The sequence below is a fragment of the Tepidimonas charontis genome, assembly GCF_007556685.1.
GTDB lineage: Bacteria > Pseudomonadota > Gammaproteobacteria > Burkholderiales > Burkholderiaceae_C > Tepidimonas > Tepidimonas charontis.
The window spans coordinates 1-50598 of sequence record NZ_VJON01000017.1; the positions used below are offsets into that span (position 1 = coordinate 1).

Genomic DNA, 50598 nt, shown 5'->3' on the forward strand with positions numbered 1-50598 from the left:
GCGGGCGCGAGAGGAAGTAGTGCGAGCCCGACTCGATCAGGCGCAGCGCAAACGCGGTTTTGTCGACGTAGTAGTAGGCGTTGTCTTCGCGGATCTTGGCGAAGGTCTGGATGCCGATGGGGAGCTTTTTGCGTGGCATACGACGATTATGCTTGCTGCGTCGTAGGTGCCAACTTTGCCAGCGACCCGTCAGCTTGGGTTCGACGGCATGCCCTTATCCCCAAAGGGGGAGCTCCGAAACGGGCACTGAGCCTGCGTCACGATTGGATTGCAGATGACGCAGCGCGACGCTTCATTTGGCGGAGTGAGAGGGATTCGAACCCTCGATACGGGTTTTAGCCCGTATACTCCCTTAGCAGGGGAGCACCTTCGGCCTCTCGGTCATCACTCCTGGGCCACAGCCAACATTATGCCCGAAGACCGCCGCGTTTGGGCGCGCAGCGGAGAAAAATCACGCCCCCTGTAGGGTGTCCGCTGGCTGATCGAGATCGAACTCGCGATGCAGGGCGCGCACCGCCAGCTCCATGTACTTCTCGTCGATGACGACGGAGGTTTTGATCTCGGAAGTCGAAATCATCTGGATGTTGATGCCCTCCTGCGCCAGGCAGCGGAACATGCGGCTGGCGACACCGACGTGGCTGCGCATGCCGATGCCAACGATGCTGACCTTGCAGATGCGCGCATCGCCCACCACGTCCGCGGCACCCAAAGCCGGCACCACCTGCTGGCGCAGCACGTCCAGGGTGCGCGCCAAATCATTGCGGTGCACGGTGAAGCTGAAGTCGGTCTTGCCGTCCTTGCTGACGTTTTGAATGATGACATCGACTTCGATGTTGGCGTCCGCCACGGCCCCCAGGATCTGGGCGGCGATACCAGGCTTGTCGGGCACCCCCAGCACGGAGACCTTGGCTTCGTCACGGTTGAAGGCAATGCCGGAGACGACGGCTTGTTCCATGGATTCGTCTTCCTCGAAGGTGATGAGGGTGCCGGAGCGGGCTTCCTCGTGGATGTCGATGTCCCAGGGGGTAAAGCTGGACAGCACGCGGATGGGCACGCGATATTTGCCTGCGAACTCGACCGAGCGAATTTGCAAGACCTTCGAGCCCATGCTGGCCATCTCCAGCATTTCTTCGAAACTGATGCGCTGCAGACGCCGGGCTTCAGGCACGACGCGCGGATCGGTGGTGTAGACGCCGTCGACGTCGGTGTAGATGAGGCACTCGTCGGCGTGGATGGCGGCGGCCACCGCAACCGCTGAGGTGTCGGAGCCTCCGCGCCCGAGTGTGGTGATGTTGCCGCCAGCGTCCACGCCCTGAAAGCCCGTGATGATGACGACCCTGCCCGCCGCCAGATCGGCGCGAATGCGTTGGTCGTCGATGGATTCGATACGCGCTTTGGTGTAGGCGCTGTTGGTGCGGATCGGCACTTGCCAGCCGCAGTAGGAAATCGCCTCGATGCCTTCGGCCTGCAGCGCAATGGCCAACAGCCCAACCGAGACCTGCTCGCCGGTGGCGGCCAGTTGGTCCAGCTCGCGGTAGTAGGCGTTGCCCGGCCGGGCGGGGGCGAGCTCCTTGGCCAGACCGAGCAGCCGGTTGGTTTCACCGGCCATGGCGCTGGGCACCACGACCATTTGATGGCCAGCGCGCACCCATTTGGCGACTCGCTTGGCGACGTTGCGGATGCGCTCGGTCGACCCCATGCTGGTGCCGCCGTATTTGTGAACGATGAGTGCCATGCCTAGAATGTTTCGAGTCAGGCGCGCGGAACGCTGCGGCGCAATGGCAGTCCAACCGCTGCCGCCTGAAGGGAGTTGCGCTGTGTGGACCTTCGGCCTTTGCGCAGCTGTGGGAAAAACCCATCCATTATAAAGGATGGCAATGGCTCGCTTTTTGATTACGCTGGGGTTGCTACTGGTGGCTGCCGGCTTGCTGTGGCCATGGCTCAGCCGCCTGCCGTGGGGACGACTGCCAGGGGATATCGCCATCGAGCGCGAGGGCTTCGGTTTTTATTTTCCGCTCGGCACCAGCCTGCTGATCTCGGTACTGTTATCGCTGCTGCTGTGGTGGTGGCGGCGTTGAGGTCACAGGTGGCGGCTACGTGACGGCAGCCGGCTTCCAATGGAGGTAGTCGCCCGCTCGCCACAAGGTGCCCTGCCCCAAGCGCAATTCGATGCGGTGGCCACGTGTGCGCGCGGCTGTGATTTGTCGTGCCACCTCTTGCCACTGCGCGTCGCTGCCGCTGGCGCCGTGGCGCATTCGCAGCCAGTGCCGCAATGCATTGATCGCGCGCGCGCTGGACAACGCGCGCAACGCCGTCAATGACGGCGGCTCGCCGATGTGCTGCAGATCCAAGGCCGCCAAGTCGTCGAGCAAGGTTTGTGCCTGCGCGGCATGGCGCGCGCTGCGGGCCACCGCCGCCCACGCACCCGGGCCGAACGTCGCCTCCCATGCGGGCAGCAAACGCTGCCGAATGCGGTTGCGCGTGTAGGCCGCACTGGTGTTGCTGGGGTCTTCCACCCATGGAACACCCGCAGCCGCCAAGGCTTGGCGCAGGGCCGCGCCGTCCAGTGCCAACAGTGGGCGACCGAAGGCCACGCCGTCGTGCCAGCGCAGCGCCGGCATCCCGGCCAGACCCGGCAGCCCCGCCCCACGGCTGAGCGCCAGCCACACCGTCTCGGCCTGGTCTTGGGCGTGGTGGCCGAGCAGGACGGCCGCCAATCGGTGGGTGCGCGCGGCCTCGGCCAGCGCCCGGTAACGGGCGCGCCGCGCCGCTTCCTCCGGGCTTTGGCGCGGTGCAGGCCGAGCCTGCACGTGCAGCACGGTCAGCGGCACCGCCAGCCGCGCGCACACTCTGGCGGCGTGGGCGGCAAACGTGTCGGCCGCCGCTTGCAACCCATGGTGCACATGCAGGGCGTGCACACGCTGCGGCCACACGGCGCACGCCGCCAGAAGCAGCGCGGTGGAGTCGGCGCCGCCGCTGAAGGCCACGCCGACGCCGTCCAGCCCCGTAGGGGCCACGGTTGACGCATGCTGCGCCCACCAGTGCGCCACGGCGGCGGTGATGCGAGCATCGACCGACCATGGCGGCGCAGCGACGGCAGCGGACAGCCGCACCGGAGACCTGACCGACCGTGCGGGCGCGGCGCGCCTGGCCTCACCCTCAACCGCGGGCGGCCTTGGTGTCGGTGAAGCGGCCGTGGGCGTTGAGGCGGGCATGGCGGCGCTCGATGAGGGCCGCGGGTTCCAGGTCGGCCAGCTGGCGCAGCGCCTCGGCCAACGCGCGCTTGAGCGAGGCGGCCATCTGCTGCGGGTCACGGTGCGCGCCACCCACCGGCTCGTTGACGATCTTGTCGATCAAACCCAGCGCCTTGAGGCGGTGCGCCGTGATGCCGAGCGCCTCCGCAGCCTCCGGGGCCTTGTCGGCGGTCTTCCACAGAATCGAGGCGCAGCCCTCCGGAGAGATGACGGAATAAATGGCGTACTGCAGCATCAACACCTGGTCGGCCACGGCAATGGCCAGCGCCCCACCGGAGCCGCCTTCGCCGATGATGGTGCTGATGATCGGCACCTCCAGTTGCGCCATCTCGTAGATGTTGCGGCCAATCGCTTCGGATTGGCCCCGCTCCTCGGCGTCGATGCCCGGGTAGGCGCCGGGTGTATCCACGAAGGTGAACACCGGCAGGCGAAATTTTTCGGCCAGCTTCATCAGGCGCAGGGCTTTGCGGTAACCCTCGGGCTTGCTCATGCCAAAGTTGCGCAGCGCGCGCTCCTTGGTGTCGCGGCCTTTTTGGTGTCCGATCACCATGCACGGCTGGCCATTGAAGCGCGCCAGCCCACCGACGATGCTCTGGTCATCACCAAAGTGACGGTCGCCGTGCAGCTCCACCCAGTGGGTGAAGATGGCGCGCACATAGTCCAGCGTGTAGGGGCGGTCGCTGTGGCGAGCGATCTTGGTCACCTGCCACGGGGTGAGCTTGCTGTAGATGTCCTTGGTGAGCTGCTGGCTCTTCTGGCTGAGCCGCTCGATCTCCTCGGAAATGTCCACCGCCGACTCGGACTGCACATAGCGCAGCTCTTCGATCTTGCTTTCGAGTTCGGCGATGGGCTGCTCGAAGTCGAGAAAATTGCGTTTGGCCAAGTTGCGCCTCCTACTCAGGGGAGTGTGCGGGGCACACACACGCTGGCCGCGGACGGCGCGCGCCGCGGCCCCTCAATACGCCACTGGAATCGGATCCAGCGAGCGCCAAATATACCAAGTCGCGACGCTGCGATACGGGACCCAGGCGGCCGCGACTTCGCGCGCGTCGCTGCGGCTGACCGGCTCGCCGGAGAAGTAGGCCTGGCTGATGCCACGGATCAGCCCGACGTCGTCCAGCGGCAGCACGTTGGGCCGCAGCAGATGAAAAATCAAAAACATCTCTGCCGTCCAGCGGCCGATGCCGCGGATCGCGATCAATTCGCGAATGATGGCTTCGTCGTCGCGCTGCTGCCAGGCCGCCGGGTCGATGCGCCCATCGGCGAAATGACGCGCCAGGTCGAGCAGGTATTCGATCTTGCGCGCGCTCAAGCCCGCTGCACGCAGCGCCTGGGGCGAGCAGGCCAGCAGCGGCACGGGCGCACAGGTGCCCAGCACCGCTTGCAGCCGGTCCCACACGGCCTGGGCTGCCTTGACCGAGATCTGCTGCCCCACGACGCTACGCGCCAGCGTGGTGAAGGCGTCCCCGCGCGACTGCAGGCAGTCACCGGGAAATTGCGGGATGAGGCGCGCCAGCACCCGGTCATGCGCCATCAGGTGGGCGCAGGCATCGCTCCAGTAGGACGGCGTGACGCAGCCCGCGCGACCGCCGCTGCAGCGGCCGCCGCCAGCGGGCGCTGGTGGCGCCACCGTTGCCGGCCACACCGCCGTCATGCGCGCTCCCACGTCGTGCCTTGCGGGCCATCCTTGAGGATGACACCTTGGGCGGCAAGCTCAGCACGAATGCGGTCGGCGGTGGCGAAGTCGCGCGCCGCTTTGGCCGCGGCGCGCTCGGCGATGCGTTGCGCGATCGTGGCTTCGTCCACGCCGGATCCAGACCGCAAAAAGGCCTCTGGGGCCTGTTGCAGCACGCCCAGCGTCGCGCCCAGCGCGCGCAGCAGACCGCTCAAATGCGCATCGCGCGTGCGGTTGACTTGCGCCGCCAGCTCGAACAGGACGGCCACCGCCTCGGGTGTGCCGAAATCTTCGTCCATCGCCGCTTTGAAGCGCGCTGCGTGCGGCTCGGCCCAGTCGATGACGACGCCCTCGGCCGGCGGCACGTGGTGCAGCGTGGTGTAGAGCCGCTTGAGCGCCGCGCGCGCGTCTTCGAGGTGGGCATCGCTGTAGTTCAATGGGCTGCGGTAGTGCGCGCGCACGATGAAGAAGCGCACCGTCTCGGCGTCGAATTTTTGCAACACCTCGCGGATGGTGAAAAAATTGCCCAGGCTCTTGGACATCTTTTCGTTGTCCACCCGCACGAAGCCGTTGTGCATCCAGATCTGCGCCAGCGGCCGGCCAGTGGCGCCCTCACTCTGGGCGATTTCGTTTTCGTGGTGGGGAAACTGCAAGTCGGCGCCACCACCATGAATGTCGAAGCTCTCGCCCAACAGCGCGCAACTCATCGCCGAGCACTCGATGTGCCACCCCGGGCGTCCCGGGCCGTACGGGCTGGGCCATTGCGCTTCGGCCGGTTCCTCGGGCTTGGCCGCTTTCCACAGGACGAAATCGAGCGGGTCGCGCTTGCCGTCGCCGACCGCGACGCGCTCACCGGCACGCAGCTCGTCCAGGCTTTTGCCCGAGAGCTTGCCGTAGCCAGGGAAAGCGCGCACGGCGTAATTGACGTCGCCGTTGGCGCTGCGGTAGGCCAGGCCCTTGGCTTCGAGCCGGCCGATGAGGCCCAGCATCTGTGGCACGTAGTCGGTGGCACGCGGCTCGGCGCTGGGGCGCTCGATGCCCAACGCGTCGGCATCCTCGTGCAGCGCAGCAATCATGCGATCGGTGAGATGACGGATGGTTTCACCGTTTTGCAGCGCACGCGCGATGATCTTGTCGTCGATATCGGTGATGTTGCGCACGTAGGTGACGCGATAACCGCTGGCCTTGAGCCAGCGCTGCACGACGTCGAACGCCACCATGGAGCGCGCGTGCCCCAGGTGGCACAGGTCGTACACCGTCATGCCACAGACGTACATGCGGACGTGGCCAGGCTCCAATGGCACGAACGGATCGAGCCGTCGGGTCAGCGAGTTATAAATGCGCAAGGTCATGGGCGGGCAGGGCCGTGCCCACCGAGGGGCGCGGGCTACAATCATTCGCAAAGGCGCGTATTGTGCACCGATGATTCACCGCTTTCATCCCCCTTTGTTCGCGCGTGCTGCGGCGCTGCCGGGGCGGCCTGGTTGCCGGGCCGCCGCCTGGCTGTTGGCCGCGCTGCTGCCCGCCGCCGCATGGGCTCAGGGTGCGGCGTCCACCGACGCCCGCGCGCCGGCACCGGCCACGGCAGGCTCACCGGCGAGCGTTCACGCCCCGACACCAGCGGATCCTCCTGCAGCGGCGGCGCCCTACGCCGAGATACGGCGCTTGATCGGTGCCGGTGAGTGGGACGCGGCGCATGAGCGGCTGCAGAGCTGGCTGCAGCAGCGTCCCCAAGACGCCCAGGCCCGCCTGTTGCTGGGCGTGGTGCTGGCCGGCCGTGGCGACAGCGACTCCGCCCAGACCGTGTACGAGGCGCTGACACGCGACCACCCGGAGCTGCCCGAGCCGTACAACAATCTGGCGGTGCTGCACGCCGCCGCTGGCCGCTTGCCCGAGGCGCGCGCTGCCCTGGAGACCGCGCTGCGCTTTCACCCCGACTACGCGATCGCACACCGCAACCTGGGTGATGTGTATGCGCAACTGGCTCTGGGCCATTGGCAGCGAGCGCTGGCGCTGCAACCCGAGACGCCGCGGTTGGCCGCGCGTGCGCAGCAGCTGCGCGCGTTGCTGCAAGTCTCCTCCGGAGAGGACCGATGAATCGGCGCCAATGGCTGGCTTTGACCGGCGGCGCCGGCGCGGCGGTCATGCTGGCGGCGTGGGCGCAAACCCATGCCCGCTCCGGTGCAGCGGCGCCGACGTCCCCCTCCCCTTCCCCAACCCCGGCGGGGCCTCGCCCCGCCCCTGCTGGAGCTTCTGTCGTGAATCCTCGTGTCGAACTGCACATCGCCGGCCGCGGCGTCATCACCCTGGAACTGGACGCCGAGCGCGCGCCCAAGACGGTGGAAAATTTCCTTGCCTATGTGCGCGACGGCCACTACGACGGCACGATTTTTCACCGCGTCATCGACGGCTTCATGATCCAGGGCGGCGGCTTCGGGCCCGGCATGAAGCAAAAGCCCACCCGCGCCCCGATCGAAAACGAGGCCGCCAACGGCCTGAAAAACGAGCGCTACACCATTGCCATGGCGCGTACGCAAGCGCCGCACTCGGCCACGGCGCAGTTTTTCATCAATGTGGCCGACAACGACTTTCTCAACCACACCGCCCCCACCCTGCAGGGCTGGGGTTACGCCGTGTTCGGCCGCGTGGTCCAAGGCGAAGCGGTGGTGGATGGCATCCGCACCGTGCGCACCGGCCGCCGCGGCTTTCACGATGACGTGCCGCTGGAGGACGTGGTCATCACAAAGGCGGTGGTGGTGACGCCCTGAACGGGGCCCCATGGCAGCGCCGTTCTTGCTTCGCGCGCCTGCCACCTGGCAACGGGTGGCGTGTCTGTCCGACGTGCATCTGCACTCCGCCGACCCCGACACCGCCCAACTTTGGCAGCGTACGCTGCAGCGCCTGGCCGCCGATGCGATGTTCGTGCTGGGCGATTTGTTCGAAGCCTGGGTGGGTGACGACGCACTACGCGCCGATCCCGCGCTGGATGCCGACGTAGCGCTGATGCAGTGGGCGGCCGGGGTGTTGGCGCAGACGGCGTCGCGCATGCCGGTGTACGTGATGCACGGCAACCGTGATTTTTTGCTGGGGGTGGGGTTTGCCGCTGCCACGGGTGCGACTTTGCTGCCCGACCCGACCGTGCTGTCCCTTGGCCGCACGCGCTGGCTGCTCAGTCATGGCGATGCTTGGTGTACCGACGACACCGACTACCAACGATTTCGCGCCGAAGTACGGGCGCCCGCATGGCAACGGGCGTTTCTGGCGCGCCCGCTGGCCCAGCGGCTCCGCCAAGCGCGCGCCATGCGGCAAGACAGCCGCACCCATCAAGCCGCCCGCGCGGCTGCCCGTGAGCCGCCCAGCGACGTCGACCCCGCCGTCGTTGCCCAGGCCTGCCGCGCCGCCGGTGCCAGTGGCGTGGTGCATGGACACACCCACCGTCCGGCCGCCCACAGGCTGGGTGACGGCACGGCGCGCCTGGTGCTGAGTGATTGGCACGCCGGCGCCCGTCCACCGCGCGCCGAAGTGCTGTTGCTCGATGGCGCCGGCGGCTGGCAAGTGCAGCGCATCGCAGACCTCGTATGAGGCGGCGGCGCGCACACGGGCCAGCACGCACCGCGCGGCAGTGCAGAGGCAGCGGCGGAGGTTCGGCGCCGTGGTGACGACGCCCCGATTGGGGCTACTGGGGCACTGGTGGCGACTGCTGCAGCGCTGGGGACGACGCTGGCGGGCGGCGCGCGGCGACCCCACCGCCATCCCCGATGGACTGTGGGAGCACGTGCGGCAGGCGCTGCCGTGGCTGCCTGCCATGGAGCCGTCCGAGGAGCTGCGCTTGCGCGCCCTGTGCGCGGCCTTTCTGATGCGCAAGCAGTTCAGCGGTGCCCATGGCTTACGGGTGAACGATCACATGGCGCTGCTGGTGGCCATCCAAGCCTGTTTGCCCCTGCGTCACCGCGGCCTGTCGGCGCTGGCCTGGTATGACGATTTCGTCGGCATCGTGTTGCATCCGGCCGACGTGATCGCACCGCGCCGCCTGCGCGATGAGGCGGGGGTCATCCACGAGTATGACGAGGAGCTGGCGGGCGAAGCCATGCAGGGGGGACCGATCCTCCTTTCGTGGCCGCGGGTGCTGGGCCACACGGCGCATGGTGGCGTGACGGCTCCGTCCGGTGCCGAGGCCGTGGGCCACAATCTGGTGATCCACGAATTCGCCCACGCCATCGACATGCACGGCAAGGCGCTGGGGCAAGCGCCCGACGGCTGCCCGTTGCTGCCCGCGGACATGCTGCGCCCCGACCCGACGGCAGCGCGGCTGCGCTGGCGCGCCGTGCTGCACGCCGCGCTGGACGAACATCGCCGCCGGGTGGCTTTGCACGAACGCTTCGGCGCGCCGGCGCCCTGGCTGGATGCCTACGGGGCGACCTCACCGGCAGAGTTTTTTGCCGTGGCGTGTGAGGCCTATAGCGTGGACCGAGCGCGATTGGCGGTCGAGCACCCCGATCTGACCGCGCAGCTCGACGCGTTTTTCGCCCATCCGCAGCGCTCAGCGTCGCAGTAGCACTTTCAAGGCCGCCTGCAGCCGGCGCTCACGCGCCGTATCGTGCGCACTGGCCAGTATCTGCGCCACGTCTTGCCCCCAGGTCTCGGCCGGCCCGGGTTCGTGACGGCGGGTGAGCAGCTGCAGCTGCAATTGCCGACGCTGCGCCAGCCACTCGGCGGGCGTGGGCAGATCGGCAGCGATTTCCAGCCGCAGCAAAGCGACGTCGGCCGCCTCGGCCGTGCCGCCGCCTTGCTGCAGTGCGCGCACCCAGGCCGGCCGCGCCGCAGCGGCTTGGCGACCACCGAGCTGCTGTGTCGGCGGTATTCGATCGGCATCCCGCTGGGCCCACGCCTGCAGCAAGGCGGTCAGTGCTTCGCCGTGGGCGCGCGCGGCCAGCTGACGCAAGCGTGCCTCGGCCGCTTCCAAGGCCTGGCGTTGGGCGCGAAACGCCGCCTCGCCCAGGCGTGGCCGCGGCGGCACACCCTCGCGTGCAGGCCGTGGCGTCCTGCCCTGGCGTGCCGGCGCTGCCGCCGCAGCCACCGCGCCGGGGCGATCGTCGCCACGGCGCGCCACCAGCGGGCGTCCCGCCGCCGGCGCCACCGCATCCGCCGCCTCAGCCGTCGCCGCGGTGGTGTGTTGCGCCGACACGGCCGCCGCCGCATCGGCCAGCCCCGTTGCGTCACTGGCGCCATCCCGCCCCGTGCCTTCCCCGCTGGCGGCGGCCCGCAGCGCCGCCATGGCGGCGCGAATCTGCTGCGCATCGTCGCCCGCGCAGGCCTGCTCCAGCGCACGCACGGCCTGCATCACGGCGGCGTCCAGGGCGCTGAGCGCCGCCTGCGTCTGCTCGCGTTCGGCGTTTTTGCGCGCGAACGCCGCATCGATCGGCTGGCGAAATGCCTCCCACAGCTTTTGTTCCTTACGTCGCTCCAACGGCACGCGCTGCGCTTCGGCCTGCCAGCGCTGCTGCAAGGCCTTGATCGCGTCCAGGCGCAAGCGCGGCTCGGCGGCCAACGCCTGCGCTTCGGCGATGAGCGCCTGCCGACGCGCCACACTGTCGGCCTGTGCCGCCTCCAGGCGCGCGTGGGCAGCGGCCATGGCCTCTTTCCACTGTGTCTGCAATTCGGCAAAGCGCTTTTCGCTGACGTGCCCGCCTTGTCGCCAGCGCTCGGCAAAGGCGTGCAAATCGCGTACCTGGGACCTCCAGTCTTCATCGCTGGCGTGCGCAGCGGTCCAGGCGCGCACTTCGTCGATCAACTGTCGCCGCGCCTGCTCCGCCGCGGCGTGCTGCGCCGCCAGCTCGCGGCGCCATGCCTGCACCGTCTGATAGGCGCGGTTGCAGGCCTCATCGAAGCGCTTCCACAGCGCATGGTTGGAGGTACCGCCTTGGTCGGTGAGCTTCCACTGCTCGCGCAGGTGACGGATGGCCTCTTGCAGCTGACGTCCGTTGGGGCGCTGGTCTTCGGTCCCCTGTGTCAGCGCTTCGGCTTTGGCCAGCAGCTCCTCGCGCAACTGGTCGGCCCGCCAGCGCTGCCAGTCTTCCAGTTCCTTGGCTTTGGCCAACGCGGCATGGGCGCGTGCTTCGAGCTGCGGGCCGGCATGGCGTCCGTGCACTTTGACGGCGTGACGCAGCTCCCCGGCGTAGCGCACCATGGCCTTGGTGTGGCCAGCACCGAGCTCGCGCTCCAGCGCCTCGATGGCCGGCAACAGCGCCGCTTGTGCCACCGCCATCACGGCCTTGGGCACGGCAGCCGGGGCGGCGGACTCGCCACGCGCGGCGCGGATTTCGTCATCCCACACCGGCACGCCGGGCAGTGACGCCTGGACGTCGGCGGCAGCAGCCTGCGCCTGCGTCAATGCCGCCTGGAACGCCGTCCACACCGCCGTCAATTGTTGCTGGGCTGTTTGCAGCGGGGCAGCGTGGCGTGGTTCGAGTTCGCCCCAATGCGGGCTGCCCTGCAAGGCAGCGGCACGCTCCTGCCAGGCAGCCACGTCCTGCGCCAAACCATCGCGCGCAGCCAGCGCGTCGGCCCAGGGTTTGGTGGACAGCAGCTCGATACGCTGTACCAGGAGGCTGGCGGCCTCGCGCTCCACCAGTACCCGGGTTTGCAGGTCTTCGATGGCCTTCATGCGTTCGGTCAGTTGCTGACGCAAGCCAGCCAGCGGCTCGCGCGACAGTGGAGCACCGTCTTTGGCGGCGTCACGCAGCCACGCCATCGCATCGGCCAGATTCAGCCGCGGCGCCGCCAGCAGCGCCTGGGCGCGCTCGGCCCATTGAGCGGCCAGTGCGTCCTGGGCGCGGGCGCGTCGGCATTCGTCCAGGCGTTCCCGCACCTGCTTGGCCGCGCCCTTGTCGCGGTGGGCCAATTCGCGGTAGACCTCGACCAGCAGCTCCATCGGCGGGTCGCTGTCCAGCCAGGCGCGCAGGCGCGCGCTGCGCTCGGCTGCATTGGGCGCGCTGAGCACGCCGCCGGTGCGCAGATCGAGATCGCTCGGGGTCGGTTTCACGGTTGGAATATCGCTCGCGTTCACGGTACGGGCGCGTTGCGGCGACCGCAACGCCATGTGTGGAATACCAGAGCAAATCGGCCCTGGCGGACAACGGCATACGCCGACGCGCGGCCGACGCCCCCGTATTGTCGCCTAGCCGGCCCACAGGTCCAACGGCGGATCGTGCACCACCGCTTTGAGGATATCGCTGCGCGAGACGAAACCGATCAAGGCGGCAGCCTCGTCCACCACCGGCAACCCCGGCAGCCCGGTGGCCAGCAGGGCCAAGGCCAGCCGCCGCAGCAGGGTGTCGGCAGTCACACCGGGCACCGGCGTGATCATGACCTGGCTGAGCGGCTGCGCCAGAAAGGCGCGCCAGACCAAGGCGTTGTCTTCGGGCCGCGGCAGGTGGTCCAGACTGAGCAACTCGGCCCGCGTCAGCAAGCCAACCAAACGCCCATCGGCGTCGAGCACCGGCGCCTGCCCCACTCCGCACTCGGCCAACGCCCGCCACCCCTGCCCCACCGAAAGATCGGAGCGCACCGTCACGACCGTGCGCGACATGACGTCCTGCACCCGTTGCAGCGGCTGACGGGGCACCGTAGGACGCTGCACTTCGCCGTAGGTCTGCACGGCCACGGCGGCGGTGCGCGGCAAAGCCGCGCCGCCACCGTGGTCACCGTCGCCGTCGCGCCGCGCGGGTACTCGAAAACCGCTATCGGCGAAATCCGGGCGGTCCACCTCTGTCGCCAACGGGCGCAACCGCGCCGAGCGCAGGCTCGGCAGCACGCGCCGCAGATCCTCGATGGGACCGCGATACATCAAGCCCGAAGTGCCGTAGATGGCCAGCATCGCTCACCTCCGTCGCGGACCACCGCGCGGCCAGCGCACACGAGCGCTCGCCGGCGTCGACGTCTCAATCGGGCAGGAACAGGGCCTGCAAATCGCTGAGCCAATCGAAGCCCAGCGCCGTCGGTGCCACCCAGTCGCGCGCCCGATCCCACGTCAGCCAGCCGCGCTGACACGCGGCTTCGATGGTGCCCGATACCGTCGTTATCGGCAAGCCGGTGCGTTGGCTAAACAGCGATAGGGCAAAACCGTCGCGCAGCCGCAACGCATTGAGCATGAATTCGAACGGCAAATCGCGCGCGGCCACCTCGTGCTCTTGGGCCACGGGCTGGCCCGCCAGCGCTTGCTGCTGGTAGCGCGCCGGATCGCGCCAACGCACCTGGCGCACGATGCGCTCGGCAAAACTGAGTTTGCCGTGCGCGCCGGCGCCGATACCCAGGTAGTCGCCGAAATGCCAGTAATTGAGGTTGTGCCGGCAGCGATGACCGGCGCGGGCGTGGGCCGACACCTCGTAGCGCTGCAAGCCCGCCGCCGCCGTGCGCTCCACCAAGGCATCGAGCATCGCGTAGGCCGTGTCCTCATCCGGCAGCCCCGGCGGCGGGGTCTGCGCAAAGCGGGTATTGGGCTCGATGGTCAGATGGTAGAGCGACAGGTGCGGCGGCTGCAAGGCCAGCGCGACGTCGAGATCGCGACGCCAATCGGCCAGTGTCTGCCCCGGCAAGGCATACATCAGATCGATATTGAACGTCGCGTAGTGGCGCGCTGCCTCTTCCACCGCAGCAAGCGCCTGGGCGCCGTCGTGCACGCGCCCGACGGCGCGCAGCAGTCGATCATCGAAGCTTTGCACGCCGATGCTCAGGCGTGTGACGCCCGCGTCGCGAAAGGCGGCAAAGCGTGCCTGCTCGAAGGTGCCGGGGTTGGCCTCCAGTGTGATTTCGGCGTCGGGCTGCAGCGGCAGCCGGGCGCGAATGGCCGACAGCAACTCGCCGATCACGTCGGGGTCGAACAGGCTGGGGGTCCCTCCGCCCAGAAAGACGCTGACCACCGGGCGGCCCCACACCAGCGGCAAGCTGGCTTCCAAATCGGCCAGCAGCGCCTGCATGTACGCGCGCTGCGGCAGTGCCCCCTGCTGCCCACGGGCCATCCCCCACGCGTGGGAGTTGAAATCGCAATAAGGGCACTTGTGCAGACACCACGGCAAGTGGACGTACAACGCCAGCGGTGGCAGCTGCGTCAGGCGCACCTGGCCAGGCTGCCACCGCTGCAGCACCTGCGATGCGCCGCTCATGAGACGGAGGCAGAGGACGGGTCCGCCTGCGACGGCCACCAGCGCTCGCGCATCAAGGCCAGCATCGCCCGCGCCGCGCGCCCCCGGTGGCTGTGCGCGTTTTTGACATCGTCACTCAGTTGGGCGAAGGTACAGCCGAAGGCAGGCAGGAACATGATGGGGTCGAAGCCGAAGCCCCGCTCGCCTGCCGGCGCGCGCGCAATCAGCCCCTCGACCCGACCAAAAGCCACCAGCGGCTCGGGATCGTCGGGGCTGCGCACCGCCACCAGGGTGCTGACCATGGCCGCGCGCCGGTCGTCGATGTCGCGCATCTGCTCCAGCAGGGCGCGCACGTTGTTGGCGTCGCTCTTCGGGTAGCCGAATTGGGTGCAGTAATGGGCGGTGTCCACGTCGGGGCGGCCGCCGAAGGCCGCCACACACAGGCCGGCATCGTCGGCCAATGCCGGCAGACCGCTGGCCGCGGCCGCGTGGCGCGCCTTGGCCAGGGCATTTTCCAGAAAGGTCGGGTGCGGCTCCGGCGCCTCGGGGATACCCAACTGGCCTTGGGCGATCAGCTCCACCCCCAGCGGCGCCAGCAGCGCCTGCAGCTCGGCGAGCTTGCCGGCGTTGTTGGACGCCAGCACCAAACGACGCTCCACGGTGGTGTCGGCCATCCTGCTCACCCCACTTGGGCGCCGGCCAAGGCGGCGCGCTGCAACGCGATGAGCTGCGCGATGCCGCGCTCGGCCAAGCCGAGCAGCGCGTCGAGCTCGGCGCGCGTAAACGGCGCCCCTTCGGCGGTACCCTGTACCTCGACGAAGTGACCCGCCCCGGTCATCACCACGTTCATGTCGGTGGCGCAGGCAGCGTCCTCGACGTAGTCCAAATCGAGCACCGGACGGCCATCGACGATGCCCACCGACACCGCCGCCACCGGCGCGTGGATGGGCGAGGCGGCCAACTTGCCCTCGGCCAGCAGGGTCTGCACGGCGTCATGGGCGGCCACCCAGGCACCGGTGATGGCGGCCGTGCGGGTGCCGCCGTCGGCCTGCAGCACGTCGCAGTCCAGGGTGAGGGTACGCTCGCCCAGGGCATCGAGGTCGAACACGGCGCGCAACGCGCGCCCGATGAGGCGCTGAATTTCTTGCGTGCGCCCGCTTTGCTTGCCGCGCGCCGCTTCACGCTCGCTGCGCGTGTGGGTAGCGCGCGGCAGCATACCGTACTCGGCGGTGACCCAGCCGCCGCCGCTGCCCTTGCGGTGTGGCGGCACCCGCTCCTCGATCGAGGCCGTGCAGAGCACGCGCGTGCGGCCGAACTCGATCAGCACCGAGCCTTCGGCGTGGACGGTGTAGCCGCGCGTGATGCGAACGGGCCGCAGTTCATCGGGGGCGCGCCCGTCGTGGCGGGTAGCAGCAGAGGCGGGGGGACAGAGGGATGTTGGCGTCATGGATGGACAATTTGGCGGGCGAACGGGGCAACGACGCCATGGCACGAATCCAACCCGTGCGACACGGGGCCACGTGCGGCGCTTGGGGGGCCACCCACGCATCACTCGAGAGTGGCGCCGCGCGGTGCAACCAACGTCGCGCCCGTCGCAGCCGGTGGCTCACCACGGTGCCCGCGGCCAATGGCATCGTCGATGGTCGCAATGGTACGCTCGATTTCACACGCCTTGCACCCACCCGGATTGGCCTGAACGGGTTGGGTGAACAACGCAGCCGCCACGACGCAATGCGCCGAGGATACGGCGCACCTCTTTTCGTACACGGCACAGCGCGGGCTTCGATGCGTGGCCTTCCACCCTGGCCGCAGAGCCGACCGACGTTGGGTACGCGCCCCTGATGGCAGCTGCCGAAAAACGGGAACGCTCAGCGGCCGTTGCCTGAGGCGATGCGGGCGGCCCGCCCCCAGCCAAACAAGGCAAGACGCGCGCGCAAGCGCGTCCACCGCGATGATGGCGCCGGCAGGGCAGGCGTGGCCTCGTGCGCCAGATCGCGCTGCAGTGCAAACACCGACTGCGGGCGCGACAAAGGGTCCAGCGCCATACACCACTCGACGATGCGCAGCAAGTCCTCGGAGTACACGCCGCGCAAGCGGGTCAGCGCCTGCGCCAGTCGGTCTTTTTCTTGTCGCTGCAGCGCATCGTGGGGTGGGAAGCCCTGCATGCACGACAGCATGCAGGCACCGATGGCGTAAATATCGGTCCACGGCCCCAAACCAGCGCTGGCAGCGCTGCGTCGGTACATTTCCGGGGCGGCAAAGCCCGGCGTGTACATCGGGCGCACGAAGGTGCCCTCGGTGTTGAGCACTTCGCGTGCGGCGCCAAAGTCGATCAGCACGGCACGGTTGTCGTCGGTGATGAAGATGTTGGCTGGCTTGATGTCCAGGTGCAGCATTTTGTGCTGGTGCACGATGCGCAGGCCGCGCAACACCTCATCGAACAGCGAGCGGATGGTGCCCTCGCGCAGGACTTTTTTGCCCTGCCGTCCGCGCGCTGCGACGATGAACTCCTGCAGCGATGCCCCGCGCAGATAGTCCATCACCATATAGACGGTGTCGTTTTCGCGGAAAAAATTGTGCACACCCACCACCGCCGGATGGGCGATCTGGGCCAGTGCCCGCCCTTCTTCGAAAAAGCTGCGCAACCCAAGGCGGTATAGGGCCTGTTTGTCGGGCGCGACTTGGGGCAGCAGTTCACCCGTGGCGCGGGTGGCCAGAGCCGCCGGTAAATACTCCTTGATGGCGACTTCCTGCCCGCTGGCGTCCAGCGCCAAGTACACCAGCCCAAATCCCCCGGTGGCCAGCAGGCGCACGATCCGGTAGCCGCCAATGACGGTATCGGGCGGCAAGGGGGCCGGCTTGGTCTTTGACATAATCCATGCATGAGCTCACCCCACGCCCCAAGCACGGGGTTCGTCCGCAGGGTCGCCCTCTCCTGAATGTCGATGCCAGTGTACAGCATGACGGGCTACGCGACCGCACACGGTCCCGCGGACGAGCCCACCCCAGACCGTCCCGCTCCCCTCGGCCCAACGGCCCTGCTGGGGGTCGAAATGCGCGCCGTCAACGGACGCTTTTTGGACTTGACACTGCGCTTGGCCGAGGAGCTGCGCGCCGCCGAGCCGGCACTGCGCGAGCGCGTTGCGGCTCACGTGCGGCGTGGCAAGGTCGAACTACGTGCCTGGGTGGAACGTCGGAGCGACGCGGGCGTGCGGGCCCCCAGTCAGGCCGAACTGCAGCAATTGCTGCGCGTACAGGAACAGGTACAAGCGTGGCTGCCGCAGGCGCGTGCGCTCTCGGTGGCCGACGTGCTGCAGCTGGTTCAACGCGCCCCGGCCCCCGGCGGCGACTATACGGCGGCGCTGCTGTCCCTGACCGAGCGGGTACTGCAGGACTTCAACGCCGCGCGGGCGCGCGAAGGGCAGCGCTTGGCGGCCATGCTGCGCGAGCGGCTGCATGGCCTGCGCACCTTGGCGGCGCAGGCTGAGCCACTGGTGCCGCAGGCGGTTGCACAGCAGCGCGAGCGCTTCGTACAGCGTTTTACCGAAGCGGTGGGCCTCACACCCGTCGACGCCAGCGTGTTGCAGGAGCGCGCGCTGGCCGAGGCCACGGCCTATGCGGTGCGCATCGACGTGGCCGAAGAGCTCAGCCGCCTGGACTCACACCTCAGTGAAATCGACGCCCTGCTGGAGCGTGGCGGTGAAGTCGGCAAACGGCTCGACTTTCTGATCCAGGAGCTGCACCGCGAAGCCAATACTCTGGGGTCCAAGGCCACCAGCCTGGAGTTGACCCGTATTGCCCTGGACATGAAGGTCCTGATCGAGCAAATGCGCGAGCAGGTCCAGAACCTGGAATGAACCCCATGGACTACCCTGGCAATCTGTTCGTCGTCGCCGCGCCCAGCGGCACCGGCAAGTCGAGCCTGGTCAAAGCCTTGCTGGAAGTGGACGCGCGCATGGAATTGTCGGTGTCGCACACCACGCGTGCGCCGCGCGGACAGGAAGTGCATGGTCGCGAGTATTTTTTCGTCAGCGACGAAGAGTTCGACCGCATGATCGCGGCCGACGCCTTCGTCGAGTGGGCCGAGGTGCATGGCCGCCGCTATGGCACCTCGCGCAAGGCCATCGAGGACAAGATCGCCGCTGGTGCCGACATCGTGCTCGAAATCGACTACCAGGGCGCGCTGCAGATCCGGCGCCAGTTTGCCAACGCGGTGCTGATCTTCATCCTGCCGCCGAGTTGGGACGAGCTGCGACGGCGCTTGCAACGGCGCGGCGAGGACAGCGCCGAGGTCATCGAGCTGCGACTGCGCAACGCCGCGCGTGAGATGGCGCACGTCGATCAATTCGACTACGTTATAATCAACGAAGTGTTCGAGCGCGCGCTGTTCGATCTGAAAACCATTACGCACTCGCAGCGCTTGCGCGTCGCGCCGCAGCGGCGCCAGCGCGCCGACGTTTTCTCGGCGCTGCGCATCGCGCCGCCGCCTGCACCCGCCACTCCGCTTTGAGGTTTGCCATGGCCCGCATCACCGTCGAGGATTGCCTGGAGAAGATTCCGAACCGCTTCCAGCTCGTGTTGGTGGCGACCTATCGCGCGCGCATGCTCAACCAAGGGCATGCACCGAAGATCGAAAGCCGCAACAAGCCGGCGGTGACGGCCTTGCGTGAAGTGGCCGCAGGCCTGGTGGGCTTGGAAATGCTGCGCAAAGTGCCGGTCTGAGCGCAGCGTCAGACCTTTATGCAAAAAAGCGCCCAAGGGGCGCTTTTTTGTTTACATTAGCGGGGTGAGTGTCGATACCGTCCCGCCCCTGGCTCCCAAGGCGTGCAGCAGCACACCGCAAGGGCCGTTGCCGGCGGCCGCCAACGGTGCGGCGGCCGCGAGCTTCTCTGCGCTCGAGTCCCGCCTGGGGTATCTGAACGCGCACGAGGTGGAGACGGTGCGCCAGGCGTACCGTTTTGCCGACGCGGCGCATCTGGGTCAACTGCGCAAAAACGGCGACCCCTACATCACCCATCCGATCGCGGTCGCGCAGATGTGCACCGAATGGAAGCTCGACGCCCAAGCCCTGTGCGCCGCGCTGCTGCACGATGTGCTGGAGGACTGCGGCGTCACCAAAGCGCAGCTGACCGAGCGCTTCGGCAGCGCGGTGGCCGAGCTGGTCGATGGCTTGACCAAGCTCGACAAACTGGCCTTCGACAGCCGCGAGGAAAGCCAGGCCGAGTCGTTTCGCAAAATGCTGCTGGCCATGGCGCGCGACGTGCGCGTCATCCTTATCAAGCTGGCCGACCGCATGCACAATATGCGCACCATGGGGGACATGCCGCGGCACAAATGGAGCCGCATCGCGCGCGAAACGCTCGAGATCTACGCCCCGATCGCGCACCGGCTGGGCCTGAACAATTTTTACCGCGAATTACAGGACCTGGCCTTTCGCCACCTGCACCCGTGGCGCTATCAAGCGCTGTCCAAGGCCTTGGCGCGCTCGCGCGCGCGCCGCAAAGACCTGATCGCACGTGTGCAAGGTGAAATCGAGGCCGCTTTCGCACACAGTGGACTGCAGGTGCGCATCACCGGCCGCGAAAAGACCCTGTACTCCATTTACCGCAAGATGGCGAGCAAGCACCTGTCGTTCGCACAGGTCACCGACATCTACGGCTTTCGCGTCATCGTCCCGCAGGTGCTCGACTGCTACACCGCGATGGGGGTGCTGCACCAGCTCTACAAGCCCCTGCCCGGGAAATTTCGCGACTACATCGCCATTCCCAAAATCAACGGCTACCAGTCGCTGCACACCACCCTGGTGGGTCCGTTTGGCACGCCGATCGAGTTTCAATTGCGCACCCCGTCGATGGACGTGGTCGCCGAGTCCGGCATCGCCGCGCACTGGCTCTACAAGAGCGGCGCCACCACTGACGCCTCGGCGCAGGCGCTCAATGTGCAGTGGCTGCAGTCGCTGCTCGATATCCAGCAAGAAACCAAGGATTCCGGCGAATTTTGGGACCACGTGCGCATCGATCTGTTCCCCGACTCGGTGTACGTGTTCACGCCGAAAAGCAAGATCCTGGCCCTGCCACGCGGTGCCACCGCAGTGGACTTCGCGTATGCCATCCACAGCGACATCGGCCACCACGCCATCGGCGCCACCGTCAACGGCGAGCAGGTGCCACTGCGCACCGAGCTGCACAATGGCGATGTGGTGGAAATCATCACGTCGCCGCACGCACGGCCCAACCCGGCCTGGCTGGGGTTCGTCAAGACGGGGCGTGCGCGCTCCAAAATCCGTCACTTCCTCAAGACCCTGGCGACGGAAGAGTCGCGCGCGCTGGGGCAGCGGCTGCTGCTGCAGGCCCTGCGCGGCGAGGGTATCGCCGCCCTGCCGGGCGACGACGAGGCCGGCCGCGCGGTGTGGGACAAGCTACTGCGCTTCACCGGCAACCGCAGCCGCGAGGAGCTGCTCAGCGACATCGGGCTGGGGCGGCGCATCGCCGGCATGGTGGCCAAGAAGCTGGCGGCCCTGCTGGCCGAAGCCGGCACTCGCCCCGACGTGCTGCTGATCAGTCAGGCGCGCTTCGGTGCTCCGACCGAAGACCAACCCAGCCAAGGCGTGGTGACGCTGGACGGCAGCGAAGGCGCCTCCGTCGTCTATGCCTCGTGCTGCCGCCCCATCCCGGGTGACCGCATCGTCGGCTACCTGGGGCGCGGCGAAGGGCTGGCGGTACACACCGCCGACTGCCCGGTGGTGCAGCGCTTGCTCCACCGTGACCGGGAACGCTTTTTGGAAGTCGAGTGGGCCGAAGAATTGACCCGTCCATTCGAATCGAGCGTTGCCGTCACGGTGATCAATGGCAAGGGGGTGCTGGCACGGGTGGCGGCGGCCATCGCCACCGCCGAAGCCGATATCACGCACATCCAGATGGGCGAAGAAGCCGCCCAAGCCACCACCGAGCTGCGCTTCACGGTCGCGGTGCGCGACCGCGTGCACCTGGCGCAGGTGCTGCGACAACTGCGCCGCACACCCTCCGTGGTGCGGGCGCAGCGCATCCGGCCAGCGCGCGCCAGCGCAGACGGCGGCAGCGCTTGACCAGCGTGGGCGGCGCGCTGCCTCAGCCGCCTGCCATCGCCCCTGGTGCCGGGTAGTGCACCGCCAAGATATCCAAGGTCTGCACGCCGGCTGGTGTAACCAAGCGCACCTCGTCGCCGACGCGCGCCTTCAGCAGCGCCTGCGCCACCGGCGAAATCCAGCTGATCTGTCCGCGGCTGCTGTCGGCCTCGTCGATGCCGAGTATGGTCACCGTCTCTTCGCTGCCATCGGCGCGCGCGTAGGTCACCGTGGCGCCGAAAAAAACCTGATCCTTGCCGTGGTGTACGCTGGGATCGACCACCTCGGCGCGTTCCAGCCGCTTGGTCAGGAAGCGGATACGGCGGTCGATTTCACGCAGCCGCTTCTTGCCGTACAGATAGTCGCCGTTTTCCGAGCGGTCGCCATTGCTGGCGGCCCACGCCACCGTCTCGACCACGCGTGGCCGCTCCTCGTCGATGAGGTGCATCAGCTCGGCACGCAAGCGCGCGTACCCCGCCGGCGTCATGTAGTTCTTGGCGCCCACCGGCACCCGCTGCTGCGGCAGCTCGTCGTCTTCGTCGTCGGTGTCGCGTTCTTGGATGAAGGCCTTGCTCACGTGCATAGCATACCGCGCCGCACCGGCCAATGGCACGGGCCGATGTACCTCGGTGTGGGCGCGCCCATCGGCCGTCGTGCCGCGGGCCGCCCACAGGCCATCGGGCCGACACCGCATAATCGGCACCATGCAGGGAACCGAGATGGCAGATGGCCAACGCCCCGGCCTGATGGTGGTGCACGGCCACCGGGCCGAGGCGCTGCTGGCGCTGGCGCTGACCTGGATACGGCGCTGGCCACAGCCGCCACTGGCGGCGGAAACCTGGATCGTGCCCTCGCAGGCCGTCGGCCTTTGGGTCAAGCAGACCCAAGCCCTCCAAGACGAAGGCATTGCAGCCGGGCTGGAAATGCTGCTGCCGGCGCAGTGGCTGTGGCGCGCCTACCGCAGTGTGTTGGGATCCGACGTGGTGGGCGAGTGCGCACCGCTGGACGAAGGACCGCTGACGTGGCGCCTGTGGCGCCTGTTGCCCACGCTCACCGACCCCGTCTATGCGCCGCTGCAGCGCTATTTGCGCGACGACCCGGACGGCCGGCGGCGCTACCAGCTGGCACGCCGACTGGCCGACCTCTACGACCAGTATCAGGTTTACCGCAGCGATTGGCTGCGCGACTGGGCAGGCGGCGCGCCGGTGCTGCGTGGCCCCGATGGTCGACAGACGGCATTGGCGGCTGCCGACCGCTGGCAGGCCGCGCTGTGGCAGCGCGTGCTGGCCGACTGGAGCTCAGCCGCCCAACCCGTCCATGCGCAGGCCGAAGCACCCCCAACGCTGCCCAGCCGGATCGACATCCATGCGGCCTTCGTGCACGCCATGCGCACCGCCCAAACGGCGCCGCCGGGCTGGCCGCGACGCCTGACGGTCTTCGGGCTGGCTGCCCTGCCGCCCACCACCCTCGAGGCCTTGGCGCTGGCTGCACGCTGGACCCAGGTTTTGGTGTGCGTGCTCAACCCCTGTCGCGCCTACTGGGCCGACCTGATCCCTGAGCGGCTGTGGCTGGAACGCGCCGAGCGCCACTGGCGCGAGCGCGCGCAGCGCCTCGGCGCTGCGCGGATGGAAGCGTCACTGGGCGCCGAAGCACTTGGCCACCCACTGCTGGCCGCCTGGGGACGGCAGGGCCGTGACTTCATCGCCTGGCTGCAGCAATACGACGAGCGCCCGCTGCGCGATGCCTTCGATGCCGCGCTGCGTGCCCTGGGCCAGCGTATCGACCTGTTCGACTGCGATGATGACGGCCACCGCACCGGCGGCCCGACCACCCTGCTGCGCCAGTTGCAAGACGACGTGCTACACAACCGCACCCTGGCCGAAACGCAAACCCAATGGGCGCCCGTGGATCCTGTACACGACGCTTCGCTGCGGTTTCACGTCTGCCACACCGCGCTGCGCGAGGTCGAGGTACTGCACGACCAGATCGTGGCGGCGCTGCACCGTGACCCGAGCTTGCACCCGCGCGACATCGTGGTGATGGCGCCCGATGTCGGCGCCTATGCCCCCTTGATCCATGCCGTCTTCGGGCGCTTGGGTGCCGACGACCCGCGCTTCGTACCCTATGGTATCGCCGACGCCGACGACGCTGCCAGCGCCCAGCGGCTGGCCTTGTTGCGCGACCTGCTGGACCTGCCGCGGCAGCGCCTCGGCGTCAACACCGTGCTCGACTGGCTGCAGGTACCCGCGTTGGCGCGCCGCTTCGGGTTCGGGCCCGATGACTTGGCGCTGCTGCGGCGCTGGCTGGCCGACAGCGGCGTGCGCTGGGGGCTTGATGGCCAACATCGCTGTGCGCTCGGGGCCGCCGCCGCGACCGACGACACGCTGACCTGGACCGACGGCGTGCGCCGGCTGTGGCTGGGCATGGCGATGGGGCCGCACGAGGCAGGGTGGCGCGACGCCCCGCCCACCCCCGGCGTCAGCCCGATGGCGGCGACGCTGATCGAGCGCCTGCAGGCCCTGCTGCAGACCCTGCAGCGGCACCGTCAAGCCCTCAGCCATCCCGCGCCCGTCCGGGTCTGGGTTCAGCGCCTACACGGCCTGCTGGATGACTGCCTGTGCGCGGATGCGCAGGCCGATGCGGCCGAGTGGCACTGGCTGCAACGCCTGCGCCAAGCACTGGACGCCTGGGCGGCAGACGCACAGACGGCCGGCAGCGAGCCGATGCCACTGGCCGCCGTGGCCGACGCCTGGCTGGCCCGCCTCGGCACAGCACGCGGCGCCGCGCAGGGGTATTGGCGCGGCGGCGTCACCATCGCCACCTTGCTGCCCATGCGCGCCGTCCCCTTTCGCCACGTCTACCTGCTGGGCATGCACGACGGCGCCTATCCGCGCCGCCCCACCACCGACGATTTCGACCTGATGGCGCGCCACCCGCGCGTGGGTGACCGACTGGCACGCCACGAAGACCTGTACCTCTTTTTGGAGGCGCTGCTGTCGGCGCGCGAGCATCTGTCCATCTCGTGGATCGGGCGCAGCGCGCACGATGGCAGCGCGCGCGCGCCATGCGTGCTGGTGGCGCAGCTGCGCGAACACGTCGCCGCTGGCTGGCGCCTGGCGCAGGCCGACGGGGCGGCGCTGCTGCGCGCCCTCACGTTCGAGCACCGCCTGCACCCCTTCGACCCCGCCTACTTTCCGCCGCGCCCTCATCCGCAGCAAGCGCCGCGCCACGACCAGTGGACATTCAGCTACGCCCACGAATGGGCGCCGCGTCCCGCACCGTCCAGCCCTAGCGCGGCTACCCTCCCCCCCTGGCAGCCCGAGCAGCCGCAGTCGCTGTCGGCGCTACAGCGTTTTTTGCGCTACCCGGTGCGCACCCTGTACGAGCAGCGCCTGGACGTGCGCTGGTACGAGCACGACGAGACCCTGGAGGAGCGCGACCTCGCTGCCCCCGACGAACGGCAGCGTTGGCGCCTCAACGAGCAATGGCTGCGTGCCGTGGTGCGAGCGGCGCGCCGTGGCCAGCCGGTGGACGAGGCCCTGGCAGCCGCCCAACGCGTCTGGCGCCATGCGGCAGCCAGCGGACAGTGGCCGCTGGGCACTTGGGGTGAGGCGCAGGCCGGCGCGTGGGACGAATCCGCCCGGCTCGCCTGGCAGCGTGCTGCCGCTTACTGGCAGCAGCTCGATGGCCGCACCGCGCAGCGCGATCGGCTCGACTGGCGCTGCGACGACCCGCGCATGCCGCTGCACGTGGCGGACCTGGTTGGCGAGGTGCGGCGCGACGCCGCTGGCCACCGCCACCGCTTGCTGTGGCAGGGGCACACACTGCTCGACGGTGAAGCCGGCGCTCAGGGGCAGCGGCCACCGTGGCGGCTCGACCAGGCGCTGTCGGCCTGGGTGACGCACCTGGCCCACCACCTGGCGGGCGGCCCGCTGTACACCTGGGTGCTGTCGCCCCGCGGCTGCGCCGTGCTGCAACCGCTGGAAACCCACACCGCGCAGGCAGCCTGGCAGGCGATCATCGACCTGTGGTGGCAGGGCATGCACCAGCCGATCCCATTTGAGCCGGCGTGCGCCCTGGCCTGGTTCGACCAGCAGCACAAGCGCAGCCGAAGCGCCGAAGCCGCCTGGGACGCCGCATGCGCGCGCTACGAGGGCAGCCCGCACCGGCCCGGGCGGCGCGACCGCGACGCCCTGCTGCGCCGCTGTTTTCCCAACTTTGCCGACCTGGCCGGCCCGCGTGCGCAGGCCGCCGACAGCGCACTGGGCCAATGGGCCGCAAGGCTCTACGGCCCCTTGTACGCTGCCCTCGGCTCGGCCTTGCCGCCGTCGGTGGCACTGACCGACATCGCCAACACCAGCGAGCCATGAACGATCTGTGCGTTACCAGCTTCCCCTTGCGCGGCAGCCAGCTCATCGAAGCCAGCGCCGGCGCCGGCAAAACCTGGACCATCGCCATGCTGTACGTGCGACTGGTGCTGGGGCCGCACCCGGGGGCGGATACCGCGCTGCCGCCGCTGCTGCCGCCCCAGATTCGGGTCGTCACCTTCACCGACGCCGCCACGCAAGAGCTCAAGCTGCGCATCGGCCAACGCTTGGCGCAAGCCGCCCATGTCTTTGCCGCCGACGCCAGCTGCACCACATGGCCGCCCGAGCTGCAAGCGCTGGCCGACTTGCGCGCGCTCTATCCCCCGCACACGTGGCCGCACCTGGCGCGGCGCCTGCGCTTGGCCGCCGACGGCATGGACGAAGCCGCCATCAGCACCCTGCACGGCTGGGCGCTGCGTACCCTGCGCGAGGCCGCGTTCGCCAGCGGCATGCCATTCACGCTTGAGCTGCTCACCGACACCCGCGCTCTGCAGGAGCAGGCCATCGACGACCTGTGGCGCGTGCACTACGCTGGGCTGCCGCCGGCCCTGGCCGCCAGTGTCGCTGCGGTGTGGCCCCACGCCGACGCGCTGGCGCAAGCGCTCACCCCCGTACTGCGCCACGCCGAGCGTTGGGCCGCCCAGTGGCCGGGCTTGGCCGGGCAGACACTGCCACAGGTGCTGCAGCAGGCCGAGCAGGCCCGCCAAACCGCGCTGGCACCCTGGAAGGCACGTGCGCGCACCAGCGCCGAGGCCGCGTTGGCCGTGCTCGACCAGCACGGCGCACCCAAGGCATTGGGCAAATCCGCCGACGTGCGGCGCTGGCTGCAAACCCTGCGCGATTGGGCCGACACCGACGACCACCGACCGCCCGACCTGAAAACCGGCGCCCAGCGCTTCACCGCCGATTTTCGTGACCGCACGCCCGATCTGCCTGCCGCCTGGCGCGCTCTCGATCTGTGGGACACCGTGCCCGCCTTGGGGCAAGCCCTGGCCCACCTGCCCAGCCCACACGGGTGGCTCTTGCGGCACGCCGCAGTATGGGTCCAGCAGCGGCTGGATGCCCTGCTGGCCGAACGCGACGCCACCGACTACGACGGCCTGCTGCGGCGCCTGGCCGACGCGCTCGACGCCCCCGGTGGCGCTGAGCTGGCGCAGCGGCTGCGCACACAGCAGCCGGTCGCCCTCGTCGATGAATTCCAGGACACCGACCCGGTGCAGCTGCGCATCCTCGACCGCATCTACGGCCTGCACGGCACCGACGCCGACCGCGCCTTGATCTTGATCGGGGACCCCAAACAAGCCATTTACGCCTTTCGCCAGGCCGACATCCACAGCTATTTGCAGGCGCGGCGCGCCTGCGCGGGACGGCTGTGGCGGCTGGGCACCAATTGGCGCTCCAGCGACGCCATGGTGCAGGCGGTCAACACCCTGTTCGGACTGGCCGAGGCCCGCCAGCCCATGGGGGCGTTTCGCTTTCGCCACCATGCCGACAATCCGGTGCCGTTCGAGCCTGCGCGCGCCCAGGGGCGCAGCGAACGCTGGCAAGCCGGCCGCCATGCTGCGCCACTGCCGGCGCTGACGCTGGCACACGTACTGCCGACCGACGGCGCCTGCTGGAACCAGGAGCGCTTGCGCGCTGCCGTGGCCGCCGCGTGCGCCCAGACACTGACACGCTGGCTGACCGAGGCCGACGCCGACCGCCGTGGCTTCTACGACCCTGCCCACGATCAGTGGCAACCGCTGCGCCCAGGTGACATCACCGTCCTCGTCAACACCCGCGACGAAGCCGCCGCCGTGCAAGCCGCGCTCGACGCATGCGGCGTGGCCAGCGTCTACCTGTCCGAGCGCGAATCGGTTTACGCCAGTGACGAGGCCGCCACGCTGCAGCGCTGGCTGCACGCCTGCGTACACCCGCGCGACACCGGCGCGGTGCGCGCCGCGTTGGCCGACCCGTGTCTGAACCTGAGCCCTGGCGAACTGCACGCCTGGGTACACGACGAGGTGCGCTGGGAAACGACGCTGGAGCGCTTCGAGCGCTACCATCGCTGGCTGCACGAGCGCGGCGTGCTGCCGGTGGTACGCGCTCTGCTGCACGACTTCGACGTGGCGCACCGCTTGTTGGATACCAGCGGCGCAGCGCACGACGGCCACCGCCGCCTGACCAATCTGTTGCATCTGGCCGAGCTGCTGCAACAGGCCGCGGCCCGGCTCAGCGGGCCGCAAGCGCTGCTGCGTTACCTGCATCGGGCGCGCGCAGTCGCCACCGATGCCCCGCCCAGCACCGACGAGCTCAGCAACCCCCTGCTGCGCCTGGACGACGAACGGGAACGGGTGCGTGTGGTCACCGTTCACAAGTCCAAGGGACTCGAATACCCGGTGGTGTTCTATCCTTTTGCGATGGTAGCCCGGGTGATCGACAGCAAAAACGGCAAAGATCCGACCACACTGCTGTGGCACGACGAGAATGGCGCCGCGCACGTGACCCTGAACGACGAAGGACCGCAATGGTGGACGGCGCTGGCCCGGGCCGACGAGGAGCGCTTGGCCGAAGAGCTGCGCCGGTTCTATGTGGCAGTGACGCGGGCGCGCCATGCCCTGTGGCTGGGCACGGCCGCCACCGACCGGCTGGGACGCAGCGCGCTGGGGTACCTGCTCGGCCTGCCGGACACAGCCGACGACGCTGCGCTGCAAGCAGCGCTGCAGGCCTTGGCCGCCCGGCGGCCGCGCGACATCGTCGTCGACACCATGGCCGACGGTGAGACGACGCTGCGCTGGCGCCCGCCGACTGGTGCCGCGCGTGCCGCCACCGGCAGCGCCTGCTACGCCCCTCGACGCGAGCAAACCCGCTGGTGGACGGCCAGCTACAGTGCGCTGTTGGCCGAACCCGACGCGCCGGCTGCAGCCGCTGCCGGCGTCGCCCCGGTGCCTGCCGACGACCCCGAAGAAGCCCCGACCGACGCCTGGCTGGCCGAGTGGCGCGCCACCGACGGCGGCCGCGATCAAGCCGCGCCGGCGCCGCTCGGCCTCGGCGCCGACGGCGCACCAGCCGCAGCGTGGCACGCTTGGCCGGCGGGTGCGGCAGCCGGCAGCGCACTGCATGCCGCCTTGCAGCACTGCGCCCACCACGGCTTCGCGCCCCGGCAGGGCCCAGCGCTGGCCGATGTCGCTGCGGCGGCGCTGCGCGCCAGCGGTGAGCCCTGGGCCAACGATGCGCAGCGCGCCGCCACCTTGGCCGCTTGGATGCAGGCCATCATCACCACCCCGCTGCCATGGCCGGGCGCCGCCCCCGCTGCCCTGCACGCCGTCGGCCGCACGCAAGCCGAAATGGAATTCTGGCTCGGCGTGGCCACTGTGCCGGCACGCCGAATCGACGCGCTGCTGCATGAGGCCGTGCCGCTGAAGGCGCCGCGCGCGCCGGTGCGCGACGTCAGCCTCAATGGGCTGCTGAAGGGCTACATCGACCTCGTGGTCGAACACGAAGGCCGCTACTACGTGCTCGACCACAAATCGAACCGGCTCGGTGCCGACGACGACGCCTACGCGCCCGCGGCCCTGGATGCCGCCGTGGCGGCCCACCGCTACGATCTGCAAGCCGTGCTGTACCTGCTGGCGCTGCATCGGCTGCTGCGCCAACGCCTGATCGCCTACGATCCCGCGCGGCACCTGGGCGGCGCCTTGGTGGTGTTCTGGCGCGGCCTGGGCCACGCCAGCCGCGGCGCCTGGGCCCTGCCCGCCCCGGTTGCGCTGATCGAGCGGCTCGACGCCCTGCTCGCTCCCATGGAGGCCGCTGCATGAGCCTGTTGCCGACGGCAAACGCCCCCGAGGAAGGGGTCACGGCGCACAATAGCGTCATGGCCGCCTGGCTCCAGCGCGGTCTGGCCAGCGGCGAGCTGCGTCCTGCCGACGTCGCCTTTGCGCATTGGATCGCCGCCCAGGCCCCGAGTGCACCGCCCTGGGTCCCCATCGCCGCCGCGTGCCTGAGCCGCCACGTGGCCGACGGACACGTCTGCCTGCCGCTGCAGACGGCACCCACCGCAGGCCCATGCCGGCGCTGGCTGATGCAACAGCTCGCGGACTGCCCGACAAGACTGGACCATGGCGACATCATCGGCAACGGTACCAACCCCACCCCCTTGGTGCGCGACGGCGCGCGCCTGTACCTGTGGCGCCACTGGTACAGTGAGCAAGCGGTGGCGCGGGCACTGGCCCAGCGTCTGCTTGCCCCCGGGGCCGACACCGACCCGACGGCGGCGGCCCGGCGGCTGCGCCCATGGCTCGACGCGCTCTTTGCGCCGAACGCCGACACACCTGCGGGCCCCGACTGGCAAGCCCTGGCCGTGGCCCTGGCCACACGCCAGCGCTTGGCCGTCATCACGGGCGGCCCCGGCACCGGCAAAACCACCACCGTCGTGCGGCTGCTCGCCGTGCTGCAAGGCTTGCGCTTGGCTGACGGCGCACCGCCCTGGCGCATCGGGCTGGCCGCCCCCACCGGCAAGGCCGCTGCACGCCTGGCGCAGTCGGTGGCTGGGGCGCTGGCGCACTTGCCGTGGTGCGCGCTGCCGCTGCCGACCGCGCAACACGGCACGCTGCGCGCCAGCCTGCCCACCCATGCCACCACGGTGCACCGACTCATCGGCCGCCACGGCGCCATTGGCCGCGTGCGCCACGACGCCGACCACCCGCTGTGGCTGGACGCCCTGGTCATCGACGAAGCCTCGATGCTGGACCTGGAGCTGTTGCACGAGACGCTGCAAGCGCTGCCGCCCGACGCGCGCCTGATCCTGCTGGGCGACCGCGATCAGCTGGCCTCCGTCGAGGCCGGCGCCGTCATGGCCCAGCTGTGCGAGCGTGCGCGCAGCGGTCACTACCCAGCGGCCGTCGCCGCCTGGTTGCACAGTGCCACCGGTCAGGCTCTGCCGGCGCCGTTTTGCGATGACGACGGCACCGCGCTGGATGCCGCCGTCGTCATGCTGCGCCACAGCCGGCGCTTTGGCGGTGACAGCGGCATCGGGCAGTGGGCAGCTGCCGTCAACGACGGCGACGCGCAACGTCTCGTCCGCCTGGCCGAAACCCCATCGCCGGACGTACGGCTGCTATGCCCACCCGCCGATGACAGCGGTGGTGGCAACGCCCGCCTCGATGGTTGGGACGAGGCAAGCCTGTGGGAGGAAGTCGTGCATGCCTGGGGGGCACTGCTGCAGGCCATTCACGCCGGCCCACGCGGCGACGGTGGCTTCGACGCCGATGCCGCCGAGCGCGACGCGTGGGCCCGCGCGGTGCTGCAGCGCCACGCCACCTTCCAGGTGTTGTGCGCGCTGCGCGACGGCCCCTGGGGCGTGCAGGGGCTCAACCAACGTGTGCTGCGGGCCTTGCAGCGCGCGGGTCTGCTCGACGCACGTCTGAGTAGCGCGCACGCCTGGTTCGCCGGCCGGCCGGTGCTGGTCACCCGCAATGCCCCAGCCTTGGGTCTGATGAACGGCGATCTGGGACTGGTGCTGCCCTATGCACCCCCTGGTGAGGGCCACTCGCTGCGCTGGCGGCTGGCCTTCGCCGCGCCCGAGCTGCCCGCCGGGGTGCGCTGGGCCCTGCCGGCCCAGCTCGACGGCCTGCAGACCGCTTTTGCGCTGACCGTGCACAAGGCGCAAGGCTCGGAGTTCGACCACGTGTGGCTGGCTCTGCCGGCCCTCGCCGACAGCCCGCTGCTCACGCGCGAGCTGCTCTACACCGGCATCACGCGGGCACGGCAGCGTCTGACGCTGGTGGCCCCGGGCGGCGTGCCCGCGCTGCTGCAAGCCTGCACGCGACGCGCCGAGCGTGCCGGCGGCCTGCGCGCGGCGCTCTTGGCCGCCATGGCCGACCCAGCCGCGCGATAATCGAACGACCGTTCACCCTGCAATCGACCACCATGACCTACTGCGTCGCCGTCAAGCTCAAGGCCGGTATGGTGTTTCTGTCCGACTCGCGCACCAACGCCGGTCTCGATCAGATCAGCACCTTCCGCAAGATGATCGTCTACGAACAGCCCGGTGAGCGCTTCATGGTGTTGCTGTCGGCGGGCAACCTCAGTATTTCGCAGTCGATCCGCGAGTTGCTGCAAACCGAGCAGCTACACGACCCTGGCCTGGCCGAGCCGATCACCATCTGGAACGCGCGCAGCCTCTTCGATGCGGCGCGCGTGCTGGGCGCCACGGTGCGCCGCGTCTACGAGCGCGACGGTGAGGCGCTGCGCCGCAGCGGCATCGAGTTCAATGCCAGCCTCATCTTCGGCGGCCAAATCCGCGGCGAGCCCATGCGTTTGTTCCAGGTCTATTCGCCCGGCAATTTCATCGAAGCCACCGATGAGACCCCGTTTTTTCAGATCGGCGAGAGCAAATACGGCAAACCCGTCCTCGATCGTGTCCTCACCCCCGACACGCCGTTGGACGACGCCACCAAATGCCTATTGATCTCGATGGACTCGACCCTGAAGTCCAACCTGTCGGTGGGCCTGCCGCTGGACCTGGCCGTCTACGAAGCCGGCCAGCTGCGCAGCGACCGCGTGGTCTGCATCGACGAGCACAACCGCTATTTCCAGTCCCTGCGCACCGCCTGGGGGCAAAAGCTGCGCGAGGCCTTCGATCAGCTCGATGCCCCCAACTGGCAGCCGGGTGGAGCGCTGACCACCTGCAGCCCGCAGCACGCCACCCTGCGCAAAATCACCGCCCCCGGCGATCGCCTGCTCTGAGCCCGATGACCGAGCCCCGCCCCTGCATCGTCTTCTCGCACGCCAACAGCTTTCCGGCAGGCACCTACCGTGTGCTGTTCGACGCGCTGCGTGCGCGCGGCTGGACCGTCAAGGCGCTGGCGCGCTTCGGCCACGATCCGCGCTACCCCGTCACCAGCAACTGGCCGCACCTGGTGCGACAGTTGGCCGATTTCGTCACCGCCGAGGTACAGCCGCACGACACCCCGCTGTTCCTGGTGGGCCACTCGCTGGGCGGGTTCCTGAGCCTGATGTGCGCCGCCCAACACCCCGAACTGGCCGGGCAACCGGTGCGCGGCGTGGTGCTGCTCGACTCACCCGTGCTGGGCGGATGGAAAGCGCGCGCGCTGGCCGCTGCCAAACACACCCGGCTCATCGGTGCGGTGTCGCCCGGACAAATCAGCCGCAAGCGCCGCAACCGCTGGGCCAGCGCCGAGGAGGCGCTGGAGCATTTCCGCCACAAGCGGGCCTTCGCCCGTTGGGATCCGCGCGTGCTGGCCGACTACATCGCACACGGCACCCACGACGAAGTCACCCCGCACGGCGTGCAGCGCGTGCTCACCTTCGACCGCGACGTCGAGACCGCCATCTACAACACCTTGCCGCACCATCTCGACCGCCTGCTGCGCCGCCATCCGCTGCGCTGTCCGGTGGCCTTCATTGGCGGTACGCACTCCGAGGAAATGCGCCGCGTCGGTCTGACCATGACGCACAAGCTGTGTGGCCGCGAGCCCTCGCCGCGCCTGCAATTCCTGGAGGGCACACACCTGTTTCCGATGGAGCACCCCGAGGCCACCGCCGACGCCATCGAGCGCGCGCTGCGGCATTTCATGGGGTCCACTGCACCCAGCCCATCCACCCCGTGAGCAGCACCAGCGCGCCAAAGGCAATGCGGTACCAGGCAAACGGCACGAAGGTGTGCGAGGCGACATAACGCAGCAGCCACTTCACGCTCACCCACGCCGCCACGAATGACACCCCCAGCCCAACGGCGAAAAACGGCACATCCGCGCTCGACAGCAGGGCCCGGTGCTTGACCAGGTCGTAAGCGGCGGCGCCGAACAGCATCGGAATCGCCAGAAAAAAACTGAACTCGGTGGCCACGCGGCGCGACAGGCCCAGCGCCATGCCACCGATGATGGTGGCCCCCGACCGGCTGACTCCCGGCACCAACGCCAGGCACTGAATCAGCCCCACCCCCAGCGCGTGCGTCCAGCGCAGCGCATCGACGTCATCCAACCGCGCGGGTGCGGCGCGTGCGTACCGGTGCTCCACCCACAGCATCGCCAGCCCGCCGGCGATGAAGCCTGCGGCCACCACCCAGGCGTTGAACAGCCAGGCCTTGATCGGACCGATGAACAGAAACCCGGCCAGCGCGGCTGGGAAAAACCCCAGCAGCACGTGCGCAGCGAACCGCTGCGCCGTGCGCTCGCGTGGCAAGCCGCGCAGGGTGGCCAGCAGGCGCTGCCCATACAAACCGACGATGGCCAGGATCGCACCGGTCTGGATCACCACCTCGAACACCTTGGTGCGCTCGTCGGGCAGATTCAACAGCGCCGCCGTCAAAATCAGGTGTCCGGTGGACGAGATCGGCAAAAACTCGGTCAAGCCTTCGACCAACCCCATCAGGGCGGCCTTCAGCAGCAGTGCAAGGTCCATGAGCGGGCGCGACAAGCAGCAAAGCGGCTAGTGTAGCGGGCGGCCGTGCATCGGCCGCGTCGCCACCGACACAGGGCGGCGGCGCGACGGGCCGCCGCGCACCGCGGTCACCGCGTCAGCGCCTGCCGTGCCAGCTTTCGGCGTGATAGGGGCTGCCCGCCCACACCACAGCGTCGTACCCCCTTCCGTGGCTTCGGTGGCCGTGCTTGTGTTTGAGATGCCCCGGCGGCACGCCATAGACGACGCCCGGGGCCACCACCAGCGCGGGCGGCGCCGTCACGACGCGCGCGGGCGGAGCCACCATGACCGGTGTCGCCACCACCACGGGCGGGGCCACCACCACCGTGGGCGCGGTCGCCCACACCAGCGGCGGTGTATTGCCCACCCGCACCGACACCCCTGGCTGATACACCCCCACCGACCAATAAACGTCGGCCGCTTGCGCGGTGCCCGCCATCGTCAGCGCCACGGCCGCCAGCAACCGCCATGGCCGCCTCGCATGGAACAACCTCATGGCGTTCATCGATTGCACTCCTGGAAACGACGGTTGTCGATATCGACATTGAAACATCTCGGCGGCGCGCCAGCGGTTGCTGGTTTGTGACGGCTGTAAGCAGACGTAACCGCGTCCGCCTGCCGTCTGCCTGGCCACTGGGCCGCCTAAAATCGGGTGCATGAGCGACCACGCCCCGCATTCCTCTTCCGGTCACGGCTCGAGCAGCAACTTCCTGCGCCAGATCATCGAGCGTGATCTGGCCAGCGGCCGCCTCGCGCAACGCCGCTGGGGCGGCAGCCCCGGTGACGGCAGCCACCACGCGCGCGGCCTCCTCGACCCGGCACGCATCCGCACCCGCTTCCCGCCCGAGCCCAACGGCTACCTGCACATCGGTCACGCCAAAAGCATCTGGCTCAACTTTGGCCTGGCCCAGGAGTACGGTGGCGTGTGCCACATGCGCTTCGACGACACCAACCCCGAGAAGGAGGAACAGGAGTACGTCGATGCCATCGTCGATGCGGTGCGTTGGCTCGGCTGGAGCTGGGAGGCCCACGGCACCAGCCACCTTTACTACGCCAGCGACTATTTCGACTTCATGTATCGGGCGGCCGAGTATCTGATCGAAACCGGCCATGCCTACGTGGACGAACAAACGCCCGAGCAGATGCGGGCCAACCGCGGCACGCTCACCGAACCCGGCATCGACAGCCCCTACCGTAACCGGCCGGCCGCGGAAAGCCTGGCGCGCTTTCGCGAAATGCGCGCCGGACGCCACCCCGACGGGGCGATGGTGTTGCGCGCCAAGATCGACATGGCCTCGCCCAACATCAACCTGCGCGACCCGGCCATCTACCGCATCAAGCACGCCACGCACCACAACACGGGCGATGCCTGGTGCATCTATCCGATGTATACCTTCGCGCACCCGATCGAGGACGCGCTGGAAAACATCACCCACAGCATCTGCACGCTGGAATTCGAGGACCAGCGCCCCTTCTACGATTGGCTGCTCGAGCGCATCGTGCCGATTCTGCGCGCGCCGCAGTTCGAGCGGGCGCGCCAGCGCATCGAAGCGCTGCGCACGCAAGGGCTGGAGGCGGGCAAGGAATTCGCGCTGCGCTGCCACAACGCCGGCGCCAAACTCGGTCGCAACACGCACGCCGAGCAGCGCATGGCCGCCCTTTTTGCGCGCTGGGAGCACGACCGCGACGCCGTCTTGCGCGACTTGCCCACCTTTTTCGACCTGCTGCTGGGCGAACTGCACCAATTCACCCCAGTGCTGGCGCAGGCCCTCAGCGCCTACGAGCCCGAGCCGTTCGACCTGCCGCACCAGTACGAATTCGCGCGCTTGAACCTGACCTACGTCGTCACCAGCAAGCGCAAGCTCAAGGCGCTGGTGGATGAAGGAATCGTCAGCGGCTGGGACGACCCGCGCATGCCCACCATCGTTGGCTTGCGCCGGCGTGGCTACACGCCCGAGGCGATTCGGCTGTTTTGCGAACGCACCGGTGTCAGCAAAGCGCCGGGCTGGATCGACTACAGCAACCTCGAAATCGCCTTGCGCGACGACCTGGAGGGCAAGGCCCCGCGGGCGATGGCCGTACTCGACCCGGTCAAACTCAAGCTCACCAATTGGGCGCAGGTGTTCGGCAGCGCCGACCACCGCGAGCCCTGCACCGCCCTAGCCCACCCGCAACGGCCCGAACTCGGCCTGCGCCAGTTCAGCCTGGGCCCCGAGATCTGGATCGAGCGTGACGATTTCCGGGAACAGCCCCCCAAAGGCTATTTCCGCCTCTTCCCGGGCAATCAGGTGCGGCTCAAATACGGCTACGTGATCGAGTGCACCGGCTGTGAGAAGGACGAGACCGGCCAGGTGACGGCGGTGCTGGCCACCGTGGTGCCGGACACCAAAAGCGGGACCCCGGGTGCGGATGCCATCAAGGTCAAGGGCACCCTCACCTGGGTGGGCGTGCACGAAGCCGTGGCGGCCGAAGTGCGCCTGTACGACCGGCTGTTCGCCGACCCCCAACCGGACGCAGGCGGCAAAGACTTCAGAACCGTGCTCAACCCCGACAGCCTCAAGGTCGCGGCGGCGTACATCGAGCCGTCACTCGCCCAGGCGCCGGCTGAGGCGCGCTTTCAATTCGAGCGACACGGCTACTTCGTCACCGACCGCCACGACCACGCGCCGACGCGACCGGTGTTCAACCGCATCGCCAGTCTCAAGGATAGCTGGGGCAAATAGCGCTGCGCGTGGCCCCGCCGGCCACCGGCGGGGCGCGGTCACTGCCAAGCGCGGCCCTGGCGGGGTGCTGCGGCCTGCACTGCGCCAGCCCCGTGCTTCAGCGCGCCTTGCGGCGCATGGGCGCTGGCGCCGCACCGGTACGCGGCTCCAGGTGGCGGTAGGTGATGCGGCCCTTGCTCAAATCGTAGGGCGACAGCTCCAGCGATACGCGATCCCCGGCCAGGATGCGGATGTGATGCTTGCGCATCTTGCCGCCGGAATATGCGATCAGCGTATGACCGTTTTCCAGGGTGACGCGGTAGCGCGAATCCGGCAGGATTTCGTCCACCTTGCCGTGCATTTCGATCAATTCTTCCTTGGCCATGGGGCCTCCGAATACGGGCGCCGCCGATGCCCGTGCAGGCACAGGACGCCAGCGCCAGCCGCAACCGGCGCGTGGGATGGGGCTTGCCAAGGGGAGCGCTGAATCGGGTGATGGACCGGCGTAGCCACGCCGGCTGCCATGGCGGTGTTGAGGAAAACCGCAAACCGTTGCCAACGGCACACACGGGGGAAAGCAACCCATGCGGCGCCACCAGTGTACCACGCACCGCGACCCGGCGTGGACCCGGAACACTCGGGCCTGGGTACCGCGGGCGGGCGCGGCCAGCGCCGTGGCCCCGGCGGCCACCGACACTGCGCACACGAGGGGGGTGCGGCTCGCCTCGTCTCGTCTCATGCACCCGACGAACCGGCTGGAGTCGACCGCGCTTTGCCGGGCGGTCCCACCGCACCCGTCGCCGGTGCACGAAACGGCACATCAAGGACGCGTCAGGGGCACATACACCTGGCTGCCCGTGCGCCGAAAGTCCTGCGCCTGCTGCTGCAGGCCCTGCTGCAGCGCCTGTTGCTCGCTCAGCCCGTGCTGCGCGGCGTAGTCGCGCACCTCTTGCGTGATCTTCATGCTGCAGAACTTGGGGCCGCACATGCTGCAGAAGTGCGCCACCTTGGCCGACTCCTTCGGCAAGGTCTCGTCGTGAAAGGCGCGCGCCTTGTCCGGGTCCAGGCCCAGGTTGAACTGGTCGGCCCAGCGAAACTCGAAGCGCGCCTTGGACAGGGCATTGTCGCGAATCTGGGCGCCCGGGTGCCCCTTGGCCAGGTCGGCGGCGTGGGCTGCGAGCTTGTAGGTGATGATGCCCTCTTTGACGTCATCCTTGTTGGGCAACCCGAGGTGCTCTTTCGGCGTGACGTAGCACAGCATCGCGGTGCCGTACCAGCCGATGAGGGCCGCACCGATGGCGCTGGCGATGTGGTCGTAGCCCGGTGCGATGTCGGTGGTCAGCGGCCCCAGGGTGTAGAACGGCGCCTCGTGGCACCACTGCAACTGCAGCGCCATGTTTTCTTGGATGAGCTGCATCGGCACGTGCCCTGGGCCCTCGATCATCACTTGGACGTCGTGCTTCCAGGCGATCTGGGTGAGCTCGCCCAGGGTCTCGAGTTCCGCCAACTGGGCCTCGTCGTTGGCGTCGTAAATGGAGCCGGGACGCAAGCCATCACCCAGGCTGAAGGCCACGTCGTAGGCCTTCATGATCTCGCACATCTCTTCGAAGTGCGTATAGAGGAAATTCTCCTGGTGGTGGGCCAAGCACCATTTGGCCATGATCGAGCCGCCGCGGCTGACGATGCCGGTGAGCCGGTTGGCCGTCAGCGGCACGTAGGCCAGTCGCACGCCGGCGTGAATGGTGAAGTAATCCACCCCTTGCTCGGCCTGTTCGATGAGCGTGTCGCGAAACAGCTCCCAGGTCAACTCCTCCGCCTTGCCGCCGACTTTTTCCAGTGCCTGGTAAATCGGCACGGTACCAATCGGCACCGGGCTGTTGCGGACGATCCACTCGCGCGTCTCGTGGATGTGGCGGCCGGTGGACAGATCCATCACGGTATCCGCCCCCCAGCGAATGGCCCAGGTCAGCTTGTCCACTTCGTCTTGAATCGACGAGGCCAGCGCGCTGTTGCCGATGTTGGCGTTGATCTTGACCAGAAAGTTGCGGCCGATGATCATCGGCTCGCTCTCCGGGTGGTTGATGTTGGCGGGGATGATGGCGCGCCCGCGCGCCACCTCATCGCGTACGAACTCGGGCGTGATTTCCTCGGGCCATCGGGCGCCGAACGACTGCCCCCGGTGCTGGCGCGTGAGCAAGGCGGCCAGGCGCTCGCCCTGCGGGCCGCTGGCGCGCAGCGATTCCAGGTAGGCGCGGCGGTTGTTGTTTTCGCGGATGGCGATGAACTCCATCTCGGGCGTGACGATGCCGCGGCGCGCATAGTGCATCTGGGTGACGTTGGCCCCCGGCTTGGCCCGGCGTGGCTGGCGCTGCAGCCCCGGAAAGCGCAGCGCAGCCAGCGCCGGGTCGGCCGCGCGTTGGCGCGCGTGTTGCGAGCTGGGCTGCGCCAGCACCTCGGTGTCGCCGCGCGCTTCGATCCAGCGCTGGCGCAGGGCGGGCAGGCCTTGGCGGATGTCGATGCGGGCGTCGGGGTCGGTGTACGGCCCCGAGGTGTCATACACGAAGATCGGCGGGTTGGGCTCGGCACCCAGGCCGGCTGGGGTGTCGCTTTGCCGGATCTCACGCATCGGCACGCGAATGTCGGGGCGCGAGCCCTCGACATAGATCTTGCGCGCGTTGGGAAAGGGCTGGACGGCAGCGGCGTCCACGTGAGCCTGGGCGGCCACGAACCGGTCGGCAGGGGCATTCATCGGGGCAACTCCTTCGGGTGGCGATATCGATGCTCCGAAGGGTGACCACGCGGGGCCTGGACCGAACGGGCGCGGGCCTGGGTCACCCGCGCACACCGCCCGTCACGCTCTCCTTCCGCCGGCATGAACCGGATCAAGTTCACGGGTTTGGCCGCTGGCCATCTCAGCCCGCCGTTGGCGGACACCCCGGAGCACAGCTCCATTGTAGAGGGGGTTTGGCATCGGCGCGCAGGCCCCGGACCCGAGGCGCAGCGCCACAGCCATGAACGGCAATGCCGCAACCGAAGCAGCGCCGCCCGGTCGCGCTCGACGCTGGGACCGTCATGCGCTGGGCGCGACGACCCACATCTCGATACTGGCGCGGTTTTTGCCGCCCTCTTTGGCGCGATAGACGCCGCTGTCGGCACGTTGCAGTAAGGCCTGCACCGGCACTGCGCCCCAAAACAGCACACCGCCGACACTGGCCGAGACGTTGAGCGCCTCCCCGGGAACGACCCCGTCGATGGGTTGCGTCAACGCCGCGCGCACCTGCCCAACCAAGCGCTCGACGTTGCGGCGCGCGCTGCCCTGGCTGCGGCCCAAGCCCTCGAGCACGGCGACGAATTCGTCGCCGCCGTAGCGCGCCAGCGTATCGGTGCGTCGCAACTGTTCGCGCATGCGGCGGCACAGGGTCACCAGCACGGCGTCCCCAGCGGCGTGGCCGTGCTGGTCGTTGATGCGCTTGAAATCGTCCAGATCGATGAACAGCAGCGCGGCCCAGGTCGGGCGGCGTTGCTGCCGCAACAACGCCTGCTGCAAGCGGTCGAGCAACAAGCGTCGGTTCGGCAGACCCGTGAGTGCATCGAAAAACGCCAGCATGCTCAACTCGGTGATGTCGCGCACCACCGCCACGAACCGCTCCGGAGCGCCCGCAGCCGCCACGCGCGCCATCGACAGTTCGAACCAGCGTTCCTCGCCGCCGATGGTCAAGCGATAACGCAGGCCATGGACCTGACGCTGGCGCCGCGCCACCTCCATGGCTTGCTGTGCGATCGTCAGCACTTCGGGAGGCAACAGCTCATCCAAGCGTCGCCCCAGCAGTTGATCAGGCGGCACCAACAACAATTCGGGCCGCGGCGCATGTACCCGGCGATAGACACCATCGCCGTCGATCTCGAACAACAGGTCGGGCAAGGCTTGCAGCGTGGCGTGCAGCTCGGCACGCGCACGCTGCAGGCGCTGCTCGAGCCGCTTGCGCGTCGTGATGTCCTGCGCCACCCCGATATAACCCGTGAATTGCCCCTGGGCGTCGAAGCGCGGCACACCACTGATGCTGGTCCACAAAGGGCGGTCGCCGCGCGTGCGCCATTGCAGCTCCAGCCCGCGAAACGGCTGGCGCAACCACAAGGGGCGCCAGCGGCGCTGCAGTGTCTGCCCCGCATAGACCAGTGCCGGGCTCTCCCACGGCCGCTGCCCGATCAAGCGTGGCAGCGGCGGCGTCTTTGGCGCTTCGGCCAAGGGCTCGACCCGCACCACGCGCAAACTGGCATCCATCTCCCACAGCCAGTCGGCCACCAACCCCAGCAGCGCTGGGTGAGCAAGGCCACCCACCCGGTCCGATGAGGGCGCGGTGGTGTCGGTGCGGTGGGACGCGGACATGGAGGGCCTACCACTCAATAAACTGATCAATGTACCCTCACCTAACCGCCGTGGCAATCCCCCAAATGGGGGACCCCTCCCCTACCTGGTCGGCAACCGCCGATCCAGGCATCAGCGCCGTCCGCATCACAGCCGTTGCGGGACACGGCGCAGCGCGAGTGGCAAGCCCTGCTGCGTCGGCACAAGCGCAGCCCATGCCTGTATGCACCGCAGCGCACGTGGCCCGCCCGGCGACCAAAGTCGCCGCGGCGGACGCACGCCCGCAGCCGAACACGCTGCCCGACTGCCCCGTCAGGGCCGCAGGTCGTAGCGGTCGGCGTTCATCACCTTCACCCACGCCGCTACGAAGTCGCGCACGAATTTTTCACGGTTGTCGTCTTGCGCGTACACCTCGGCGTAGGCGCGCAAAATGGCGTTGGAGCCAAACACCAGATCGACCCGCGTGGCCGTCCAGCGCACGCGCCCGCTGGCGCGCTCCACCACTTGGTAGCGGTTGGTCCCTGCGGGCACCCAGCGGTAGGCCATGTCGGTCAAGTGGACGAAAAAGTCATTGCTCAGCACGCCCACGCGGTCGGTGAAGACACCGTCCGGTGAGCCCCCGTGGTTGGCCCCCAGCACGCGCATACCGCCGACCAGCACCGTCATTTCCACCGCGGTCAGACCCATCAGCTGGGCGCGGTCGAGCAGCAGCTCCTCGGGCTGCGCGGCGTACGGTTGCTTGAGCCAGTTGCGAAAACCGTCGGCCAGCGGCTCCAGCACGGCAAACGCCGCCACGTCGGTCTGCTCCTGGGTGGCGTCGCCGCGCCCCGGGGCGAAGGGCACGTCGACCGCCACACCGGCCGCGCGTGCGGCCTCCTCCACCGCCATGCTGCCCGCCAGCACGATGACGTCGGCCACACTGGCCCCAGTGGCGGCGGCGATGCGTTCGTACACCGGCAGGACGCGCGCCAGGCGCTCGGGCTCGTTGCCCGGCCACTCTTTTTGCGGTGCCAGCCGGATGCGCGCCCCGTTGGCCCCACCCCGAAAATCCGAACCACGGAAGGTACGCGCGCTATCCCAGGCCACGCACACCCGGTCGGCAACCGACAGGCCCGCAGCCGCAATGTGCGCACGCACGGCGGCGACGTCGATGTCGCGGCGCCCGGCGGGCACCGGGTCTTGCCAGATCAGATCTTCGGTCGGCGCCTCGGGGCCGATGTAGCGTGTGCGCGGTCCCAGGTCACGGTGCGTGAGTTTGAACCAGGCGCGCGCGAACACCTCGGAGAAGTAAGCTTGGTCGGCGGCGAATCGCTCGCTGATGCGGCGGTAGATGGGGTCCATCTTCATCGCCATGTCGGCGTCGGTCATGATGACGCGGTGGTTGCGCAGGGTCGGGTCTTCCACATCCACCGGCGTGTCTTCGGGCTTGAGGCCGATCGGCTCCCACTGCCAGGCGCCGGCCGGGCTCTTTTTCAGCTCCCACTCGTAGCCCAGCAGCAGCTTGAAGTAGCCGTTGTCCCAGCGGGTGGGATGCGTCGTCCACGTGCCTTCGATGCCGCTGGTCACCGTGTCGCGGCCGATGCCGCGCGTGGTGTGGTTCATCCAGCCCAGGCCCTGCTCTTCGATGGGCGCGCCCTCGGGTGCCGGGCCTAGGTTGGCCGCGCTGCCGTTGCCGTGCGCCTTGCCCACCGTGTGCCCGCCCGCCGTCAACGCCACGGTTTCCTCGTCATTCATGCCCATGCGGGCGAAGGTCTCGCGCACGTGCTGCGCCGTGCGCAAGGGGTCGGGCTGGCCATTGACGCCCTCTGGGTTGACATAAATCAGCCCCATCTGCACCGCCGCCAACGGGTTTTCCAGCGTCTTGGCATCGTCGAGCTGGGCATAGCGCGCATCGCTCGGCGCCAACCATTCGCGCTCCGACCCCCAGTAGACATCTTTCTCCGGGTGCCAAATGTCTTCGCGCCCGAACGAAAACCCGAAGGTCTTCAACCCCATGGTTTCATAGGCGACGTTGCCGGCCAAGATCATCAGGTCGGCCCAGCTGATGCGGTTGCCGTATTTTTTCTTGATGGGCCACAGCAGGCGGCGCGCCTTGTCCAGATTGGCGTTATCCGGCCAGGAATTCAGCGGCGCGAAGCGCTGGTTGCCGCTATTGGCCCCGCCCCGTCCATCGGCGATGCGGTACGACCCCGCCGCGTGCCAGGCCATACGGATGAACAAGCCACCGTAATGCCCCCAGTCGGCTGGCCACCAGGGCTGGCTGTCGGTCATCAAAGCGGCCAGGTCGCGCTTGAGTGCTGCCACGTCCAGCTTGCGCACTTCTTCCCGGTAGTTGAAGCCCGGCAAGGGGTTGGTCTTGGTGTCGTGCTGGTGCAGGATGTCGAGGTTGAGCGTGTTCGGCCACCAAGCGGTGGGGCTGTGCGCGGGGTCATTGCGGGTGACGGCACCGTGCATCACAGGGCAACGGCCGGTGGCGGGGGCATTGGTGTTCATGATGGGCTCCTGTCGTGAGGGGGAACACGACGTCATGGCAAAGCGCGGCAAAACGTTGTCGTCTCGCAACCACTCAATAGACGTCATCAATCAAAAAAACTTGTCAATTGATGACTATAGTCTATCCCTGATCGCGCGCTATCGTGGTCGTTTCTGTCAATGACGACGATAGCGTGTGCTTCATGCCGCACACACGGCGCGGGTTGCGGCTATGATGGGCGGCATAGGGACGCTGCCGGTCCCGTCGGAGGTACGAGATGCAGTGGCTGGTACTCGGTTTGATCGTATTTTTGGGCGTGCACTCGGTGCGCATCGTGGCCGACGACTGGCGCACGCAAACCATCGACCGTTGGGGACTGGCGACGTGGAAGGCGGTGTACTCGCTGCTGTCGCTGGCGGGTTTGGCCCTGATCGTGGTCGGCTACGACTTGGCGCGGCAGGCGCCGTTGACGCTGTGGCAGCCCCCGCTGGGCATGCGCCATGCCGCCTCACTGCTGACGCTGATCGCATTCGTGCTGTTGGTGGCCGCCTACGTGCCGGGCAATGCGCTCAAGGCTCGGCTCGGCCATCCGATGGTGCTGGCCGTCAAGCTGTGGGCCTTTGCACACCTGCTGGCCAACGGCACGCTGGCCGATGTGTTGCTGTTTGGTGGCTTTTTGGTGTGGGCCATCTTCAATTACCGCAGTGCGCGCCGGCGCGGCGCAGCCCCCGGCCCCAACCGTGCACCGGCCGACGACGCAGCGGCGGATGGCCTCGGCGACGAGGTAGCCACCGACGGCGCGCCGAGCACGCTTGCGGCGACGGTGGCCACCGTGGTGGTGGGTGTGGCCGCCTGGGCCCTGTTTGCCTTTTGGGCGCACGGCGCCTTGTTTGGCGTGCGGCTGTTTGGCTGACGAGAAATCTTGACGAATATGCTGAGCCTGCGCTCAAGCGCGATAACGCGCTTCGAGTGCGTCCCAATGAGCCTTGCCCACCAAGCGCTGGCGCTCGGCAAACGTGGCCACGAGCCCACTGTCTTCGTCCACGCGCTGTTGATCACGCAGTTGCCGCAATGTCGCCTGCATACCCGCCAATGCCCCTTGCAGGGCGGCATTGGCGTACAGCACCAGACTGTAACCCCACTCGCGCAGTTGTGCCGCCGAAACGATGGGGGTTTTGCCACCGATGACCATGTTCATGAGGTGGGGGGCGCGCGCGCTGGGGCAAGGCACGCATGTGCTCGGTGTCGGTCACCGCCTCGACGAACAACAGATCGGCCCCGGCTTCGACGAAGCGCTGTGCACGCTCGACGGCGGCATCGAAGCCATGCACGGCGGCAGCGTCGGTGCGGGCCATGATGAGCAGGTCCGGATCACGCCGCGCGTCAACCGCCGCTTTGATCTTGTCCACCGCCTCATCCAAGGGGATCACCGCTTTGCCGGCAAAATGCCCGCAGCGCTTAGGGTTGACCTGATCTTCGAGTTGGATGCAGTCGGCCCCGGCGCGCTCGAGCGTGCGCACGGTGTGGTAGACGTTGAGGGCATTACCGAAACCCGTGTCGGCGTCCACGATCAGCGGCAGCGCGACCGCGTCGCGGATGCGGGCGGTGTGCTCGGCGATGTCGCTCAGGCCGATGAAGCCCAAATCCGGCAGGCCCAGCCACATGTTGCTGACCCCCGCGCCTGTGATGTAGAGAGCCTCGAAGCCGAGGTCCTCGACGATTTTGGCCGACAGCGCATTGATGGCGCCTGGAACGATGATGGCGCGGCGCTGCTGCACCAGCGTTTTGAGTTGTTGTCGCGTAGACATCTTGGCATCCTTTTGGATCACGATTGCTCTTCCAACAAGCTGGCAGGTACCCGAACGTGGCCATCCATCAGCACCCGCGCACTGCGGCTCATCCGCGCTTTGCGCACCACCCACTGGCCGCCCACTTGCTCGACGGTGGCGCCCACACGCAGCACGCCGCTGGGATGGCCGAACGTGACGGTCTCGCGCGCAACACCGCCGGCTGCCTCGTTGACCAAGGTGCCAGGAATGGCGGCTGCCGTGGCGATGGCCACCGAGGCCGTGCCCATCATGGCGTGATGCAGGCGGCCCATCGACAGCGCACGAGCGAGCAAATCGATCTCCGCCGCCTTCACCGGCTTGCCGCTGGAGGCCACGTAGTCGGCCGGCGGTGCGACGTACGCCACCTTCGGCGTGTGCTGGCGCTTGGCCGCCTCCTCGGGGGCGGCGATCAAGCCCATGCGCAGGGCACCAGCCACGCGGATGGCCTCGAACATCGCCAAGCGCTCGCGATGCTCGTTGATGGCGGGCTGCAGCTCGGTGCCAGTCAGGCCCACGTCTGCCGCCCGCACGAACACGGTGGGGATGCCGGCCGTGATCATCGTCGCCTGCACGGTGCCAAATCCGGGCACCTCCAGCGTATCGACCGGATTTCCGGTCGGAAACATCGCCCCGCCGTCGCCGCCCTCGTCCACCGGATCGAGGAATTCCAGCGCAATCTCGGCACTCGGGAAGGTCACCCCATCCAATTCGAAGTCGCCATCCTCCTGCACCTCACCGTTGGCGATGGGCACGTGGGCGACGATGGTCTTGCCGATGTTCTTCTGCCAGATCCGCACCGTACACACGCCGTCGTGCGGAATGCGTTCGGCCGCAATGAAGCCCTTGGCGATGGCGAAGGGCCCGACGGCACTGGAGAGATTGCCGCAATTGCCGCTCCAATCCACGAAGGCGCTGTCGATCGACACCTGGCCGTAGAGGTAGTCCACGTCGTGCCCTGGCTGGGTCGCAGGGCCGATGATCACGCACTTGCTGGTGCTGCTGGTGGCACCGCCCATGCCATCGATGTGCTTGCCATAGGGATCGGGCGAGCCGATGACGCGCAGCAGCAGGGCATCGCGCACCGGGCCCGGCATCTGCGCAGCGGCTGGCAGATCCTGCAAACGGAAGAAGACCCCTTTCGACGTGCCACCCCGCATGTAGGTGGCGGGAATACGCAGCTGCGGACGGAAGGTCGTCATGTCAGGCCGCCTTGGTCGCATCGAGGAAGTCTTGTGCGAAGCGCTGCAGCACCCCGCCCGCTTCGTAGATCGCCACCTCCTCGGCGGTATCGAGACGGCAGCGCACCGGGCATTCCACGCGCGTGCCATCTTTGCGGTGAACCACCAGCGTCAGCGTCGCCCCCGGCGTGCGGGCGCCGACGACGTCATAAGTCTCGGTGCCGTCGAGGCCGAGCGTGAGCCGCGTGGTGCCGGGCAGGAACTCGCATGGCAGCACGCCCATGCCGATCAGGTTGGTGCGGTGGATGCGCTCGAAGCCCTCGGCCACGATCGCCTCCACGCCGGCGAGGCGCACACCCTTGGCCGCCCAGTCGCGCGAGCTGCCCTGTCCGTAGTCGGCACCGGCGATGATGATGAGCGGCTGGCCGCGCTGCATGTAGGTCTCGATGGCCTCCCACATGCGCATCACCGTGCCATCGGGCTCCAGCCGGGCCAGCGAGCCCTGGCGCACCCGGCCCTCGGCATCGCGCACCATCTCGTTGCGCAGGGTGGGATTGGCGAAGGTGGCGCGCTGTGCCGTCAGATGATCGCCGCGGTGTGTGGCATAGGAATTGAAGTCCTCGGGCGGCAGGCCCATCTTCGCCAGATACTCGCCGGCGGCGCTGTCTGGCAGGATCGCATTCGAAGGGGAGATGTGGTCGGTGGTGATGTTGTCGCCGAGGATGGCGAGCGGACGCAGGCCGGAGAGCGTGCGCGGCTTGGCCAAGGCGCCCTCCCAGTAGGGCGGGCGACGGATGTAGGTGCTCTGTGGCCGCCAGTCGTAGAGCGGCTTCACCGCCTCGCCGTGTTCGACTGCCGCGCGGAACATCGGCTCATAGACTTGCCGGTACTGTTCGGGGCGCACCGCCTGCTTGACCACCGCATCGATTTCAGCGTCACTTGGCCACAGGTCTTTCAGCAGGATCGGGGTGCCGTCGGGGCGATGGCCCAGCGCGTCCTTCTCGATGTCGAAGCGGATGGTGCCGGCAATGGCATAGGCCACCACCAGCGGCGGCGAGGCGAGAAAGGCCTGCTTGGCGTAGGGGTGGATGCGCCCATCGAAGTTGCGGTTCCCCGAAAGCACGGCCACGGCATAGAGATCGCGGTCGATGATCTCCTGCTGGATCTTCGGATCGAGCGCGCCACTCATGCCATTGCAGGTGGTGCAGGCAAACGCCACGATACCGAAACCCAGCGCTTCGAGCTCCGCTTTCAGCCCGGCCTCCTCGAGATAGAGCGCCACGGCTTTGGAGCCGGGTGCCAGCGAGCTCTTCACCCAGGGCTTGCGCTTGAGGCCCAGTGCATTGGCCTTCTTCGCCAGCAGACCGGCGGCGATGACGTTGCGCGGATTGCTGGTATTCGTGCAGGAAGTGATGGCGGCGATGATCACCGCACCATCGGGCATCAGCCCTTGCGCTTCCTGCTCGCGCGCGGCGGCGAGGTTCCCGGCGATGCCCCGGGCCGCGAGCTCGGTGGTCGCCACCCGGGCATGCGGGTTCGAGGGGCCGGCCAGGCTGCGCACCACGGTGGAGAGATCGAAGTGCAAGGTGCGCTCGTATTCGGCGGTCTTGAGGTCGTCGGCCCACAGGCCGGCGGTCTTGGCGTAGGCCTCGACCAGGGCCACCTGTGCCTGCGAGCGACCGGTCAGGCGCAGGTAGTCGAGGGTGTTGTCGTCGATGAAGAACATCGCCGCCGTTGCACCGTACTCCGGCGCCATATTCGAGATGGTTGCGCGGTCGCCGAGCGTCAGCGCTGCCGCCCCCTCACCACGGAACTCGAGATAGGCACCCACCACTTTCGCCTGGCGCAAAAACTCGGTGAGCGAGAGCACGATGTCGGTGGCGGTGATGCCGGGCTGCGGGCGGCCCGAAAGCTCGACGGCGACGATCTCCGGCAGGCGCATCCACGAGGCACGTCCCAGCATCACATTCTCCGCCTCGAGACCGCCCACGCCAATGGCGATGACACCGAGCGCGTCCACGTGCGGGGTGTGCGAATCGGTGCCGACGCAGGTGTCGGGGTAGGCCACCCCCCGCCCCGCAGCGTCGCGCTCCACACCAATCACCGGCGACATCTTCTCCAAATTGATCTGGTGCATGATGCCGTTGCCGGGTGGGATGACCTCGACGTTGCGAAAAGCGCGCCGGGTCCACTCGATGAAGTGGAAGCGATCCTCGTTGCGGCGGTCCTCGATGGCGCGGTTCTTCTCGAAGGCCTGCGGATCATCCCCACCGCACTCCACCGCCAGCGAGTGATCGACGATCAGTTGCACGGGCACCACCGGATTCACCTGAGCCGGATCGCCCCCACGCTCGGCAATCGCATCGCGCAGGCCGGCAAGATCGACCAGGGCGGTCTGCCCCAGGATGTCGTGGCAGACCACCCGCGCTGGGAACCAAGGGAAATCCAGATCGCGGCGGCGCTCCACCAACTGGCGCAAATAATCTGGGATGCGCACCGGTTCGGCCCGACGGACGATGTTCTCGGCGTGCACCCGCGCGGTGTAGGGCAGGCGCGCCCATGCGCCGGGCTGCAGAGCCTCCACGGCCTCACGGGCGTCGAAGTAATCGTAGGGTGTGCCGGGCAGTGGCTTGCGGTGGGCTAAATTCATGGTTTCTATTCAAAACACACTTACAGCACGGGTCGTGAACGTATGGGCAGCGTACGACCCAGCCGCGGCGATGAGATGGTGGTCACTGATCCAGACTCCCCGACTCGGCCAACGCTGTGCCGGGTCACCCCCGGCGATCCAGTGGTACGAAGGGGCGGGGTTCGGGTCCCACATAGTGGGCGCTGGGACGAATGATTTTGTTGTCGATGCGTTGTTCGATGACGTGGGCTGACCAACCACTGGTGCGCGCAATGACGAATAGCGGTGTAAACATCGGCGTGGGCACGCCCATCAGATGGTAGCTGACAGCGCTGAACCAGTCGAGGTTGGGAAACATGCGCTTTTCCGCCCACATGACCTGCTCGATGCGCTCGGCAATATCGAACATAGCCATCGATCCCGAGGCTTGCGACAGACGGCGGGCGACCTCCTTGATGACGACATTGCGCGGATCGCTGACGGTGTAGACCGGATGCCCGAAGCCGATGATGACTTCCTTGGCCTGCACCCGACGGCGAATGTCGGCCTCGGCTTCATCAGGTGACGCGTAGCGCTTTTGGATTTCAAACGCCACCTCATTGGCGCCACCATGCTTGGGTCCGCGCAACGCGCCAATGGCCCCGACGATGCAGGAGTACATGTCGCTGCCGGTGCCTGCAATGACCCGCGCGGTGAATGTGCTGGCGTTGAACTCATGCTCGGCGTACAGGTTGAGCGAGGTGTGCATGGCTCGCACCCACTCAGCCGGCGGCTGTCGCCCATGCAGCAGATGCAAAAAATGTCCCGCGATCGAATCGTCGTCCGTCTCAACCTCGATACGACGCGCGTGGTGACTCCAGTGGTACCAATACAGCAGCATCGAACCCAAAGAGGCCAGAAGCCGGTCGGCAATGTCGCGCGCTCCGGCCAAATTATGGTCGTCCTTTTCGGGCAGCGTGCACCCCAGTACCGACACGCCGGTGCGCATCACATCCATCGGATGGGCGCTGGCGGGCAAACACTCCAGCGCTTGACGCACCGCCTGTGGCAAGCCGCGTAGCGAACGCAACCGCGCCTTGTATGCCATCAGTGCGGCACGTTGAGGCAGCTCGCCATGCACCAGCAGGTGCGCCACTTCTTCAAACTCGCACCCCTCAGCCAAGTCTAGGATGTCATAGCCTCGGTAGTGCAGGTCATTGCCGCTGTGCCCGACGGTGCACAGCGCGGTACTGCCAGCGGCCACCCCCGACAAAGCAACCGATTTTTTCGGTTTTTGCGGGCTGGAGGTCAACTCCCTTTCACTCAAGACCGACATCAGACACTCCTTTAAAAATAGGTGGAGTCAATAATCAAGTGCAACACCCCTGATCTGCCCTGCACTCGACCCTGCCGCCGTCCCATGGGAACCCACTACCAGCACCTGAGCGCCGAAGAGCGCGCCACCATCATGATCCTGCTGCAG

38 protein-coding genes, 1 tRNA gene, 1 pseudogene and 1 riboswitch are annotated in these 50598 nt (G+C 68.2%); of the genes and pseudogenes, 16 read left to right on the plus strand and 24 right to left on the minus strand.

Annotation, left to right across the window (positions count from 1 at the left end; all coding sequences use genetic code 11):
• From Tchar_RS06515 to Tchar_RS06525, 3 genes are all read right to left on the minus strand, one after another.
• Positions 1-139 (minus strand): AAA family ATPase (locus Tchar_RS06515; protein ID WP_144328256.1); only part of this gene is annotated, 139 nt, incomplete at its 3' end.
• 158 nt (positions 140-297) lie between these two features.
• A tRNA-Ser gene (locus Tchar_RS06520) sits at positions 298-391 on the minus strand.
• A 60-nt stretch (positions 392-451) separates the two neighbouring features.
• Positions 452-1735 (minus strand): aspartate kinase, encoded by a 1284-nt coding sequence (locus Tchar_RS06525; RefSeq protein WP_144328257.1) that lies wholly within the window; start codon positions 1733-1735, stop codon positions 452-454.
• A 142-nt stretch (positions 1736-1877) separates the two neighbouring features.
• Here Tchar_RS06525 and Tchar_RS06530 point away from each other — a divergent pair, with 142 nt between their 5' ends.
• A complete protein-coding gene (locus tag Tchar_RS06530; protein WP_144328258.1) occupies positions 1878-2078 on the plus strand; it encodes a DUF2905 domain-containing protein in 201 nt (66 codons plus the stop codon).
• Between the two features lie 15 nt (positions 2079-2093).
• Here Tchar_RS06530 and tilS read toward each other — a convergent pair whose 3' ends face one another.
• The 4 genes from tilS to cysS all read right to left on the minus strand — a co-directional run bounded on the left by tilS (position 2094) and on the right by cysS (position 6281).
• A complete protein-coding gene (gene tilS / locus Tchar_RS06535) occupies positions 2094-3113 on the minus strand; it encodes a tRNA lysidine(34) synthetase TilS (RefSeq protein WP_328592034.1) in 1020 nt (339 codons plus the stop codon).
• A gap of 46 nt (positions 3114-3159) precedes the next feature.
• Positions 3160-4137 carry an acetyl-CoA carboxylase carboxyltransferase subunit alpha gene (locus Tchar_RS06540; RefSeq protein ID WP_144328260.1) on the minus strand — a complete coding sequence of 326 codons (978 nt, stop codon included), beginning with the start codon at positions 4135-4137 and terminating at the stop codon, positions 3160-3162.
• Between the two features lie 72 nt (positions 4138-4209).
• Positions 4210-4788: a DNA-3-methyladenine glycosylase family protein gene (locus tag Tchar_RS06545; RefSeq protein ID WP_236640333.1), complete on the minus strand. Its 579-nt coding sequence runs from the start codon at positions 4786-4788 to the stop codon at positions 4210-4212.
• A 116-nt stretch (positions 4789-4904) separates the two neighbouring features.
• Positions 4905-6281, minus strand: a complete 1377-nt coding sequence (gene cysS, locus Tchar_RS06550) for a cysteine--tRNA ligase (RefSeq protein WP_144328262.1) — start codon at positions 6279-6281, stop codon at positions 4905-4907.
• Positions 6282-6351: 70 nt separating this feature from the next.
• Between cysS and Tchar_RS06555 the strand changes: the two genes are divergently transcribed.
• The 4 genes from Tchar_RS06555 (at position 6352) to Tchar_RS06570 (ending at position 9484) form a co-directional block, all read left to right on the plus strand.
• Complete coding sequence (locus Tchar_RS06555) at positions 6352-7026, plus strand: tetratricopeptide repeat protein (protein WP_161595466.1); 675 nt, start codon at positions 6352-6354, stop codon at positions 7024-7026.
• Between the two features lie 47 nt (positions 7027-7073).
• On the plus strand, positions 7074-7697 hold the full coding sequence (locus Tchar_RS06560; RefSeq protein ID WP_144328291.1) for a peptidylprolyl isomerase: 624 nt from the start codon (positions 7074-7076) through the stop codon (positions 7695-7697).
• Between the two features lie 10 nt (positions 7698-7707).
• Complete coding sequence (locus Tchar_RS06565; protein WP_144328264.1) at positions 7708-8511, plus strand: UDP-2,3-diacylglucosamine diphosphatase; 804 nt, start codon at positions 7708-7710, stop codon at positions 8509-8511.
• 73 nt (positions 8512-8584) lie between these two features.
• Positions 8585-9484 (plus strand): M90 family metallopeptidase, encoded by a 900-nt coding sequence (locus tag Tchar_RS06570; RefSeq protein WP_236640323.1) that lies wholly within the window; start codon positions 8585-8587, stop codon positions 9482-9484.
• Here the strand turns inward: Tchar_RS06570 and Tchar_RS06575 are convergent.
• The 6 genes from Tchar_RS06575 to Tchar_RS06600 all read right to left on the minus strand — a co-directional run bounded on the left by Tchar_RS06575 (position 9470) and on the right by Tchar_RS06600 (position 16942).
• Entirely contained in the window at positions 9470-11971 is a 2502-nt protein-coding gene (locus Tchar_RS06575) for a DUF349 domain-containing protein (protein WP_236640326.1), read from the minus strand. The genes Tchar_RS06570 and Tchar_RS06575 overlap by 15 nt on opposite strands.
• A gap of 135 nt (positions 11972-12106) precedes the next feature.
• Positions 12107-12805, minus strand: a complete 699-nt coding sequence (locus Tchar_RS06580) for a CBS domain-containing protein (RefSeq protein ID WP_144328267.1) — start codon at positions 12803-12805, stop codon at positions 12107-12109.
• A gap of 64 nt (positions 12806-12869) precedes the next feature.
• Positions 12870-14090 carry a radical SAM family heme chaperone HemW gene (gene hemW / locus Tchar_RS06585; RefSeq protein WP_144328268.1) on the minus strand — a complete coding sequence of 407 codons (1221 nt, stop codon included), beginning with the start codon at positions 14088-14090 and terminating at the stop codon, positions 12870-12872.
• Positions 14087-14743 carry a non-canonical purine NTP pyrophosphatase gene (locus Tchar_RS06590; protein ID WP_144328269.1) on the minus strand — a complete coding sequence of 219 codons (657 nt, stop codon included), beginning with the start codon at positions 14741-14743 and terminating at the stop codon, positions 14087-14089. The genes hemW and Tchar_RS06590 overlap by 4 nt, the downstream gene beginning before the upstream one ends.
• 5 nt (positions 14744-14748) lie before the next feature.
• Positions 14749-15516 (minus strand): ribonuclease PH, encoded by a 768-nt coding sequence (gene rph / locus Tchar_RS06595; RefSeq protein ID WP_144328270.1) that lies wholly within the window; start codon positions 15514-15516, stop codon positions 14749-14751.
• A 421-nt stretch (positions 15517-15937) separates the two neighbouring features.
• Positions 15938-16942 (minus strand): serine/threonine-protein kinase, encoded by a 1005-nt coding sequence (locus Tchar_RS06600; protein WP_144328271.1) that lies wholly within the window; start codon positions 16940-16942, stop codon positions 15938-15940.
• 72 nt (positions 16943-17014) lie between these two features.
• Between Tchar_RS06600 and Tchar_RS06605 the strand changes: the two genes are divergently transcribed.
• From Tchar_RS06605 to Tchar_RS06620, 4 genes are all read left to right on the plus strand, one after another.
• Positions 17015-17926 carry a YicC/YloC family endoribonuclease gene (locus Tchar_RS06605; RefSeq protein WP_144328272.1) on the plus strand — a complete coding sequence of 304 codons (912 nt, stop codon included), beginning with the start codon at positions 17015-17017 and terminating at the stop codon, positions 17924-17926.
• Positions 17927-17931: 5 nt separating this feature from the next.
• The gene (gene gmk, locus Tchar_RS06610; protein WP_144328273.1) at positions 17932-18579 is read left to right on the plus strand and encodes a guanylate kinase; all 648 of its coding nucleotides are present in this window, start codon (positions 17932-17934) and stop codon (positions 18577-18579) included.
• A gap of 8 nt (positions 18580-18587) precedes the next feature.
• Positions 18588-18791: a DNA-directed RNA polymerase subunit omega gene (rpoZ, locus tag Tchar_RS06615; RefSeq protein WP_144328274.1), complete on the plus strand. Its 204-nt coding sequence runs from the start codon at positions 18588-18590 to the stop codon at positions 18789-18791.
• Between the two features lie 64 nt (positions 18792-18855).
• Positions 18856-21153 carry a RelA/SpoT family protein gene (locus Tchar_RS06620; protein WP_408033540.1) on the plus strand — a complete coding sequence of 766 codons (2298 nt, stop codon included), beginning with the start codon at positions 18856-18858 and terminating at the stop codon, positions 21151-21153.
• Positions 21154-21175: 22 nt separating this feature from the next.
• Here Tchar_RS06620 and greB read toward each other — a convergent pair whose 3' ends face one another.
• On the minus strand, positions 21176-21748 hold the full coding sequence (gene greB / locus Tchar_RS06625) for a transcription elongation factor GreB (protein ID WP_144328275.1): 573 nt from the start codon (positions 21746-21748) through the stop codon (positions 21176-21178).
• A gap of 127 nt (positions 21749-21875) precedes the next feature.
• On the opposite strand from greB, the gene recC reads away from it, so the two are divergent.
• Genes recC through Tchar_RS06650 form a run of 5 tightly spaced genes read left to right on the plus strand, consistent with a single transcriptional unit; the run spans position 21876 to position 33148 of the window.
• Positions 21876-25541 carry an exodeoxyribonuclease V subunit gamma gene (gene recC / locus Tchar_RS06630; protein ID WP_161595467.1) on the plus strand — a complete coding sequence of 1222 codons (3666 nt, stop codon included), beginning with the start codon at positions 21876-21878 and terminating at the stop codon, positions 25539-25541.
• The gene (gene recB, locus Tchar_RS06635; protein ID WP_161595468.1) at positions 25538-29335 is read left to right on the plus strand and encodes an exodeoxyribonuclease V subunit beta; all 3798 of its coding nucleotides are present in this window, start codon (positions 25538-25540) and stop codon (positions 29333-29335) included. Before recC ends, recB begins: the two co-directional genes overlap by 4 nt.
• Positions 29332-31413: an exodeoxyribonuclease V subunit alpha gene (gene recD, locus Tchar_RS06640; RefSeq protein ID WP_144328278.1), complete on the plus strand. Its 2082-nt coding sequence runs from the start codon at positions 29332-29334 to the stop codon at positions 31411-31413. Before recB ends, recD begins: the two co-directional genes overlap by 4 nt.
• Positions 31414-31445: 32 nt before the next feature.
• Positions 31446-32264, plus strand: a complete 819-nt coding sequence (locus Tchar_RS06645; protein WP_144328279.1) for a proteasome-type protease — start codon at positions 31446-31448, stop codon at positions 32262-32264.
• 5 nt (positions 32265-32269) lie between these two features.
• Complete coding sequence (locus Tchar_RS06650; protein ID WP_144328280.1) at positions 32270-33148, plus strand: alpha/beta hydrolase; 879 nt, start codon at positions 32270-32272, stop codon at positions 33146-33148.
• Here Tchar_RS06650 and Tchar_RS06655 read toward each other — a convergent pair.
• Together Tchar_RS06655 and Tchar_RS06660 are read right to left on the minus strand one after the other, a co-directional pair.
• The gene (locus Tchar_RS06655) at positions 33111-33941 is read right to left on the minus strand and encodes an undecaprenyl-diphosphate phosphatase (RefSeq protein WP_144328281.1); all 831 of its coding nucleotides are present in this window, start codon (positions 33939-33941) and stop codon (positions 33111-33113) included. The genes Tchar_RS06650 and Tchar_RS06655 overlap by 38 nt on opposite strands.
• Positions 33942-34056: 115 nt before the next feature.
• The gene (locus tag Tchar_RS06660) at positions 34057-34464 is read right to left on the minus strand and encodes a hypothetical protein (protein WP_144328282.1); all 408 of its coding nucleotides are present in this window, start codon (positions 34462-34464) and stop codon (positions 34057-34059) included.
• 151 nt (positions 34465-34615) lie between these two features.
• Here Tchar_RS06660 and Tchar_RS06665 point away from each other — a divergent pair, with 151 nt between their 5' ends.
• Positions 34616-36682 (plus strand): glutamine--tRNA ligase, encoded by a 2067-nt coding sequence (locus Tchar_RS06665; RefSeq protein WP_144328283.1) that lies wholly within the window; start codon positions 34616-34618, stop codon positions 36680-36682.
• Between the two features lie 97 nt (positions 36683-36779).
• On the opposite strand, the gene infA is transcribed toward Tchar_RS06665, so the two are convergent.
• From infA to katG, 4 genes are all read right to left on the minus strand, one after another.
• Positions 36780-37046, minus strand: coding sequence for a translation initiation factor IF-1 (gene infA, locus Tchar_RS06670; RefSeq protein ID WP_144328284.1), 267 nt, complete (start codon positions 37044-37046; stop codon positions 36780-36782).
• Positions 37047-37481: 435 nt separating this feature from the next.
• Entirely contained in the window at positions 37482-39410 is a 1929-nt protein-coding gene (gene thiC / locus Tchar_RS06675) for a phosphomethylpyrimidine synthase ThiC (protein WP_144328285.1), read from the minus strand.
• Positions 39411-39503: 93 nt separating this feature from the next.
• A riboswitch (TPP riboswitch) is annotated at positions 39504-39609 on the minus strand.
• A 122-nt stretch (positions 39610-39731) separates the two neighbouring features.
• Positions 39732-41048 carry a diguanylate cyclase domain-containing protein gene (locus Tchar_RS06680; RefSeq protein ID WP_144328286.1) on the minus strand — a complete coding sequence of 439 codons (1317 nt, stop codon included), beginning with the start codon at positions 41046-41048 and terminating at the stop codon, positions 39732-39734.
• A 291-nt stretch (positions 41049-41339) separates the two neighbouring features.
• Positions 41340-43520: a catalase/peroxidase HPI gene (gene katG / locus Tchar_RS06685; RefSeq protein WP_144328287.1), complete on the minus strand. Its 2181-nt coding sequence runs from the start codon at positions 43518-43520 to the stop codon at positions 41340-41342.
• A gap of 257 nt (positions 43521-43777) precedes the next feature.
• On the opposite strand from katG, the gene Tchar_RS06690 reads away from it, so the two are divergent.
• The gene (locus tag Tchar_RS06690) at positions 43778-44413 is read left to right on the plus strand and encodes an NnrU family protein (RefSeq protein WP_144328288.1); all 636 of its coding nucleotides are present in this window, start codon (positions 43778-43780) and stop codon (positions 44411-44413) included.
• 33 nt (positions 44414-44446) lie between these two features.
• On the opposite strand, the pseudogene Tchar_RS06695 reads toward Tchar_RS06690, so the two are convergent.
• From Tchar_RS06695 to prpC, 4 genes and pseudogenes are all read right to left on the minus strand, one after another.
• Positions 44447-45308, minus strand: a pseudogene (locus Tchar_RS06695) (isocitrate lyase/PEP mutase family protein).
• 17 nt (positions 45309-45325) lie between these two features.
• Positions 45326-46528, minus strand: coding sequence for a 2-methylaconitate cis-trans isomerase PrpF (gene prpF, locus Tchar_RS06700; protein WP_144328289.1), 1203 nt, complete (start codon positions 46526-46528; stop codon positions 45326-45328).
• A gap of 1 nt (position 46529) precedes the next feature.
• Positions 46530-49157: a Fe/S-dependent 2-methylisocitrate dehydratase AcnD gene (gene acnD / locus Tchar_RS06705; protein WP_144328290.1), complete on the minus strand. Its 2628-nt coding sequence runs from the start codon at positions 49155-49157 to the stop codon at positions 46530-46532.
• Positions 49158-49281: 124 nt separating this feature from the next.
• Complete coding sequence (gene prpC / locus Tchar_RS06710; protein WP_201739317.1) at positions 49282-50451, minus strand: bifunctional 2-methylcitrate synthase/citrate synthase; 1170 nt, start codon at positions 50449-50451, stop codon at positions 49282-49284.
• Positions 50452-50598 lie beyond the last annotated feature (147 nt).

What these genes read in the sequence shown, in the direction of transcription:
- hemW (WP_144328268.1), bottom strand. Translation starts at nt 14,090, where the DNA reads ATGAGCGGCGCATCGCAGGTGCTGCAGCGGTGGCAGCCTGGCCAGGTG.
- Tchar_RS06560 (WP_144328291.1), top strand. Translation starts at nt 7,074, where the DNA reads ATGCTGGCGGCGTGGGCGCAAACCCATGCCCGCTCCGGTGCAGCGGCG.
- Tchar_RS06680 (WP_144328286.1), bottom strand. Translation starts at nt 41,048, where the DNA reads ATGTCCGCGTCCCACCGCACCGACACCACCGCGCCCTCATCGGACCGG.
- acnD (WP_144328290.1), bottom strand. Translation starts at nt 49,157, where the DNA reads ATGAATTTAGCCCACCGCAAGCCACTGCCCGGCACACCCTACGATTAC.
- Tchar_RS06580 (WP_144328267.1), bottom strand. Translation starts at nt 12,805, where the DNA reads ATGCTGGCCATCTACGGCACTTCGGGCTTGATGTATCGCGGTCCCATC.
- Tchar_RS06525 (WP_144328257.1), bottom strand. Translation starts at nt 1,735, where the DNA reads ATGGCACTCATCGTTCACAAATACGGCGGCACCAGCATGGGGTCGACC.
- prpF (WP_144328289.1), bottom strand. Translation starts at nt 46,528, where the DNA reads ATGACGACCTTCCGTCCGCAGCTGCGTATTCCCGCCACCTACATGCGG.
- Tchar_RS06660 (WP_144328282.1), bottom strand. Translation starts at nt 34,464, where the DNA reads ATGAACGCCATGAGGTTGTTCCATGCGAGGCGGCCATGGCGGTTGCTG.
- Tchar_RS06605 (WP_144328272.1), top strand. Translation starts at nt 17,015, where the DNA reads ATGCCAGTGTACAGCATGACGGGCTACGCGACCGCACACGGTCCCGCG.
- Tchar_RS06600 (WP_144328271.1), bottom strand. Translation starts at nt 16,942, where the DNA reads ATGTCAAAGACCAAGCCGGCCCCCTTGCCGCCCGATACCGTCATTGGC.
- katG (WP_144328287.1), bottom strand. Translation starts at nt 43,520, where the DNA reads ATGAACACCAATGCCCCCGCCACCGGCCGTTGCCCTGTGATGCACGGT.
- recD (WP_144328278.1), top strand. Translation starts at nt 29,332, where the DNA reads ATGAGCCTGTTGCCGACGGCAAACGCCCCCGAGGAAGGGGTCACGGCG.
- thiC (WP_144328285.1), bottom strand. Translation starts at nt 39,410, where the DNA reads ATGAATGCCCCTGCCGACCGGTTCGTGGCCGCCCAGGCTCACGTGGAC.
- Tchar_RS06645 (WP_144328279.1), top strand. Translation starts at nt 31,446, where the DNA reads ATGACCTACTGCGTCGCCGTCAAGCTCAAGGCCGGTATGGTGTTTCTG.
- gmk (WP_144328273.1), top strand. Translation starts at nt 17,932, where the DNA reads ATGGACTACCCTGGCAATCTGTTCGTCGTCGCCGCGCCCAGCGGCACC.
- Tchar_RS06690 (WP_144328288.1), top strand. Translation starts at nt 43,778, where the DNA reads ATGCAGTGGCTGGTACTCGGTTTGATCGTATTTTTGGGCGTGCACTCG.
- Tchar_RS06650 (WP_144328280.1), top strand. Translation starts at nt 32,270, where the DNA reads ATGACCGAGCCCCGCCCCTGCATCGTCTTCTCGCACGCCAACAGCTTT.
- recC (WP_161595467.1), top strand. Translation starts at nt 21,876, where the DNA reads ATGCAGGGAACCGAGATGGCAGATGGCCAACGCCCCGGCCTGATGGTG.
- rpoZ (WP_144328274.1), top strand. Translation starts at nt 18,588, where the DNA reads ATGGCCCGCATCACCGTCGAGGATTGCCTGGAGAAGATTCCGAACCGC.
- recB (WP_161595468.1), top strand. Translation starts at nt 25,538, where the DNA reads ATGAACGATCTGTGCGTTACCAGCTTCCCCTTGCGCGGCAGCCAGCTC.
- Tchar_RS06665 (WP_144328283.1), top strand. Translation starts at nt 34,616, where the DNA reads ATGAGCGACCACGCCCCGCATTCCTCTTCCGGTCACGGCTCGAGCAGC.
- prpC (WP_201739317.1), bottom strand. Translation starts at nt 50,451, where the DNA reads ATGTCGGTCTTGAGTGAAAGGGAGTTGACCTCCAGCCCGCAAAAACCG.
- Tchar_RS06655 (WP_144328281.1), bottom strand. Translation starts at nt 33,941, where the DNA reads ATGGACCTTGCACTGCTGCTGAAGGCCGCCCTGATGGGGTTGGTCGAA.
- Tchar_RS06555 (WP_161595466.1), top strand. Translation starts at nt 6,352, where the DNA reads ATGATTCACCGCTTTCATCCCCCTTTGTTCGCGCGTGCTGCGGCGCTG.
- infA (WP_144328284.1), bottom strand. Translation starts at nt 37,046, where the DNA reads ATGGCCAAGGAAGAATTGATCGAAATGCACGGCAAGGTGGACGAAATC.
- rph (WP_144328270.1), bottom strand. Translation starts at nt 15,516, where the DNA reads ATGACGCCAACATCCCTCTGTCCCCCCGCCTCTGCTGCTACCCGCCAC.
- Tchar_RS06565 (WP_144328264.1), top strand. Translation starts at nt 7,708, where the DNA reads ATGGCAGCGCCGTTCTTGCTTCGCGCGCCTGCCACCTGGCAACGGGTG.
- Tchar_RS06545 (WP_236640333.1), bottom strand. Translation starts at nt 4,788, where the DNA reads ATGGCGCATGACCGGGTGCTGGCGCGCCTCATCCCGCAATTTCCCGGT.
- cysS (WP_144328262.1), bottom strand. Translation starts at nt 6,281, where the DNA reads ATGACCTTGCGCATTTATAACTCGCTGACCCGACGGCTCGATCCGTTC.
- Tchar_RS06590 (WP_144328269.1), bottom strand. Translation starts at nt 14,743, where the DNA reads ATGGCCGACACCACCGTGGAGCGTCGTTTGGTGCTGGCGTCCAACAAC.
- Tchar_RS06530 (WP_144328258.1), top strand. Translation starts at nt 1,878, where the DNA reads ATGGCTCGCTTTTTGATTACGCTGGGGTTGCTACTGGTGGCTGCCGGC.